Genomic DNA, 44031 nt, shown 5'->3' with positions numbered 1-44031 from the left:
AACCTTACCAGATTCGTTTTCCGTTCCGTTTCCGGTCGGAATTCGTTTCCGGTGGCCGTTTGGAGGGCCTTCGCCTTTGATTGCCTTCCGGCTCTCTTTCGGCGATTCCGACTTTATCAGAAGTTCTTGGCCGGTCTGACCGGCCACTCATCTCTGAGTAAATCGGAGGTGGCTTCGATGTACGGAGAGGACTCTCTCCGTTGTGAAGCAGATCGATTCTAACGATCGGCCCCGAACTTGTCCAGTTCTAGGCAACTGTTTGAATCTACCTCCCCGTCCCACCCGTGTCAACGGGTCTTCCGGGGCGAAGAGGAGACTAGCAGCTCACAGGAGGTCTCCGCACATCAGGCGGCGGTGGGGACGACCGCGCTGCGCTCGGTCTCCTCGAGGTCACCCGTCTGGCCGGCCCGAGCGGCACGCCCCCCGATGACGAAGACGTAGGCGAGGAAGGCCAGCTCAGCCGCCACTCCGATGCCGATGCGCGCCCATGTCGGCAGGCCGGACGGGGTGACGAAGCCTTCGATGGCGCCGGAGACGAACAGGACGAGAGCCAGCCCGACCGCCATGCCCACGGCGGCGCGGCCCTCTTCCGCCAGGGCCGTACGGCGGCTGCGCGGCCCTGGGTCTATGAGCGTCCAGCCGAGGCGGAGTCCGGTTCCCGCCGCCACGAAGACCGCGGTGAGTTCCAGCAGCCCGTGCGGGAGGACCAGGCCCAGGAAGGTGTCGAGGCGGCCGGCCGAGGACATCAGGCCGAAGCCGACGCCCAGGTTGAGCATGTTCTCGAAGAGGATCCCGAGGACCGGAAGGCCGAGGAAGACACCCAGGACCAGGCACATCGCGGCGGCCCTGGCGTTGTTCGTCCATACCTGGGCCGCGAAGGAAGCCGCGGGATGGCTGGAGTAGTAGGTCTCGTACTCACCGCCGGGGCGGGTCAGCTCGCGGAGCTGGCTGGGGGCGGCGATGGTCGACTGCACGTCCGGGTGGGTGCCGATCCACCAGCCGAGGGCTATCGCCATGGCGGTGGAGATGAGCGCCGTGGGGACCCACCAGTGGCGGGAGCGGTAGACGGCGGCCGGGAATCCCTGTCCCAGGAACCGGGTGACGTCGCGCCAGGAGGCGCGGCGGGTGCCGGTCACAGCACTGCGCGCGCGTGCCACGAGCTGGCTGAGGCGTCCGGTGAGCTGTGGATCGGGGGCGCTGGACTGGATCAGGGAGAGGTGGGTGGCGGTGCGCTGGTAGAGCGCGACGAGTTCGTCGGCTTCGGCTCCGCTGAGGCGGCGCTGGCGGCGGAGGAGTGCGTCGAGACGGTCCCACTCGGCTCGGTGGGCGGAGACGAAGACGTCGAGATCCATCGGGTCTGCCTGCTCCTCGGCTGGTCGTCGACTGTCTGTCGTAGCTGTCAGCTTGTCGTACTGCGGCGCGATGCGCCCTCAGCTTGGCAGACTTGCGCTGTACGGGGCAGACCAGGGAAGGCGGCGGACGTGAGTGAGCTGGTGACAGGCGAGGCGGTGGCGCTCGAACTGCGTCCCGCGAGGCTGCCCAGCAGGGCGCTTGCCGTGCTGCTGGACCTCATCGTGGTCTTCACCGTGTACATCGGTGTTTCGATCGGTCTGGCGGCGGCCACGGCCTCGCTCGACGACGCCGCGCAGCTCGCTCTGGCGATCGCGGCCTTTCTGCTGGTGCTGGTCGGTGTGCCGATCGCGGTGGAGACGCTGAGCCACGGGCGCTCGCTCGGGAAGCTGGCGTGCGGGCTGCGGGTCGTACGGGACGACGGCGGGCCCATCCGGTTCCGGCACGCGCTGGTGCGGGGTGCGCTCGGTGTGGTCGAGATTCTGATGACCTTCGGGGTCGTCGCCTGTATCGCCTCGCTGATCTCGGCGCGTGGGCGGCGGCTGGGGGACGTGTTCGCGGGGACCCTGGTGGTGCGGGAGCGGGTGCCCGTCGGGCAGGCCCGTTTCGTTCCGCCGCCTCCGCCCTGGCTGGCGGGACGTTTCGCCGAGCTGGACCTGTCGGCCGTTCCGGACGGGCTGTGGCTCGCGGTCCGGCAGTACCTGACGCGGATGCAGCAGCTCGATCCGCAGGTGTCGTGGGCGATGGCCGCACAGCTGGCGGGCGATCTCGCGACCCGGACGGGGACTCCGGCGCCCCCGGACATTCCGCCGGCGGCCTATCTGGCGGCAGTGGTGCAGGAACGGCAGGCTCGCGAAGCCCGGCGGGCCTTCGCCGCCCATGTTCCCGCGTCCCCCACCACCCCAGGCAGCGCGTACGCGCCTCCGGTGCCCGGCGTGCCTCCTGCCCCTGCCCCTGCCCCTTCCGTCGCGCCCGCGCCTGTCCCTTCGCCGGCTGTGCCCGCGGCTCCGCCCGCGGCGTCGACCGAGCGGCCGGCCACCGGGTTCGTGCCGCCGGCCTAGGCATGCCCTGGCCTGCCGGCCCGCCGGCCGGGCCGCCCGCCGGCGGCTGTTCAGTCGTCGGGGCCGGTGAAAACCGACGGTGGTGACTGCAGGTCCTCCAGCTCGATTCCGGGCGCAGCCAGGACCACGTCGCCGGCGAGGTGCACCAGGTGCTGTTCGCCCGTGTCCAGGGCTGTGACCTGGTATTCGTCCACGGTCAGAGGGCCATTGTCAGTGGCGTGTGTTTCGCTTTTGAGCAAGGCCCAGGACTGGTCCACGGTGCGGGGGGCGAGGACCGGGTCCGTGAAGGCCACGAGGCGTACGCGGGTCGCAGCGGCGGAAGGGGTGAGGCGCAGGAGACGAGCGGTGGCGATCAGGAATGCGGGGGACGTGCCGGTGAAGGCGTGGGCGCGCACATTGCCTTCGGTGGCATGAGTGCCGGTGGGGTCCGTGCGGACCCAGGTGACGCCGTCCAGGGCGGCGCCGCGCACCTGCCAGCTCCCGGCGTGGAGTTCGAGGCGGATGGGGCGGCCGAGGTCGTCGAGGGCGAGATCGACGGAGCCGCCGTGGTCACCGGAGGGGGTGGTCACCTGAGAGACGTACCGCCAGCCGGAGGGGCCGGGGGCGCACCGGAAGTGCTCTTCACCGAGGGGGGTGTGATCGTGCGGATCGTGGAGCGAATAGCGGCCGCGGGGCATGGAGGTCCTGGGGCTTGACGGGGTGTGGGTCCGGCGTTCGGACCTGCGGAACGGCCGCGCGGGCGGTCGCCCGGACCTGCGGTTCAGCCGCGTGGGGGGCGGGCGGTCGGGCCAAAGGGGCAGGCCCCCGGCACGGGGGTGCGGGGGCCTGCCTCGGCGGACCGGAGGACCTCCCGCCGGGAGGCGCGTCAGTGCACGGGCGCGCCTCCCGGCGGGCAGGGCCCGGACTCAGTAGCGGTAGTGGTCCGACTTGTACGGACCCTCGACGGGCACGCCGATGTACGCGGCCTGCTCGGGGCGCAGCGTCGTCAGCTTCACGCCGAGCGAGTCCAGGTGCAGGCGGGCGACCTTCTCGTCGAGGTGCTTGGGCAGCGTGTAGACGCCGACCGGGTACTCGTCGGGCTTGGTGAACAGCTCGATCTGGGCCAGGGTCTGGTCCGCGAACGAGTTGGACATCACGAACGAGGGGTGGCCGGTGGCGTTGCCCAGGTTCAGCAGGCGGCCCTCGGAGAGGACGATGATCACCTTGCCGTCGGGGAAGGTCCAGGTGTGGACCTGCGGCTTGACCTCGTCCTTGACGATCCCGGGGATCTTGGCGAGGCCGGCCATGTCGATCTCGTTGTCGAAGTGGCCGATGTTGCCGACGATGGCCTGGTGCTTCATCTTGGCCATGTCCGAGGCCATGATGATGTCCTTGTTGCCGGTCGTGGTGACGAAGATGTCGGCCTTGTCGATGACCTCGTCGAGGGTCGTGACCTGGTAGCCGTCCATCGCGGCCTGCAGGGCGCAGATCGGGTCGATCTCGGTGACGATCACGCGGGCGCCCTGTCCGCGCAGGGACTCCGCGCAGCCCTTGCCCACGTCGCCGTAGCCGCAGACGACCGCGGTCTTGCCGCCGATCAGGACGTCGGTGGCGCGGTTGATGCCGTCGATCAGCGAGTGGCGGCAGCCGTACTTGTTGTCGAACTTCGACTTGGTGACGGCGTCGTTGACGTTGATCGCCGGGAACAGCAGGACGCCGTCGCGCTGCATCTCGTACAGGCGGTGGACGCCGGTCGTGGTCTCCTCGGTCACGCCGCGGATCTCGGACGCCAGCTGGGTCCACTTCTGCGAGCCGTCCGTGATCGTGCGGTGCAGGAGTTCGAGGATGACGCGGTGCTCGTCGGACTCGGCGGTGTCGACCGAGGGGACCTTGCCGTCCTTCTCGTACTCGACGCCCTTGTGGACGAGGAGGGTGGCGTCACCGCCGTCGTCGAGGATCATGTTGGGGCCGCCGGTGGAGCTGTCCGGCCAGGTCAGCGCCTGCTCGGTGCACCACCAGTACTCCTCCAGGGTCTCGCCCTTCCAGGCGAAGACCGGGACGCCCTGCGGGTTGTCGGGCGTGCCGTTCGGGCCGACGGCGACGGCGGCGGCCGCGTGGTCCTGGGTTGAGAAGATGTTGCAGGACGCCCAGCGGACCCGCGCGCCCAGGGCGACCAGGGTCTCGATCAGGACGGCGGTCTGCACGGTCATGTGCAGGGAGCCGGTGACACGGGCGCCGGCCAGCGGCTGGGTCTCGGCGTACTCCTTGCGGATCGACATCAGGCCGGGCATCTCGTGCTCGGCGAGGGTGATCTCCTTGCGGCCGAACTCGGCCAGGGAGAGGTCGGCGACCTTGAAGTCCTGTCGGTTGTCGACAGTCGTCATTGCGAGCTGCTCCTCGGGTTGGGTCGAGGGTGGGTACGGCTGGTCTGCGCGGCGGCGGACACAGGGGTGCCCGAGAAGAGGACACAGGCATGCCCACGTACGCGCAGCGCAGTCCGTCGGAGGCCCTCTCTCCCTCGGCCGGTCCGTACGGGACCGCCCGACCGCCATCAGCAGCGACGTCTGGCTCCGACCCAAGCTACACCGCAGAAGCGGGCCGCCCCCAGTCCGCCTCCGAACAGATCACGCCGTTCGAGGGGGGGTGAGCGTGATCGGCCGGGGGGCGGTGTGCGGGGAGATCGGCGGGATCAGTGGTCGGCGGGGTGGGGGGTCGGGCCGCCGGGGGTGGCTTCCGGATCGGGGCCCTTGGCGGCCTGCGCCTCGCTGTAGATGTCGGGTTCCAGGTAGATCACGCGGGCGATGGGGACCGCGGTGCGGATGCGGGCCTCGGCAGCGTCGATGGCCTCGGCGACCTCGGCGGCCGTGTTGTCGTGCTGGACGGCGATCTTGGCGGCGACGAGGAGTTCCTCGGGGCCGAGGTGGAGCGTGCGCATGTGGATGATGCGGGTGACCGTGTCACCGTCGACGATCGCGGCCTCGATCTTCTTGACCTCCTCGACGCCGGCGGCCTCGCCGAGCAGGAGCGACTTGGTCTCGGCGGCGAGGACCAGGGCGATCAGGACGAGCAGGACACCGATGCAGACTGTGCCGATGCCGTCCCAGACGCCGTCGCCGGTGAGCAGGGCGAGGCCGACGCCGAGGAGGGCGAGGACGAGGCCGATGAGCGCGCCGAAGTCCTCCAGGAGGACGACCGGCAGTTCGGGGGCCTTGGCGCGGCGGATGAACTGCGACCAGGACAGCTTGCCGCGCAGTTCGTTGGACTCCTTGATGGCCGTCTTGAAGGAGAAGCCCTCGGCGATTATCGCGAAGAGGAGGACGCCCACCGGCCAGTACCAGTGCTCCACTTCGTGCGGGTGGCTGATCTTCTCGTAGCCCTCGTAGATGGCGAACATGCCACCGACCGAGAAGAGGACGATGGAGACGAGGAAGGCGTAGATGTACCGCTCCCGGCCGTAGCCGAAGGGGTGTTGGGGGGTCGCCTCGCGCTGGGCCTTCTTGCCGCCGACGAGCAGCAGGAACTGGTTGCCGGAGTCGGCGAGCGAGTGGACGCCCTCGGCGAGCATCGACGAGGAGCCGCTGAACGCGAAGGCCACGAACTTCGATGCCGCGATCGCGAGGTTGGCGCCGAGTGCCGCCACGATCGCCCTGGTGCCGCCTGACGCGCTCATGTGTTCGCGTGGTCCCTTCTCGTTCTCGCCGGTACTCGTCTTTGCCCGTGCTTTGCCGGTGGGTCATTCTTGCAGCCCGGTCCGGGAGCGACTCGTCAGGTATCCACACTCTCGGTAGGACAATCAGACTCCACCGGACTTCGCTGGAACCGCGAGCCTTTCAGACGACCACCGTGGCGCGGAACACGGTGCCCGCGCCCGACACCTCCGCCTCCTCGTCCGCCGGCACGAACACCGACCGGCCCGGGGCCAGGTCGTACTCGCCGACGTGGACCGTGCCGGCCGTGCAGAGCAGGATCTGCGCGGTCGGCAGGGTCAGGTCGTGGGCGGCGGCGCCCTCGGGCAGGACGTACCGGGAGAGCCGGAACTCGTCGATCGGCGTCTCGTAGACCTCCTCGCCGTCCGGGGCCGCCTCGGGGCGCAGCACGCCCGCGTCGCCCGCCTCGAAGCGGACGACACGCAGGAGTTCGGGGACGTCGACGTGCTTGGGGGTCAGGCCGCAGCGCAGGACGTTGTCGGAGTTGGCCATGATCTCGACGCCGAGGCCGTTGAGGTAGGCGTGCGGGATGCCGGCGCCGAGGAAGAGGGCTTCGCCGGGCTGCAGGCGGACGTGGTTGAGGAGCATGGCGGCGATCACGCCGGGGTCGCCCGGGTAGTGGTGGGCGAGGTCGGCGTAGGGCGCGTAGTCGCCGCCGAGGCGGATGCAGGCGGCCGTTGCCTCGGCGACCGTGTGGGCCATCTCCTCGCGGTCGGCGCTGAGGATCGCGGTGAGGACCTCGCGCAGCGCCGCGTCCTCGGGGTGGGCGCGCAGCACGTCGACGTAGGGCTTGAGGGAGTTGACGCCGAGGCCGTCGAGGAGTCCGGCCGACTCCTGCGGGGCACGGAAGCCGCACAGGCCGTCGAACTCGGTGAGCGCGCAGATCAGTTCGGGCTTGTGGTTGGCGTCCTTGTAGTTGCGGTGCGGGGCGCCGACCGGGACACCGCGCCGCTCCTCGTCCTCGTAACCCTCCCTGGCCTGCTCCAGGTCGGGGTGCACCTGGAGGGAGAGCGGGGCGCCGGCGGCGAGGATCTTGAGCAGGAAGGGCAGGCGCGGGCCGAACTTGGCCACGGCCGCCTCGCCCAGTTCGCCCTTCGGGTCCTTGTCGATGACCTCGACGAGCGTGCCGCGCACGGTGCGCGAGGGGGCGCCCGGGTGCGCGCCCATCCACATCTCCGCCTGCGGCTCGCCGCTCGGCTCGACCCCGAGCAGCTTCGGGATGGCGGTCGGGGAACCCCAGGCGTAGGGGCGGATGGTGTTGTCGAGGAGATCCATGACTTCTCTCTGCGGGTTCTTTCTGCGGGGGCGGGGGGCGAACCTGGACGCGGAAGCACACGGCACGTCGGACGGGTCGCACGACGGTGTATGGCGCCGGTGTTCGGTGTTCGGTGTTCGTCACCGTGTGTTCCCTGCCGGCTCGCCTGCGGTACGGACCTCAGGTCGTCCTTCGTGCGCCGGGCCCGGTGTCGGTGTCCACCTCAGGCCCTCGAAGCGAGCGCCAGGTAAACGGCGGCGAAATCCGTGACGGCGATCAGTTCCGCCAGCGTCTCCAGTTCGCCGCCCGCCTCGGGTTCCAGTTCGCTGATCGGGGTGTCGTGGCTGAGGGCGAGGTCACGGGCGGCGGGGGCGGCGGTGAGGCCGCCGATGGGGCGGTCGCGGAGCAGCACCACGCGCGCGTGCAGCGCGGGCGGCTCCTCCACGCGGTCGCGGAAGAAGTCGTCGGGGTCGGCGCTGGCGGCGAGCGGGCCGGCGAGCAGGGCCGCGTGGGCGGCCAGGGCCTCGGGGAGTTCGGCGACCAGGGCGGGGCGGCCGGCCAGCTCGGCGAGGGCGGCGGCGAAGCGGCGGCCGGCCGGGCCCGCGGAGTCGCCCTCCGTCCAGATCACCGGGAGCGCGTCGGCGAGTTCCGAGGCGAGGGTCTTGGCCGGGTTGCTGTAGGTCACGATGGCCGGGCCGCAGCGCTCGGCGACGTGGTCGAGGCGGTCGGCGACCTTCTCCAGAGCGTCCGGCGGGGCGGTGACCAGGCCGATCCGGTCGAGGAGCGTGAGCAGTGGGGTGAGCAGCGCCCACAGCACGCCCGGGGAGGAGCCGGCGAGCGGCTCGCTCTGGTCGTACGGCGCCGTGGCCATCGGCATGAACAGGCCGTGGGCGCCGGCCACCGCCTCGGCGAGCGGGGTGCCCGCGGGGGCCACGGCGGCGACCGAGCAACCGCGCCGGTAGGCCTGGTCGGCGAGGAGGGAGAGGCTGGGTTCGGTGCCGTCCGGGGTGGCGATCAGCAGCAGGTCGACGGGGCCGGCCCAGCCGGGGAGCTCCCAGCGCAGGGCGCCGGCGGCCGGGGCGACCCCGGTGGGAGGCAGGCGGGTGACGGGGCTGCCAGGGCCTGCCAGCGTGCCGAGGAGGTCGGCGGCGTGGGTGGCGGCGGCGCCGGGGCCCGCGATCAGGACGGCGCGCGGGCGGCCGTCGGGCTTCAGTTCCTGGACACCGGCCTCGGTGGCGTGCCTGGCGGCCGTACGGACGCGGGCGCCTGCCTCGGCCGCACCGCGCAGCAGACCTCGGCGGTCGGCCTCGGCGAGGTCCTCCGGGGTGTCGAGCAGCGATTCGTCGAGCATGGAGCGGCCTCCGGGTGCCGGGGTCCTGATCCTTGTCCTGATCTTGGTCTTGATGTGCGGCGCTGCCGTTGTGGCGTTACGCCGGGCGGCGGGCCTCGTCGACGAGGAGCACGGGGATGCCGTCGCGGACGGGGTACGCCAGGCCGCAGTCCTGGCCGGTGCAGATCAACTCGGCGTCCTGCTCCTTGAGGGCGGCGTGGCAGGCCGGGCAGGCGAGGATCTCCAGGAGGCCGGCTTCGAGCGGCATGGGGGGTTCCCTTCGGGGTGGACGTTCGCGTGCGGTCAGATTACCGCCGGTGGGGTGGGTTGGGCTGGCCGCCGGTGCCCGGTGGCCGTCCGCCGGGAGTGACCGCCCGTGACTCCGCCCCCCGCGAGGCGGGCCGGGTGGCGGGAAGGTGCGGGCCGGCCTCGGTCAGCCTCTGATGATCGCCAGGACCTCGTCCCGGATCTTCGTCATCGTCGCCTCGTCCCTGGCCTCCGCGTTCAGGCGCAGGAGCGGTTCCGTGTTGGAGGGGCGGACGTTGAACCACCAGTCGGCGGCGGTGACGGTGAGACCGTCGAGGTCGTCGAGGGTGAGGTCGTCGCGGTCGCCGTAGGCCGCGCGGATCGCGGCGAGGCTGGCCCGCTGGTCGGTGACCGTGGAGTTGATCTCGCCGGAGCCGGTGTAGCGGTCGTACTGGGCGACGAGGGAGGAGAGGGGCGCGGACTGGCCGCCGAGGGCCGCGAGGACGTGCAGGGCGGCCAGCATGCCCGTGTCGGCGTTCCAGAAGTCCTTGAAGTAGTAGTGGGCCGAGTGCTCGCCGCCGAAGATCGCGCCGGACTTCGCCATCTCGGCCTTGATGAAGGAGTGGCCGACGCGTGTGCGGACGGGGGTGCCGCCGTTCTCCCGGACCACCTCGGGGACGGTCCAGGACGTGATCAGGTTGTGGATGACCGTGCCCTTGCCGCCGTTCCTCGCGAGCTCGCGCGCGGCGACGAGGGCGGTGATCGACGACGGGGAGACCGGGTCGCCGTTCTGGTCCACGACGAAGCAGCGGTCCGCGTCGCCGTCGAAGGCCAGGCCCAGGTCCGCGGACTCGGCGCGCACGCGCTGCTGGAGATCCACGATGTTGGCGGGGTCGAGCGGGTTGGCCTCGTGGTTCGGGAAGGTGCCGTCCAGCTCGAAGTACATCGGGACCAGCGTCAGCGGCAGGCCCTCGAAGACCGTCGGGACCGTGTGGCCGCCCATGCCGTTGCCCGCGTCGACCACGACCTTCAACGGGCGGATGGAGGTCAGGTCCACGAGCGAGCGCAGGTGGGCCGCGTAGTCCGGCAACGTCTCGCGGGTGGTGACGGTTCCCGGCGTGGCGGCCGGCTCGGGGGCGCCCTCCCGCAACCACCGCTCGGCCAGCTCCCGGATCTCCGCCAGGCCCGTGTCCTGGCCCACCGGCGCGGCTCCCGCGCGGCACATCTTGATGCCGTTGTACCGCGCCGGGTTGTGCGAGGCCGTGAACATCGCGCCGGGCAGGCCGAGGGCGCCCGAGGCGTAGTACAGCTGGTCAGTCGAGCACAGGCCGATCTCGGTGACGTCGACGCCCCGGGCCGCCGCACCGCGCCCGAAGGCGCGGGACAGGCCGGGTGAGGAGGGCCGCATGTCGTGGCCGACGACGATCGCGGCGGCACCGGTCACCTGGACGAACGCGGCGCCGAACAACTCGGCGAGCGCCTCGTCCCACTGGTCCGGGACCACTCCGCGCACGTCGTACGCCTTCACGATCTGCGACAGATCAGCAACAGCCACCGGCCAGCCCTCCAGGAATCCTCACGGTCGCCCCAAACTACCTGTCCCGGGTGCGGGACCGACGCGGGAGCCCCCGGCGGACGCCCGGCGGGCCGCCGGCGGTGATCTGCGGCCGTCCGACCCTGCCGACCGCTGTCGGCAGGGGCCGAGGGCTGAGCGGTCGGGGCCGGTCCCGCTCGCCGACGGCCGGGACAGCGGCTCCCGCGCGGTCGCCGCCCGTTCCGCGGCCACCACGGGCGCGTGCCCGCGCGGGACGGCCGCCCTGGTGACATCGGGAAGGGTGAGAGATTTCCTCCGACCGGTTCGCCCTTCCGGTTGACGACGTCCGGGGAGGACCGGTCGTGGCCCCGGTCCGCTCGTGGCCCCGGTCCGCCAAGCGACCGGTTCTCGACCGGCGGAATCCGGATGATCGTGAAGGCCTCGGTGATCGGGGTGAACGGGACGCAGGCGCGCGTGCGGCACACGAAGGAACGGTTCGCCGCTGGACGTCGGCTGTCGCCGCGCCGTCAGTCGTCCGGTGACCGCAGCACCCGCAGGTGGCCGCGCCGTGCGACCTCCATCGGGTCCGCGCCACGGCCGCCGCCGGCCGCCTTGGCCGCCCGCTCCTGGGGGCGGGCCGCCTCGCGCACCGCGTTGGCGAGTGCTTCCAGGTCGTCCCCGCTCGGCCGCGCGGGAGCGGAGCTGTCGAGGAGCCGTACGACCTCCCAGCCGCGCGGGGCGGTGAGGCGCTCGGAGTGCTCGGCGCACAGGTCGTAGCAGTGGGGTTCGGCGTAGGTGGCGAGCGGGCCGAGGACCGCGGTCGAGTCGGCGTAGACGTACGTCAGCGTCGCAACGGCGGGTCGGCCGCAGGCGGTTCGCGAACAGCGACGTACAGGGCTCACGACGTTGGACGGTACCGCACTCTTGAGCGGGCCGCGACGACTCTGCCCCAGGTCACTCCACCGTGTCGTACTGTGAAACGCCCCACACTCCCCTCCTGACACGCCCTGTTGACCTGTGCGGAAGACCTGGGCCGGGGTCATGGCCGGCATCGCATCCGGTCATGAGTCGGTACAAACAACGTCAATTGCCTTGAGCCGGCCGGTCTCGTAGAGATACGGAAACGAGCCCGGCCTTGGCTGGAACGGTCGTCCTGCGGCATGCCCCACCGGACGGTGTCGGTGCGTGCAGCGGCGCGGCGGGAGGCTGCGGGGACTAGGCTTCACCAGTGATGGACAACCGTGTACCGCCCCGTGCCGCCGGCCCCGGGCCTCGTCGACGCGATCGCCACGGTCGGGGCATGCGCGGGCCGATCGCACCACCCCAGGTGCCACTGGCCGCGAGCCGCGCCGATGTGTTCGCGGACCTGGTGCAGGACTCCGTGGAGCGCCTGGAGCGGCGCTGGCCGCAGCTCGCCGACATCGATTTCCTGGTCCTGGAGGTCCCCCGGCTCCAGGACCGGCACGCGGAGACCTGGAGCGACGACGCGGTGCCGCTGGGCGGCACCATCCCCGCGGGCGACGGCCGACGGGCGCGCGTGGTCGTCTACCGGCGGCCCGTCGAGATCCGCACCAAGGGGCGCGACGAGCGGGGCGCGCTGGTGCACGAGGTCGTGGTGGAGCAGGTCGCCGAGCTGCTCGGCCTCACCCCGGAGACGGTCGATCCCCGCTACGGCGAGGACTGAGCCCCCGGCACCCCCGCCCGCCACTACTTCTGCAGCACCGCCACGTCCTGGTCCGCCTCCGGTACGGCCACCGTGCCCCGGTCGTCCGGGAGGGTCTGGATCGTGAAGCCCGGGACGCCCTCCTCGGTGGCCGCCAGGGTGCGGGCGCCGTAGACCGGACCACCGGAGACCGTCTCCACGGTCAGGGCGTAGGTGCCCTTCAGACCGGACGGCACCGGGGCGTCGACGTTCTGGGTGGTGCCGGACTTGATCGTGAACGTCTTGGACACCGCCGTGCCGCCGCCGGTGCCCGCCGACGCCGTCACCTTGACCTGGGCGGTCCCGGTGGGCGCGGTCAGGGAGAGGGTGCTGCCCTTGCCGCTGTTGTCCGCGGACGTCGCGCGCGTGCCGACCGGCGCGGTGGCCGGGATGTACGCGGTCTCCTGGTCGCTGCCCTTGCCGCGGGTGACGCGCAGGGCGGCCACCACCGGGACCGACTGGTCGCTGGGCGTGAGGATCAGCGAGCCCGCCTCGCCGCGCGTGACGTCGCCGAGGTCGGTCGCGGTGGTCATGCCCGACTTCACGTGCAGCGTCTCGTGACCGGCCGGGGTGATCGTGCCGTCCGGGGAGGCGAGGCGCACCTTCAGGTCCGCGTCGCTGTCACCGGTGGTGAAGGCGATCAGCCGGACGTCGGTGGCGTCCTTGGGGATGCCGGGCAGCACCAGGCTGCCGGACGGGTCGGCGCTGGCGGCCAGCCAGTCGCCGCCGGACTTGTCGTCCAGGGCCTGCACGCTGGCGCCGACCCGGCCGCTGCGCACGCTCACGTGCACGGTCAGGTCGGTCTGCTTCTCCTCGGTGAGCGTGGACAGCAGGACCGGCTCGCTCGCATGCGGCTGGACCGTGATGCCCTCCCCCACCGAGGACTTGAGCTGGCCGTCCTTGCCGTACAGCTCGACGTCGACCACGGCGGCGCTGTCGTCGGGGTTGGTGAGGTGCACGTAGTCCGTGCGGCTGGAAGCGGTGCTGGCACCGGGGAACCAGAAGTCGGTGTCGGCCGCCGTGCAGGTGACCCCCTGGAGGCCGCGCCCGGTGCCCGCGGCGACCTCGGTGGTCTCCTGGACCGTCCAGCCGGGGGCGTACTTGCCCTCGGCGGTGCCGACGTAGGCGGGCCCGTCGGCACCGGAGGTGTCCCCGGTGGCCGGGGTGCCGGGCACCCTGGGGGTGAGCACGGCCTTGGCGGCCTTCTTCTTGCCCCCGCCGGTCCCGTCCGCCGACTGTTCGGTGGCGGCCTGGAGTTGGGCCTTGCCGTCGCTCGTGGTGCCCTGGGTGACGGGCGTGAACGACGTGTACGAGGTGTCGGCGATGTCGGACAGGCTGGGCGCCGGGCACAGCAGCGTGGTGCGCTCCACGGGCAGCTGGGCGGCCGCCTCGGCAGGATGCGCGGGGGCGGCGGCCGGCGGGTCGATCGCGGCGAACCCGGTGACCGCCGCGAGGGCGGCCGTACCGGCGAGCAGGGACAGGGTGGTGCGGTTCACTGCTGGCTCCCGTCGTGGTGCTCGCCGCCGGTGCCGTGGTGGTGCTGGGCGGCCGGGTCATAGGCGGGGTCGTAGCCCTGCTGGTACGTCGGGTCGTACGCCGTCTGCCCCTGCTGTCCGCCGTAGGCGTACGGGTCGTACTGTCCGGTCTGGTACGGGTCGTACGTCTGCTGGTCGTAGCCGCCGGTCTGGTACTGGCCGGTGCCGTCGCCCTGGTACTGGTCGGCGTAGCCGGTGTCGTAGCCGTCGGCCGCCGGGTAGGAGGCCGGGTCACTTCCCCAGGCTCGGCCGTCCTCGCCCTGGGGGACCCCCATGTCGTACGACTGCTGGTGCGGGACCGCGACCGCGGGCTGCTCCTCCTCGGCGGCCGGGAAGCCGGTGTCCTCCGGGGTCTCCGAGGCCTCCTGGAACTCCTCCTCGGCCTCCGCCTGGGCGCGCAGGCGGCGGGCGCGGCGGCCCTCGCCCTCGACGGGCTGGGCGGGGATCGGCTGCTCCTCGGGGAGGTCGTCGTCGACGTCGCGGCGGCGGCCGGGGAGGGCGAGGACGATCAGGACGACGGCGAGCGCGCCCTGCGCCCACAGCCAGGCGGTGTGGGTGATCGGCGTGTCGTAGGTGACGTCCAGCGTCCCGCCGGAGGCGGGGAGCTGGAAGCCCTGGGCCCAGCCGTCGACGGTGGTGCGGGTGAGCGGCTTGCCGTCCAGGGTGGCCGTCCAGCCCGGGGAGGCCGAGTCGGCCAGGCGCAGGACGCGGCCGTCGGCGCCGGTCGGGACGGTGGTGTGGATGTCGACGGGTCCGGCGGGCACGGAGTCGGGGGTGCCGGAGCCGTTCGCCGAGACGATGGTCGCGCGGGAGACCTGCCGGTCGACGCGCCACAGGGCGCCGCCGTTCTGCTGGCTGAGCCGGGACAGGCCGGGCGTGGCGTCCAGCACGCGCGTGATGTCGCGCGGCGCGCCCTTGTGGACGAGGACGTAGCGCACCGCGAACCCGCCGAGCTCGTCGGCCTGGTCGGCGCCGGAGCCCGCGACCAGGTTGGCGACCACCTTGTCGAGCTTGGCGTTCTCGCCGTCGGCGGTGGCCACCTCGGCGTCTCCCATGCGGGCGCCGGAACCGCGCACCAGCATGTAGCTCACGCGCGCGGTGCTGTCGCTGTCGAGGACGAGGGTGCGGACCTGGTCGGTGGTGGTGCTGTCCTCGGCGACGAACGCGGGCACCTGGCTCGGGTCGCGCCGTTCGACCGGGCCGTCGGCGCCCGCGAGCATCCAGCCCGCGGCGAGCAGCAGCGGACCCGCGGCGGAGGCGAAGGCGATCAGCGCGGCCACCGGCTGGCGCCAGCCAAAGCTCTGCTCGGCGACCCGCGAGCGCGCCCCGTCCGCGCCGAGCGCGGCGGCGGACAGGATGGCGACGCCGTAGACGAGGGTCGCGGGGCCGGCCCAGGCGGACTGGTTGGACAGCACCGCGAAGACCAGGCCGACCAGGGCGACCGCCCAGGCGGTGCGGACCGCCGACTGGCGCTCGGAGCGCAGCAGGGCGGCGAGCGCGGCCAGCACGACACCGATGAGCATCAGCCCGTCGACCGTGCCGGGGCCGCCCGGGCTGGCGCCGAGCAGGTCGAGGGCGGAGGCGGCCGAGGAGCCGTACTCCAGCCCGGCCTCCTTGAAGAAGCCGAACGGCAGCAGGGTCAGCGACCAGGGGGCGAGGACCAGCAGCGGGGTCCCGAGCTGGGCCAGCAGCCGCAGGCCGGAGGCGACGAGGTCGGAGCGGCGGACGGCGAGCACGGCGAGCCCGAGGACCAGGGCGATGGGCCAGACGATCGGCGTGAACGCGGTGGTGATGGTCAGCAGCAGCGCGTACGCCCAGCTGGCGCGCCAGCTGCCGCGTGTTCCGGAGGAGTTCGCGAGGCCGCTGGCCGCGATGCCGGCGCGGGCGATCAGCGGCAGCAGGATCGCGAGGACGGCGGTGCCGATGCGGCCGCCCGCGAGGGCGCCGGTGGCGGCGGGCAGGAAGGCGTAGGCGATGGCCGCCCAGGCGCGCAGCAGCCGGGAGGTGACCAGCGGGCGGGAGGCGAAGTAGGCGGTGAATCCGGCCAGCGGTACCGAGGCGACCAGCAGCACGGTGACCGCGAGCCCGGTCGAGCCGAACAGCAGGGAGGCCAGCGCGGCGACGATCGCGAGGTACGGCGGTGCGGCCGGGGTGCCGCCGGCGCCGACCGCGTGCCAGGCGTCCAGGTAGCGCGACCACAGCTCGCCCGCGGTGTCCGGGGCGGGCAGCAGGGCGCCGCCCGCGAGCGCGCCGGAGCCGAGCAGGGCGCGGCAGGCGGCCAGCGAGATCAGCAGCAGCACCAGGAAGAGCACCGGGCCCGGCTTGCGGGCGATGCGCCTGAGGCGGGCGAACTGCTCGATCTCCAGGAACTCGGCGTCGTCGCCGCCGGGCCCGGACTCGACGGCACCGCCGTGCCGGCCGGCCGCGGAGATCTCGTCGTCGCCGCCGAAGAGGTTGCCCGCGACCTGCTCGACGGTCGCCCGGACGGTGGCGCCGGGCGGCGGGAACAGGGGGCGCAGCTCGCCCTTGTCGAGCTGGGAGCGGCCGCGCCTGCGCCGCCCGGCGATGATCCGCTCGGGCCGCAGCAGGGTGCCCAGCAGGCCGCGGATCTCGTCGAGGGCCTGCCCCGGCACCTTGCCGACGAGGTAGGCGACGGTGCGCAGCAGGGTGCCGAGGACCAGCCGGAGCATGATCCAGGGCAGCGCGGCCGTACGGGCGTTGACCAGCAGGGTGTAGATGGCGCCGGCCTTGTCGACCTTGTGCGGGGAGGCGCTGGTACGGCCGGCGCAGTCGACGGTGCGGCGCTCGCGGGAAGCGGCCTCGGCGTGCCGTACGACGGCCTCGGGAGCGATCAGGACGCGGTGGCCCGCGTTGGTCGCGCGCCAGCACAGGTCGACGTCGTCGCGCATCAGGGGCAGCCGGCGGTCGAAGCCGCCGAGCTCCTCGAAGACGTCGCGGCGGATCAGCATGCCGGCGGTGGAGACGGAGAGCACCGGCCGGACGTGGTCGTGCTGGCCCTGGTCCTGCTCACGGCGGTCCAGGCCGGTCCAGCGGCGGCCGGAGTTGGCGATGGTGACACCGACCTCCAGCAGCTGCCTGCGGTCGTACCAGCCGCGCAGCTTGGGGCCGACGACCGCCACGTCGTCGCGGCCCAGCTCCATCTCGTTGTCCACGACCCGCAGCAGCTGGGCCAGGGCGCCTGGTTCCGGGGCGCAGTCGTCGTGCAGCAGCCACAGCCACTGGACCGGCTCGCCGTACGGCAGCTCGGGCATGTCGTAGGCGTCGTCGCGCCACTGCCGGTTGACCGGGTCCCAGCCGCTGGGCCGCTTCAGATACGGCAGGTCGTCCGGAGTGAGGACGGGCGCGGTGCGGCTCGCCTCCTCGACGGCCTGGCCGAAGCCGGTGCGACGGGCGAGGTGCAGGACGTTCGCGTCGCCGAGGGACGCGGTGAGCTGCTGGGCGGAGTCGTCCGCGCTGCCGGTGTCGGCCGCCACCGCGTACTGCACGGGGCGCTCCTGGCCAAGCAGCCCGGCGAGCGCGTCGGGCAGCCAGCGGGCGCCGTCGTGGGAGACGAGCACCGCTGTCACCACGTGACGCGGAAACTCTGGCGGGCGGGTTGGGTCAAACCCCGCTGTGGCAGCCGTCTCTTGGGCTGCCGTGTGGCTGTGCACGGACATCGAGGTACGGGCCCCGGTTCGATGGACTGCGGTGGACTCCTGCGCCCGCTGGTGGCGGCGAGGCGTCTCGGACGAGCGCCCACACTATCGGCTGGGCATGTCGACGGCCCGCCGCCTGTGGATAACCCACCGGCGACGGGCCGTTCGCGCAGCTCGGATGTGTGCGTTGTGCGGACGTCCGGCTCGGACACCCGGCTCGGCGTCCGCTTCAGACGGCGGCCTTCTTGAGGCGGCGGCGCTCCCGCTCGGAGAGTCCGCCCCAGATACCGAACCGCTCGTCGTTGGCGAGGGCGTACTCAAGGCACTCGGAGCGCACCTCGCAGGCGAGGCAGACCTTCTTGGCCTCTCTGGTGGAGCCGCCCTTCTCGGGGAAGAAGGACTCGGGGTCGGTCTGGGCGCACAGCGCGCGCTCCTGCCAGCCGAGTTCCTCGTCCGCGTCGTCGACCAGCAGTTGCTGCACCAGCTCGGTCATGTGCGCCCCTCGTCTGTCTTTCACGTCCCCGTGCCTGGCCGTTACCGATTTCGGCTGAACGACACGAGTGAAATTACAAGTGTGCTGCTCCGGGCGAGTCAAGCCGAGATCTGCTATTGGGCCCGTTATTCACTCTGCGGAACCAAGGCCCTGCGGAAAGTGTTCAAATCGGCATAAACCTTGATATGCAGACGCGGCCCCGCGCGGGCCTCCGGCCCCATACAGAGCTTGTACGGAGAAGGACGCCCAGATGTTCGATCGCGTTCCGAAGCGGCTCGCTCGCCCGGTTGTGCGCCATGTGTCCCGGGTGCTCGCTGAGCAAACCTTTCGGCTGCGAGATGGACCGGATGAGGTGAACCGTGTCCCACATACCGGGCGTCGAGTTGACACGGGAGGTGTGAACCGATGTTCTTGTGGGCATGCTCGCGAACTTGGCATTCACCTCGACCCGCACCGCCGGGTCCCACGGTGCTGCCCGTGCTCGCTGTAGCTGTTGCTGTTTGGGCTGTTGAGCCGTAGCGGTGTCCGACCGCTCCCGCTCCGGCCGCAGACCGAGTCCCCCGGACTCGGTCTTCGCTTTTCGTTCCCCGCTGACCTCCTTCACTGAGGAACCACCGCACCCCATGAACAGCGACAACGACCTCCAGATCGCCGGCGACCTCCTCGATGTCGCGCACCTGCTGCAGCCCCCGCGCGAGCACCCGGTCACCGTGGCCGAGTTCGTCGGGCTCGCCCGCGCGATCGCCGCCGACCGCGCGCAGTGGGAGCACCTCGTCCGGTACGACGCGACCAGCCGCTGGTACCACCGGCTGCGCACCGGCCCCGGCTACGAGGTGTGGCTGCTGTCCTGGGTGCCCGGACAGGGCAGCGGACTGCACGGCCACGGCCGCTCCTCCGGCGTGCTGACGGTCCTGGAGGGCGCGCTCACCGAACGCACCGAGCGCGGCACACGCGCGTTGGGCGCCGGTGCACAACGGGTGTTCGCGCCGGGGTACGCGCACGAGGTGGTGAACGACGCGCTGGAGCCGGCGGTGAGTCTGCACGTCTACTACCCGGGGCTGACCGAGATGCCGATGCACACGGCGCCCGCCGCCGCTTGCGAGGCCCGTCCCGTGACTGCGTGACGCGTTGTCCGACCCGCCTGCAAGACTTGGCGCATGCGCATTGTGGTTCTGGCAGGCGGCATCGGCGGTGCCCGGTTCCTGCGCGGTCTGAAGAAGGCCGTGCCGGACGCCGAGGTGACCGTCATCGGCAACACCGGGGACGACATCCACCTCTTCGGGCTGAAGGTCTGCCCGGACCTCGACACGGTGATGTACACGCTCGGTGGCGGCATCAACGAGGAGCAGGGCTGGGGGCGGGCCGACGAGACCTTCCACCTCAAGGAGGAGCTCGCCGCCTACGGGGTGGGACCCGACTGGTTCGGGCTCGGTGACCGGGACTTCGCGACGCACATCGTGCGCTCCCAGATGCTGGGCGCCGGATATCCGCTCAGCGCGGTGACCGAGGCGCTGTGCGACCGCTGGAAGCCGGGCGTGAAGCTGATCCCGATGACCGACGACCGGGTCGAGACCCATGTGGCCGTCGAGGTCGACGGCGAGCGCAAGGCCGTGCACTTCCAGGAGTACTGGGTACGGCTGCGGGCGGGCGTCCCCGCCGATGCGGTCGTCCCCGTGGGCGCCGGGCAGTCCAAGCCGGCGCCCGGCGTCCTGGAGGCCGTCGCCGCGGCGGACGTGATCCTCTTCCCGCCGTCCAACCCGGTGGTCTCCATCGGCACGATCCTCGCGGTGCCCGGCATCCGGGAGGCGATCGCGGACGCCGGGGTGCCGGTGGTGGGCCTCTCCCCCATCGTCGGGGACGCCCCGGTGCGCGGGATGGCCGACAAGGTGCTCGCGGCGGTGGGCGTGGAGTCGACGGCGGCGGCGGTGGCCGAGCACTACGGCTCCGGGCTCCTGGACGGCTGGCTCGTCGACTCCGTGGACGCGGACAGCGTCGCGCGCGTGGAGGCGGCCGGCATCCGCTGCCGGGCCGTACCGCTGATGATGACCGACCTGGACGCGGCCGCGCAGATGGCCCGGGAGGCGCTGGCGCTGGCCGAGGAGGTGCGCGGCGCATGACCGACGCGACCGACGGCACGACCGCCGCGGCCGACGCGCCCGGTACGACCGCCGCGGCCGACGCGCCCGGTACGGCCGGCGCGGTGCCCGCCTACCGGGTGTGGGCGCTGCCCGGCATCCCCGAAGTGCAGGAGGGCGAGGACCTGGCGAAGCTGATCGCCGTGGCGGAGCCGGGGCTGGCCGACGGTGACGTGGTGATCGTCACCTCGAAGATCGTCTCCAAGGCCGAGGGGCGGACCGTCGCGGCGGCCGACCGGGAGGCGGCGATCGACGCCGAGACCGTGCGGGTGGTGGCCCGGCGCGGGACCCTGCGGATCGTGGAGAACCGGCAGGGTCTGGTCATGGCCGCGGCCGGAGTGGACGCGTCCAACACCCCCTCCGGGACCGTGCTGTTGCTGCCCGAGGATGCCGACGCCTCGGCGCGTGCGGTCCGCGCGGGCCTGCGGAACGCGCTGGGCGTCAACGTCGGGGTGATCGTCACGGACACCTTCGGGCGCCCCTGGCGCTCGGGGCTCACGGACGTCGCCATCGGCGCCGCCGGCGTGGCGGTGCTGGACGATCTGCGCGGGGGCGCGGACGCGTACGGCAATCCGCTGGTCGCGACGGTCGTCGCCACGGCCGACGAACTGGCCGCCGCCGCTGACCTGGTGAAGGGCAAGGCGACAGGGATGCCGGTCGCCGTGGTGCGGGGCCTCGCGCATGTCGTGGCGGACCCCGGCGACGCCGGGGACGGCGCGCGGGCGCTGGTCCGGGACGCGCGCAGCGACATGTTCCGGCTCGGGACGTCCGAGGCGGTCCGCGAGGCGGTGACTCTGCGGCGGACGGTGCGGGCGTTCACCGACGAGCCGGTCGACCCCGGGGCGGTACGGCGGGCGGTCGCCGCGGCCGTGACCGCGCCGGCGCCGCATCACACGACGCCGTGGCGGTTCGTGCTGCTGGAGTCGGCCGAGGCGCGCGTGCGGTTGCTGGACGCGATGCGGGACGCGTGGATCGCCGACCTGAGGAAGGACGGCAAGTCGGAGGAGTCCGTCGCGAAGCGGGTGCGGCGGGGGGACGTGCTGCGGAACGCGCCTTACCTGGCCGTGCCCTGTCTGGTGATGGACGGGTCGCACACGTACGGGGATCCGCGGCGCGACGCCGCCGAGCGGGAGATGTTCGTGGTCGCGATGGGGGCCGCGGTGCAGAACTTCCTGGTCGCGCTGGCCGGTGAGCAGCTGGGATCGGCGTGGGTGTCGTCGACGATGTTCTGCCGGGACGTGGTGCGGGAGGTGCTGGCGCTGCCGGCGGGGTGGGAGCCGATGGGGGCGGTCGCGGTGGGGAGGGCCGCGGAGGAGCCGAGGGAGAGGGTGCCGAGGGAGGCCGGGGACTTCATCGAGGTGCGGTGAGCTGTTTGGCGCCTTCGGCGCGGAGGTGCGGTTCCGTGGGGGGGTGCGGGTCGGGTGTGGCCGGTCCCGCCCACGCGGCGGCAGCGGCATGTCGGACCCCGCCCCGCGCCCCTGAAGGGGCGCTTGAGGCCTAGGATTCTTTGAATGGCCGGACGTTTCGCTCCTCGGCCCACGCGTACGACTGTGCGGGGTGGGCAGGTCGTCGTGCCTGCCGGGGTGCCTCGGCAGGCTGCCGCGCCGGGGCGGGTCCGGATGTGGAAGCCGGCAGGCCCTCTTGATCTCGGACTGGTGCTGGGGCCGCTGCGGCGGGGGGCCGGGGATCCGACGTTCCGGGCCACCCGTGACGGGTCCGTGTGGCGGGCGAGTCTGACGCCTGCCGGGCCCGGCACGCTCCGGGTCGCCGTGTACGGCGGTGAGGCGCGCGGGGAGGCCTGGGGGCCGGGGGCCGAGTGGCTGCTGGAGCGGTTGCCGGAGCTGCTCGGTTCCGCCGACGACCCCTCCGTGTTCGTGCCCCGGCACCGGGTCGTGGCGGCGGCCCGGCACCGGCGGCCGGGGTTGCGGCTGACGCGGACCGGGCTGGTGCTGGAGTCGTTGATTCCGTCGGTCCTGGAGCAGAAGGTCACCACCGACGAGGCGTACCGGGCGTGGCGGTTGCTGGTGCGGAGGTTCGGGGAGCGTGCGCCGGGCCCCGCGGGGGTGGGTGAGCGGCCGATGTGGGTGATGCCCGCGCCTCGTACCTGGGCGCTGATCCCGTCCTGGGAATGGCACAAGGCCGGCGTCGACGACAAGCGGGCCTCGACGATTCTGCGGGCGGTGCGGGTCGCCGCGCGGCTGGAGCAGGCCGCGGGGATGGCGGCGGAGGCGGCGCAGGCGCGGCTGGAGGTGGTGCCGGGGGTGGGGCCGTGGACGTCGGCGGAGACCGTGCAGCGCAGTCATGGGGCGGCGGACGCGGTGACGGTCGGGGACCTGCACCTGCCGGGGATCGTGGGGTGGGCGCTGGCCGGGGACCGGCATGCCGATGACGAGGTGATGCTTCGGTTGCTCGAGCCGTATGCGGGACAGCGGCATCGGGCGGCTCGGCTGATTCTGCTGAGTGGGCATACGCCGGCGCGGAGGGCGCCGCGAATGACGCGGGGCGATATCGGCCGGTTGTGACGTGCGGGTGGGTTTCACTCGCCCGCGTCGGTGGTGCCGCCCTGCGGCACCCCTGCCCGCAGCCAGGCAGCTTTGAGAGGGGCGGCTGGGCAGCGCCCCGTCCAGGGGCGCGGGGAACTGCGCGATCAGCCCCCGCGCGCCCGCAGTGGAACCACTTCCCCCGACGGGGTCCGGGGCGCAGCCCCGCGAACGGCTCCCCGGCCCCGCCGCACGCCTACTGGTCCGACGAGAACCGCACCGCCCCCGCCGGGATCATCGCGTCGCACCACACCCTGGCACCCTCACGCAGTTCGTTGTCGGCGCCGATGACCGCGCCGTCGCCGATCACCGTGCCGGTGAGGACGGAGCGTTCGCCGACGCGGGCGCGGTTGCCGATGAGGGAGTCGGTGATGACGGCGCCGGGTTCGATCACGGCGCCCGGGAGGATCGTCGAGCCGAAGACCCGCGCCCCCTCCGCCACGAAGGCGCCCTCGCCGACCACCGTGCCCCCCGTCAGCTTCGCGTCCGCCGCGACCCGGGCGGTGGGCAGGACCAGGCGGTCGCCGCAGCGGCCGGGGACCGCGGGGGACGGGGCGCGGCCGAGGACGAGGTCCGCCGAGCCGCGGACGAAGGCCGCGGGCGTGCCGAGGTCCAGCCAGTACGTGGAGTCGACCATGCCCTGCAGGTGGGCGCCGGCCGCGAGGAGTCCGGGGAAGGTCTCGCGCTCCACGGACACCGGGCGGCCCGCCGGGATCGTGTCGATGACCGAGCGGCGGAAGACGTACGCCCCCGCGTTGATCTGGTCGGTGACGATCTCCTCGGGGGTCTGCGGCTTCTCCAGGAAGGCCAGGACCCTGCCTGTCCCGTCGGTGGGGACGAGGCCGTACGCGCGGGGGTCGGTCACCTGGGTGAGGTGCAGGGAGATGTCGGCGGACGTCGACTCGTGGGTGGCCACCAGGGCACCGATGTCCAGGCCCGTCAGGATGTCCCCGTTGAAGATCAGGACCGGCTCGTCCGGCCCGGAGTGCAGCCGGGCGGCCACGTTGCGGATCGCGCCGCCGGTGCCGAGCGGTTCGTCCTCGGTGACGTACTCGATGTGCAGGCCGAGTGCCGCACCGTCGCCGAAGTACGGTTCGAAGACGTCCGCCAGATAGCTGGTCGCGAGGACGATGTGCTCCACGCCCGCGGCTCTGGCTCTGGCCAGCTGGTGGGTCAGGAACGGCACGCCGGCCGCCGGGACCATCGGCTTGGGCGTGTGGACCGTGAGCGGGCGCAGCCGGGTGCCTTTGCCGCCGACCAGGAGGATCGCTTCTGTCACCTGTCGTCTCTGCTTCCTGCCGGGACCGGCCGAACTCTCTGTCGGCCGGCCAGTGTATGCAGACCGTGCGACGGCGCCCTCGACAGCCGCGCGGTGCCACGCGGCACGGGTGTGCGGTTTCCCCCGACTGCCCCCGACGGCGGTGAACGCGGGCCCCGTACTCAGCGTCCCTGCAGGTGCGCGGAGGTGGTCCGGGCCGAGCCGAGCTTGGCGTAGAGCTTGGCGCCTGGGCAATCGGTGGCGTACCCGTCCCGGTGGCCGGAGATCACGTTCAGTCGTACGTTCTTCCCCTTTGGGTAGAGATTGCCACCCCCGGACGTCAGATATGTCTTTCCCTTCGGATTGGCCCCGTAGAGCCCGAGCTTCCAGGCGGTGAGCCCGGCGACGCCGGTCACGGCGGCCGCGGACGGCTGGTGCGAGCCGTAGGTACCGATCACCGCGACACCCATGCTGTCGTTGTTGAACCCGAGGGTGTGGGCGCCTCTGACGGCCTTCGCCGCTCCCCCGGCGCGGCCCTCGTAGACGGTTCCGCACTTGTCGACGAGGAAGTTGTAGCCGATGTCCCGCCAGCCCATGCTCACGACGTGGTAGCGGTAGATACCGCGGATGACGGACGGGGCCTCGGAGCAGCGGTAGCCGTTGCCGGAGGCGGTGTGGTGGACGAAGGCCGCCTTGATCTTCCCGGTGTAGACGAACCCCTTCTCGCGCAGCGACTCGTCGGCGCCCCAGCCGCGGCGGGTGACGATCCTGGGGCGCGGCCCGATGTAGGGCTTGGCGAGCGGGGCGTCGGCGCCGTTCAGTTCCCGGAGTTCGCGTTCGGTGTCCTCCCGGCTCAGCGCGGGGATCTCGGTGGCGGCGAACGACACCAGGCCGGCGTTGACCGCGGCTGCCGAGTCGGCCTCGGTGTCGGTGTCGGTACGGGGGCTGTCGGCGGTCGGGCTCTGGGACGGGGCGTCGTCGCCGGGGTCGACGAGTTCGAGGCGCAGGCCCGCCGGGAGCAGATCCCGCCCGATGCCGAGGCCGCCGCCGTGCGGGGCGGAATCGTCGGCGGGGTCGTCACCGGGGCCTTCACCGAGGCCGTCGCTGGAACGGTCGCCGGAGTCGTCACCGAGGCCGTCGTCGGAACGGTCGCCTGAGTCGCCGCCGGAGCCGTCACCGGAGCCGTCATCCGCTTCGGCGCGCACGCGTACGTCGACTCCGTTCGAGTCGCCCACCCACAGGGGCGCCGTGGCGCCGCGCACCCGGCCGGAGGAGGCCTCCGCCGTGTCCGGGTCGGCACCGATGTCGGCGGTGTGCGTGTCGATGTCCTGCCAGGCCGACCAGTCGCCGGTGGCGGCGGACCGGGTGCGCACCTCGACCTTGCCGTGCAGTTCTGTTCCGGGGTTGTCCCAGATGACGCCGACGAGCGAGAAGTGGTGTACGTCGGTGCTGTACGCGCCCTGTTCGGGGACCTGGCCGAGCACGCGTTCGCGGGTGCGGGGGACGAGGGGCAGCGACTGGGTGCTGCCGGAGAGGGCGGTCGTCGTGGTCCGGTCCGCGGGTGCGGCGGCCGCGGACGGCACGTTCAGCACGGCCGGCGCCAGGGTGAGGGCCGCCGCGCAGGTGACGTCGATCGAGCAAGTCAGGAATCCACGCATGCCCCTGATGTTGAACACAGTCAGGCAGACATGCCCATGCGGGAATTGACGCCCCGTCGGTCCCGGTTACGCCGAACCGGTGGCCCCGCCGGCCGGTGCCGGCACCCGGCGCGGCGTACGCTTGCGCGGGTGAACGCCACCGATCGCACCCCTGCCGACCTGCTGCGTTCCGCGCTCGCCGCGGACCCCGGACGCCCCCTGGTGACCTTCTACGACGACGCGACGGGCGAACGCGTCGAATTGTCCGTGGCCACCTTCGCCAATTGGGTGGCGAAGACGGCGAATCTGTTGCAAGGCGACCTCGGTGCGGGGCCGGGTGACCGGGTGGCCCTGCTGCTGCCCGCGCACTGGCAGACGGCGGTGTGGTTGCTGGCCTGTTCGTCGGTGGGCGCGATCGCCGACATGGCCGGGAAGCCGGCGGCGGCCGACGTCGTGGTGAGCGGGCCGGAGTCGCTGGAGGCGGCGCGGGCGTGCCGGGGGGAGCGGGTCGCTCTCGCGCTGCGGCCGCTGGGCGGCCGGTTCCCGCGGACGCCGGAGGGGTTCGTCGACTACGCCGTCGAGGTGCCGGGTCAGGGGGACCGGTTCGTGCCGTTCTCGCCGGTGGACGCGGAGGAGCCCGCGTTGATCGTGGCGGGGGCGGAGCTGAGCGGGGCCGAGGTCGTGGAGCGGGCGCTCGGGGACGCGGCGGGGCTGGATCTGACCGGGCCTGGCTCCCGGTTGCTGTCGGGGCTGGGGTACGACACGTGGGAGGGGCTGAGCGCGGGGTTGTACGCGCCGCTCGCGGTCGGGGGGTCGGTGGTGCTGTGCCGGCATCTGGACGAACTGGATGCGGAAGGGATCGCGAAGCGGATCGAGAGTGAGCGGGTTACCGCGTCCGCTCGCTGAGGCCGCTGTTCGGCGGCGGTCCGGTGAGGGCCGTCCCCGTGCCCCCAAGAAGGTGGGAGCAGGCACCCGCGTGGAGTAGTTGCCGCCGCCTCCGCTCCCGTGCCGGGGCACTGTTGAGGAGTGACCGACGTCGTAGGGGCATCCGCCACCGGGAACGGGCTTGCCCGGCGGCGTCGGCGGTGTTGGGTGCGGGGGGCGGCCCTCGGTGCCGGGGTGCTGCTCGTGGCGGCCGTCGGCGGCGGCTGGGCCCTGTACGCGAAACTCAGTCACAACATCACCGCCGACAAGGCGGCCGAGTCCGAGCTCGCCCGGTACGAGCGGGAGCGGCCCACCGCACTGGTGCGCGGCGCGCAGAACATCCTCCTCATCGGCTCGGACACGCGTGCCGGGGACGGCAACCGCCGCTACGGCAAGGACTCGGGCACCGAGCGCTCCGACACCACGATCCTGCTGCATCTCGCCCGTGACCGGCGCAGCGCCACCGCCGTCTCGCTGCCCCGGGACCTGATGGTGCACGTGCCCGACTGCCTGCGCGCGGACGGGCGGCGCAGCGATCCCTCGTTCACGCTGTTCAACTCGGCGTTCGCGGTGGGGGGGTCGGCCTGCACCATCCGTACCGTCGAGAAGCTCACGAACATCCGGATCGACCACCACGTCGTCGTCGACTTCAGCGGGTTCAAGAACATGGTCGACGCGGTCGACGGGGTGCAGGTGTGCCTGAAGAAGCCGATCAACGACAAGGCGGCCAAGCTGCGGCTGCCCGCCGGGCGGGTCACCCTCGACGGGGAGCAGGCACTGGGGTACGTACGGGTGCGCAAGTCGCTCGGGGACGGCAGTGACACCGGGCGGATGGACCGCCAGCAGCAGTTCATGGGGGCACTCGTCAAAAAGGTGCGGAGCACCGACGTACTGCTGAATCCGGCGAAGCTCTATCCGCTGCTGGACGCGGCGACCTCCGCGCTCACCACCGATCCGGAGCTGGCCAGTCTGCGGGGGCTGTACCAGCTGGTTCGCGGGCTGCGGGAGGTCCCCACGGACGAGGTGCGGTTCCTGACCGTGCCGTGGGAGCCGTATGTGTACGACGCCAACCGGGACCAGTTGGTGGCGGGCCGGGCGGACGCGCTGTTCGCGCTGCTGCGGGCGGACCGGCCGGTGAAGGTCGCCAAGAAGAACCCCTCTTCCGACTCCCAGGCGGCCACGTTCCGCGGTAAAACCGCCGCCGAGGACAGTTGCGAGTAAAGGACACGCCAAGGCGGCGAACTTCCGCGCTGTTCGATGTCCAGTCAAATGAGATGGATTGCCCGCATGTAGGGAGGATGAATTTGTCACTGGCGTCACTCCACGCTGAACTGGGCGGATAGTGTGAGCGCTCCGGTGCACCCGGCCGCGAGGTCCGTCCTGGGGTCGTGCACTGCGAAACGTGACCGAGCGCCTTGGTGGGGGGAAGGCGCCGCGTGGCCCCGACGGAGGATTCGGACAACCGTGGACGCGCAAGGCCGTGGGCGGGCGGACGACATCGATCCCGCAGACCAGTGGGTGCTCAATCCGAACACCGGTGAATACGAACTGCGACTGGCGCCTTCCGCACCGCAGTCGTCGGTACCCGGACCGCGCAGACCGGCCCCGCCGGACGGCACCGCGCGCGGTACGCGGCAGACGGCGAGCCCGGAGGTGCCGGGGCAGCGCAGGCGGCGCGCGGAGCCCGAGCCGCCCGCGGGGCGTCGTTCGCGGCGGCCGGCGAAGAAGAAGTCGAAGGCCAAGAAGGCCCTGCTGTGGACCGGCGGGTCGATGGCCTTCGTGCTGGTCGCCGTCTCGGCCGCCGGCTACCTCTACCTCAGGCACCTCAACGGCAACATAACGTCCGTCTCCGACGACGGCGCGAGCACCGGTGGTTTCAGCAAGGACAAGGCGATCAACCTGCTGGTCATCGGCACCGACAAGCGGACGGGCTCGGGCAACGAGGGCTACGGCGACGCCGGCAGCGTCGGGCACGCCGACACCACGATCCTGCTGCACATCTCCAAGGACCGTTCCAACGCCACCGCGTTGAGCATTCCGCGGGACCTCATCGTCGACGTGCCCGACTGCCAGACGCAGCAGTCGGACGGGACCGAGAAGGTCATCGCGGGCACCCAGAACGTCCGCTTCAACACCAGCCTCGGCCAGGACGGCCGTACCGCCAGCTGCACCGTGCGCACGGTGACCGAGCTGACCGGGATCCAGGCCGACAACTTCATGGTGGCCGACTTCAACGCGGTCAAGACGCTGACCGACGCGGTCGGCGGGGTCGAGGTGTGTCTCGCCAAGAACATCGACGACTCGGACTCGCATCTGAAGCTGTCCAAGGGCACCCACAACATCTCCGGCGAGACCGCGCTGGCGTTCGTGCGCACCCGGCACTCGGTCGGCTTCGGCGGCGACCTGAGCCGGATCCAGCTCCAGCAGCAGTTCCTCAGCGCCCTGATGCGCAAGCTCAGCTCCAACTCGACGCTCACCAGCCCGACCAAGCTGCTGAAGCTGGCCGAGGTCGGCACCAAGGCGCTCACCGTCGACTCCAAGCTGGACAGCATCTACAAGCTGAAGGACCTGGGGCTGGAACTCGGCAAGCTCAACCCGAAGAACCTGACCTTCACCACCATCCCGGTGCTGGACAACCCGGCGGAGAAGGTGAAGGCGACCGTCGTGCTCAACGAGACGAAGGCCCCCGCCGTCTTCCAGGCCATCAAGGACGACGTCTCCTTCACGGCCGTCAAGAAGAAGCAGGCGCAGGCCAAGGACGCGGCGGCCGCCCGTCTGAAGGGCACCAGGTCGGCGGCCTCCGAGGTGCGGGTGCGGATCCTCAACGGCGGGGCCCCGGCCGGCAGCGCCCAGGAGACCCTCAGCTGGCTGCAGAACCAGCAGGGCGTCCTCAAGTCGGAGAACGCCGGCAACGCGGGCACCGTCCTCAGCAGGACCACCCTGGAGTACGCGCCCGACCAGGCCGATCAGGCGCGCGAACTGGCCAGCCTCATGGGGCTGTCCGGCTCCGCGATGAAGCCCGGCAAGAGCGTGACCAACTCCCAGGGCCTGCCCGCGATCACACTGACGCTGGGCAAGGACTTCAAGGGGGCGGGAGTCTCCCTCACCACTCCGACAACGGCGCCGGACGTGGACACCAAGACAACGGCGGACAAGGTGACCTGCGCCAAGTAGGGCGCCGCGACGAAGAGTTACGCGGCACGAGCACCAAGTAACCGCGAAAAAGCAGGTAACCCTATGGGTCCGTCGCGCGTCTAACCGGGCGCGGGGCGGACCCGTGTGGTCCGTGTGGCGTCCGACGGGGGGCGCGGCGGCGGGCCTGTGTGCGCAGGGCGCAGGGTGGGGAGGGCAGGGAGTTGACGCGGAGCGATGTGCGGGGGGAGGTGCCTGCGGTCGAGGACACGATGTCCCTCGTACCGAAGGCACCCGGGACACCGGACAGACCCGGACCAGAGGGCGGGCGCCACAAGGACGGCTCGACAGGCGGCTCCACGGGCGGCTCGGGCGATGGCTCGTCCGACGGGCCGAACGGCGGTCGAAGCGGGACCGGCGGGCGCGGCCGGCGGGCGCTGCGCTGGTCGGCGACCGTGCTGTCGGTGGTGGTCCTCGGTACGGCCGGTGCCGGCTACCTCTACTACCAGCACCTGAACGGCAACATCCACAAGGGCGAGCGCAGCAGCGGCGACGCCAAGGCACGCAAGACCGCGGCCAACGCGGCCGGTCAGACGCCGATGAACATCCTGCTGATCGGCTCCGACAGCCGTAACTCCGACGAGAACGTGAAGCTCGGCGGCGCCAAGTACGACCGCGGCAGCCCGCCGCTCGGCGACGTACAGATGCTGATCCACCTGTCGGCGGACCGCAAGAGCGCGGCGATGGTGAGCATCCCCCGGGACACCCGCGTCGACATACCCAAGTGCACGGACCCGAAGACCGGCAAGGTGTACCCGGCGACCAACACCATCATCAACGAGTCGCTGGCCCGCGGCGGCGCCGGCTGCACCCTGGCCACCTGGGAGAACCTCACCGGGGTCTACATCGACCACTGGATCACGATCGACTTCTCGGGCGTGGTGAACATGGCGGACGCCATCGGGGGCGTCGACGTCTGTGTGAAGCAGAACGTGTGGGACCGGCCGACGGCCGCGGTGCCCGGCGGCTCCGGGCTGAAGATGACGGCCGGCACGCACAAGGTGAAGGGCAAGAAGGCCCTGCAGTGGCTGCGCACCCGGCACGCGTGGGGCAGCGACCTGATGCGGGCCCGGGCCCAGCACATGTACCTGAACTCGATGATCCGCACGCTGAAGGGCCAGAACGTCTTCACCGACACCGGCAGGCTGATGGACCTGGCCGAGGCGGCCACCAAGTCCCTGACGGTGTCCGAGGAGATCGGCACGCCGAAGAAGCTCTACGACCTGGCCATGCAGCTCAAGTCGGTGCCGACCAACCGCATCACCAGCCTGACGATGCCGAACGTGCAGGACTCGCAGAACACGGACCACGTCGTGCCGGACGCCGTCGGCGCCGACAAGATATGGCGGATGCTCCGCGACGACGTGGCGCTCGACAAGAACGGCTCCGCCAAGGAGAGCGAGAAGAAGACGCCGGCGAGCGCCCAGCCCACCAAGGAGCCGTCCGTCTCCGCGGGCAGTCTGGGCGTGCTGGTGCGCAACGCCACCGGCAGCGCCACCGAGGCCCCGGTCGGCGGCCGGGCGCGGACACTCGCCCAGGAACTGGCCGCCAAGGGTTACGGCAGGGCCGCGGCGGACACCTCGGCAGCCGCGGAGTCGGTGGAGAAGACAGTCGTCCAGTACCCGAGCGCGGACCTGGAGGGCGACGCCCAGGCGGTCGCCAAGGCGCTGGGGATTCCCACCGGACAGGTGCAGCAGACCACGGATGTGTCGGGGGTCACGCTCGTGGTCGGCGCCGACTGGCGGGACGGGACGGCGTACCCGAAGCAGTCCAAGCCGAAGGCCGGTGACCTGCCGGACAACGCCGACGCGATCAACGGTTCGGACACCAAGCAGTGCATGGACGTGTACGCGCCCTATCGCTGGTAGCGGGAGCACACGGGTCCGCGGCAGCCGGAGCACACAGGTCCGCACAGGCGGGCACAGGCAACTCCTGGACGTCTGCATGACACTGCCGCCGCGCTCAGGTGCCCGGACGTTCCGGGTGTGGTGGCAGGGGCGAGCGGGAGGGCGGGCGACGTGGTGCGCGGCAGTGCGGACACCAAGGCGTGTGCACGTCGGCCCGGACTGCACCTGGTAGTCCGGGCCGTACGGCAGCCGGTGCTCAGCTGGACGAAGAGCTGAGCACCGCGGGGCGACGGGACGCGATGACCCGCTTCGCCAGCGACTTGGGGCTGGTCAGGAAGCCGTATCCCCACGACATGTGCATGGTGGCGAGGGCGAGGGGGATCTGCAGCCGCGCCTTCAGCGGCAGCCCCTTGCCGGCCGGGAGGGACCCGGCGGCGATCGCCGCGAGGTAGCCGCCGGGAACGACGAACCCGAACGGCGTGAGCAGCGCCCCCACGACGATCCCCGCCGCTATCGCGCACACCGCGGCCGGCGGGGCGAGGTAGCGCAGGTTGATGGAACCCTCGTGGTAGCGGGCCACGACGTGCCGCCAACGGCCGTAGTCCTTGTACTGCTTGGCGAGCGCCTTCACGCTCGGCCGCGGGCGGTACGACACCCTCAGCTCCGGCGAGAACCAGATCAGCCCGCCGGCCTCCCGGATCCGGAAGTTCAGCTCCCAGTCCTGGGCGCGGATGAACTCCTCGTTGTAGCCGCCCTGTTGCTCCAGCGCCTCGCGCCGGAAGACACCCAGGTACACGGTCTCGGCGGGACCCGCGACGCCGCCCGTGTGGAAGGCCGCGTTCCCGACACCGATCTTCGAGGTCATGGCCGCCGCGACCGCCTGCTCCCAGGCGTTCTCGCCCTCGGCGTGCATGATGCCGCCGACGTTCTGCGCGCCGGTCTCCTCCAGGAGCCGTACGGCGGTAGCGATGTAGTTCGGCGAGAGCATGCCGTGGCCGTCGACGCGCACCACGATCGGATGCCGGGAGGCCTTGATCGCGGCGTTCAGCGCGGCCGGGGTGCGCCCGGTCGGGTTCGGGACGGTGTGCACGCGCGCGTCTTCCGCCACGAGTTGGGCCGCGATCTCGTCCGTACGGTCCTTGGAGGGACCGAGGGCGATGACGACCTCCATCTCGCCGGCGTACTCCTGCGCGAGGATCGCTTGGACGGCCCCGCGCAGATGCCGCTCCTCGTCGAGGACGGGCATGATCACAGAAACTGCGGGGTGCCGCACGTCGGGCTTGGCGTTCATAGGGGGCTCACGTTACCGCGAACGGGGGACACCGGTGCGCGCCGCATGGACGGTGCCGCGGGCTGAACGTCGTATCGGCCTACGGTGCTCACGGATCCCGCGTACGGCCTCGTCCGGAGGTGTCCCTTGTCCGCCAGCCCGCCCCGGTCCCCCGCCCGGCCAGCCCGGCCGCAGCGCCGACCGCAACCCACCCGTCAGGCCCCGCGGCCGCCGGTACGACCCAGAAGGCCCCGGCGGCCGCGCTGGGCCATGCGGGCGGTCACCACACTCTCCGTGGTGGTGCTGGCGTCGGCCGGGATCGGGCACTCGGTGATGGCCGGACTGGACGCGGACATCGCCCGGGTCGACCCCTTCAAGGACATGAAGAACCGTCCCGCCGCGGGCCACGGCATGAACGTGCTGCTGGTCGGAACCGACGGCCGCGACAAGATCACCGAACAGGAGCGGCGCAGGTACCGGCTGGGCGGGGCACCCTGCCACTGCACCGACACGATCATGATCGTGCACATCTCGGCGGACCGGAAACGGGCCACGGTGGTCAGCCTGCCCCGCGACTCGTACGCCGAGGTCCCCGCACAGGTCGACGAGACCACGCACCGCCCGCGCGCCGCCCACCCCATCAAGCTGAACGCGGCCTACGCGGAGGGCGGCCCGCAGCTGACCGTCCGCACGGTCGAGGACATGACCCGTCTGAAGATCGACCACTACCTGGAGGTCGACTTCATCACGTTCATGCGGACCGTCGACGTGCTCGGCGGGGTCCGCGTCTGCACCGCGCAGCCGCTGAAGGACTCCTACACCGGCCTGAACCTCTCCCCCGGCACGCACACCCTGAACGGCGGCCAGGCCTTGCAGTACGTCCGCTCCCGGCACGTCGACGCGGCGAGCGACCTGGGCCGGATGAAGCGGCAGCAGCGGTTCCTGGCGTCGATGATCGAGCAGGCGACGTCGAGCGGGGTGCTGCTCAACCCGATCAGATTCCGGGACGTGACACGGGCGGTGCTGGGGTCGGTGCGGGCCGACACGGGCTTCGGCACGGACGAACTGCTGGACCTCGGCCGGGCGATGCGGAACTTCTCGCCGTCCTCGTCCGAGTTCACGACCGTCCCCATCGGGCAGTTGGGGTACGCCGTGAAGGGCATCGGCTCGACGCTGAAGTGGGACCGCGCCGGGGCGGACCAGCTGTTCCGGTCCCTGCGCGAGGACAAGCCGCTCGCGCCGCCCACGCCGGCGCATGCGCCCACGCCCACGCACGCGCCGAAGCCGCAGGTGCCGCCGCCTGCGACGGTGGAGGTGGCGCCGGCGGGGATCCGGGTCCAGGTGGAGAACGGCACCCCCACGGCGGGGCTGGCGCGGCGGATGGACGCGGCGCTGGCCGCGACGGGCTTCGCGACGAACCACCGGCCGGTGGGCGCCGCCCGGCGCGACCTGAGGCGCACGGTGGTCTCCTTCGACCCGCGCTGGGACCGCTCGGCCCGCTCACTGGCGGCGGCGCTGCCGGGCAGTGTCCTGCGGGCCGTGCCGGGGATGGGGCCGGTGCTGCGGGTGACGGTGGGGACCGACTTCAAGGGGGCTGTGCGGACGGTGCGGGCGGAGGCTCCGGCGCCGCAGGAAGAGGCTTCCGTGATCAGGGGAGACGATCGGGTCTGCTGAGCCCGTCGGTCGGCTGCGGCGCCGTCGTGGCTGGTCGCGCCCCGCGGCGGAGCCGCATATCGATACGGTCCCGCGCCCCTTTCGGGGCGCATCGCAGCGCCTTCTTTCAGGGCCCACCCGCACCCGACCGTCGGCCCGGCGCGGCACCGTCCTAGTCCTCGTACCCCTCCGCGATCCTGCGCTCGCGCAGCTCACGGATCTCCCGTCGCCTCGCCAGCCGGTGCGTGCGCCTGATCTGGGCCTCCTGGTAGCGCCGGCGGTCCCTGTCGGTCTCCGGTACCACCGGCGGCACCCGGCGCGGCTTGCCGTCCGCGTCCACCGCCGCGAAGACCAGGTAGGCCGAGCCGACCTGGGTGGCGGGAGTCGACTCGTTCCAGCGCTCGGCGAGGACCCGCACCCCCACCTCCATCGACGTCCGGCCGGTCCAGTTGACCTGGGCCTTGACGTGGACGAGGTCGCCGACCCGGACCGGCTCCAGGAACACCATCTCGTCCATGGACGCGGTGACGGCGGGACCTCCCGAGTGGCGGCCGGCGACCGCGCCCGCAGCGTCGTCCACGAGCTTCATGATCACGCCGCCGTGCACGGTCCCGAGGAGGTTGGTGTCGCTGTGGGTCATGATGTGGCTCAACGTGGTCCGGGACGCGGACGTCGGCTTGCCTGGTATGCCGGATTCCGCCTCTGAGGCCTGGTCTGTCATGGCCCCCACCTTATGCCGAAGCGACATTCACGGAATTTTGTGTCGGCTTCGCAACAGGGGTGACCTGATTTTCCGACGACCCTTGTAAGAGGTACAGGCGCTGCCTGCACACTGGGGCCCATGAGCGAATGGCCCCAGGGATGGTCGGACGACAACCGCGGCGACCGGTACGGACGCGGTAGCGCAAGCGCGCAGCCTGAGGGCGCCCGCGTGATGCGCCAGGTACGGCGGGGGGAGCCGTCGGCACCGCCGTACGGCTCCCCGCAGCAGGGCGGCGGCGGATACGCCGGGGTCCCGCAGCAGCAGTCGTACAACAGCGGGTACGACGGCGGTGGCGGGCGCGACGGCTACGACAGCGGCTACAACACCGGCCAGGTCTACGGCGGCGGCCCCGGGGGCGGCGGACCCGACGGCACCCGTGAGCGCGGGCCGCGGCCGGCTCCCAACTGGCGCAAGCGGATCAAGTGGACGGCGATCGTCGTCGTCAGCGTGCTGATCGTCACATCCGTCTCGACCTACTTCTGGGCCGACTCCAAGCTGCACCGGGACGTCGACCTGTCCAAGGTCATCGACCGGCCCGCGGCGGGCAAGGGCACCAACTACCTGATCGTCGGCTCCGACAGCCGCAAGGGCATGTCGGCCGAGGACAAGAAGAAGCTGCACACCGGATCGGCCGAGGGCCAGCGCACCGACTCGATGATGATCCTGCACGTCGGCGACAACGGCGACACGCTGGTCTCGCTCCCCCGCGACTCGAACGTGGAGATCCCCTCCTACCAGGGGTCGGCGTCCGGCAAGGTCTACCAGGGCACCGGCCGGCACACGAAGCTGAACGCGGCCTACGCCGAGGACGGGCCGACACTCCTCGTCCGCACGATCGAGTACAACACCGGTCTGCACATCGACCACTACGTGGAGATCGGCTTCGCCGGCTTCGCGGACATAGTGGACGCGGTCGGCGGTGTCACGCTCACCATCGACAAGGGCTTCAAGGACAGCTACTCGGGCGCGAACTTCAAGGCGGGCACGCAGACCCTGAACGGCGAGGAGGCCCTGGCCTTCGTCCGTACCCGGCACGCCTTCGCCACGTCGGACCTGCAGCGCACCAAGAACCAGCAGAAGTTCCTGGCGGCCCTGGCCCACCAGGTGGCCACCCCGTCGACGATCCTGAACCCCTTCAAGCTCTACCCCACCCTCGGCGCGGGCCTCGACTCCCTCACCGTCGACAAGGACATGAGCCTGTGGAACCTGGCGTCGATGTTCTTCGCGATGAAGGACGTCAACAGCGGCGGCGGCGTCTCGATGAACATGCCGATCTCCGGCTCCACCGGCGGCAACCTCGTCTGGGACAAGGCGAAGGTGAAGACCCTGGTGGACGAGCTGAAGAACGACGAGAAGGTCACCGTCTCCGGCAACTGAGCCGCCGACCGACCGAGCCGTCCTGACGGCAAGCAGCGCCACACGGGGGAGGGCCGGCGGCCCTCCCCCGTCGGTGCGCTCCTCGAACTAGTGCGGGACCGGCGTCACATGGGCATGGCCGCCATCGAACGGCACATCTCGGCGCAGCGGTGACACGCTTCCGCGCAGCGCTTCAGCTGGGGATCGTCGGGCATGGACATACACGCCTCGGCGCACATGTCACAGGCCTTCGCGCACATCGCGCACATCTCGGGCGACAGCGGCGAGCGCCGCATCATCATGTCGGCGCACATGCGGGTCGCCTCGGAGCAGTCCATCAGCGCCCGCATGATGCGCATGTGGGCAGGGCCGCCCTCCATCGACATGCAGGAGCTCAGGGTCTCCTCGCACATCGTGTGGGTGGCCATGCACATGTTGACGCACTCCTGCATCTGCTTGGACATGGCCGACATGGGGCCGGTCTGGGTCATGGCTCCTCCAGGGTGGGAATGAGGGGTCCGGGGCGGCCCCGTCTGGTTCCGTCCTAAGCCCGACCGTCCGGTAGTGCCATTCGGGCACGCGGACAGAAAAGGCGCCCCGGAGGGCGCCTTTCCAAGAGACGGAACACCACGTGCCGTTACGGCAGGTTGCGGGCCATGACGATCCGCTGAACCTGATTCGTGCCCTCGTAGATCTGCGTGATCTTGGCGTCGCGCATCATGCGCTCGACCGGGTAGTCGCGGGTGTAGCCGTAGCCGCCGAGGAGCTGGACGGCGTCCGTGGTGACCTCCATGGCGACGTCGGAGGCGAAGCACTTGGCCGCCGCGCCCTGGAAGGTGAGGTCGGCGTCGCCGCGCTCGGAGGCGGCCGCGGCCTGGTAGGTGAGGGCGCGGGCGGCGGCGATCTTCATGGCCATGTCGGCGAGCATGAACTGGATGCCCTGGAAGTCGGCGATCGGCTTGCCGAACTGCTTGCGCTCCTGGACGTAGCCCTTGGCGTAGTCGAGGGCGCCCTGGGCGACGCCGAGGGCCTGGGCGGCGATGGTGATCCGGGTGTGGTCCAGAGTCTTCATCGCGGTGGCGAAGCCGGTGCCCTCCGCGCCGATCATGCGGTCGGCGGGGATGCGGACGTTGTCGAAGTAGACCTCGCGGGTCGGCGAGCCCTTGATGCCCAGCTTCTTCTCCGGGGCGCCGAAGGAGACGCCCTCGTCGGACTTCTCGACGACGAAGGCGGAGATGCCCTTGGTGCGCTTCTCCGGGTCCGTCACGGCCATCACCGTGTAGTAGTCGGAGACGCCCGCGTTGGTGATCCAGCGCTTCACACCGTTGAGGACGTAGTGGTCGCCGTCGCGGACCGCCTTCGTCTTCATGCCGCCCGCGTCCGAGCCGGCCTCCGGCTCGGAGAGGCAGTACGAGAACATCGCGTCACCTTTGGCCAGCGGCGCGAGGTACTTCTTCTTCAGGTCCTCGGAGCCGGAGAGCATCACCGGGAGCGAGCCCAGCTTGTTCACGGCCGGGATGAGGGAGGAGGAGACGCAGGCGCGGGCGACCTCCTCGATCACGATGACCGTGGCGAGCGCGTCGGCGCCGGCCCCGCCGTACTCCTCGGGTACGTGCACGGCGTGCAGGTCATTGGCGACCAGTGCGTCGAGGGCCTCCTGTGGGAAGCGGGCCTCCTCGTCCACCGCGGCGGCGTACGGGGCGATCTTCGCCTCGACCAGCGCGCGGACGACGTCCCGGAGCATGTCGTGCTCCTCGGACGGGCGGTACAGGTCGAAGTCAGCCGATCCGGCCAAGGTGTCTCACTCCAGACGCAGTGGTGCTGACGCTAATTACTGTTAAGTAACTCAAAGTTTAGAACGCGGCCCTCGGATAGGTCACGTGAGCTTGGCGACAGCGGGAAAGTTGCCCGGAACACGGCCCGGTTATGCTCGGGCCGCAGCCCGTACCGACGTCCCCGAGCTGGAGCATTCATGAGCCTCAAGATCACCGTGATCGGCACCGGCTATCTCGGCGCCACGCATGCCGCGGCCATGGCCGAGCTGGGCTTCGAGGTGCTCGGGCTGGACGTCGTGCCCGAGAAGATCGCGATGCTGGAGCGCGGCGAGACCCCGATGTACGAGCCGGGGCTCGACGAGCTGCTGCGCCGGCACGTGGCCGGCTTCGAGGGCTCCACCGGGCGGCTGCGCTTCACCACCGACTGGGCCGAGGTCGGCGCCTTCGGTGACGTGCACTTCGTGTGCGTGAACACCCCCCAGAAGCACGGCGAGTACGCCTGCGACATGTCGTACGTCGACTCCGCGATCGCGTCGCTGGCCCCGCATCTGACCGGGCCCGCGCTGGTCGTCGGCAAGTCGACGGTGCCGGTCGGTTCCGCGGAGCGGCTGGCCGCCTACCTCACCGGGAACGCGCCCGCGGGCGACGACGCCGAACTGGCCTGGAACCCGGAGTTCCTGCGTGAGGGCTTCGCCGTCCAGGACACGCTGCACCCGGACCGGATCGTGGTCGGCGTGCGCAGCGAGCGCGCGGAGAAGCTGCTGCGCGAGGTGTACGCGACGCCGGTGAGCGAGGGCACGCCGTTCGTGGTGACCGACTTCCCGACCGCCGAACTGGTGAAGACGTCGGCGAACTCCTTCCTCGCGACCAAGATCTCCTTCATCAACGCGATGGCGGAGGTGTGCGAGGCCGCGGGCGGCGATGTGGCCAGGCTCGCGGAGGCGATCGGTTACGACGACCGGATCGGGAAGAAGTTCCTGCGCGCCGGGATCGGGTTCGGCGGCGGCTGCCTGCCGAAGGACATCCGTGCCTTCATGGCCCGCGCGGGTGAGCTGGGCGCCGACCAGGCGCTGACCTTCCTGCGCGAGATCGACTCCATCAACATGCGGCGCCGGGGACAGATGGTCGAGATGGCGCGGGACGCGCTCGGCGGCGGGTCCTTCCTCGGGAAGCGGGTGGCGGTGCTCGGCGCGACGTTCAAGCCGGACTCGGACGACGTGCGGGACTCGCCGGCGCTGAACGTGGCGGGGCAGATCCATCTGCAGGGCGGCCAGGTGACGGTCTACGACCCGAAGGGGATGGCGAACGCCCGGCGGCTGTTCCCGACGCTGGGCTACGCCGGTAGCGCCGAGGAGTGTGTGCGGGGGGCCGATGTGGTGCTGCACCTCACCGAGTGGCGGGAGTTCGGGGAGCTGGATCCGGCGGCGCTCGGGGAGGTGGCCGCGGCTCGGGTGATCCTCGACGGACGGAATGCGCTGGATCCTGAGATCTGGCGGCGGGCCGGGTGGACGTATCGCGCCATGGGACGTCCGACCGCGTAAGGCGGCGGGCGCGTCGGGGCTGGTCGCGTCCGAGCGGCGGAGCCGCATGCCGACACGGCCCCGCGCCCCTTCCGGGGCGCCTCAGCCGGAGGCGGGCCACCGCGGCGCATCCGCACCGTGACAAGAAGGACGACACCGGTTCGGCCGAGGCTCAGTCGGCCGAACCGGTGTCTTGTTGCATTCTGCACCACGCGGCACACGCAGATCCGGTGAACCGGCCGCGCCTTACCGCTCCTTGGCCCGGTACCGGCGCATTTTCGCGCGCGCCCCGCACACCTGCATCGAGCACCAGCGGCCGCGGCCGGCCGGGCTGCGGTCGTAGTACGCCCAGTGGCAGGTGTCCGCCTCGCAGGCCTTGAGGCGGGTCCAGGTGCCCTCGACCAGGGCTGTGGCGACGGCCGCCGCCACGCGGGAGAGCAGGGGGGCCGGGTCGGCGGGGGTGAGGTGCGCCGAGCCGTCGGCGGGGTCGACGACGACACGCAGCGGGGCCTGCGCGAGCAACTCGCTCAGGGGGGTGACCTCGCGGTGCGGGGGGTACCCGGCGTGGGCGAGGAGGGCGGCGCGCAGGGACTCGCGCAGGGCGCGGGCGGGTGAGAGTCCGGCCTCCGTGACACCGAGGCGTGCCCTGCCGTCCGCCGTGTCGAGGGCGTCGGCGCCCGACTCCAGGTCCAGTGTGTTCACCAGGGCCTCGACCAGGGCCAGGCCGCCCGGCGCGGGCGATCTCTCACTCATCCCTGCAAGTTACCTCCGAAATCCGGTTGCGGCGTTACCGGCGGTGCGGGAACATGCGGTAACCGTAGTTACTGGTTGAACGGCTTTGCAGGTAACTCCGACTTCGAGGAGGAAGTCATGGCTCTCGCCAAGCTCGGTGTTGTCGTCCTGGACTGCCCCGACCCGTCCGCGCTCGCCGGTTTCTACGCCGGGGTGCTGGGCGGCAGTGTCGAGGGGGACGGGGAGTGGGTGGACCTGAAGGTGCCCGGCGGGCAGGCGCTGGCGTTCCAGCAGGCGCCCGGGTTCGTGGCGCCGGAGTGGCCCGCGCCGGACGACTCGCAGCAGTTCCACCTGGACCTGGTGGTGGACGACCTGGACGCGGCCGAGAAGGGGGTGCTGGAGCTGGGCGCGAAGCCGCTGGACGCGGCGGACCGGGAGCGCAGTTTCCGGGTGTACGCCGACCCTGCGGGGCACCCGTTCTGCCTCTGTGCCTGCTGAGGCCGCCGGCCGGAGGAAGAGCGAAGAAGACAGAAGAAGAGCGACGAGACAAGGAGGGCTCATGGCGTCCGTCGCCCGCCTGCGCAACGTGGTGATCGACTGTCCCGACCCGTCCGCGCTGGCCGCCTTCTACGCGGCCGTCGCCGGCGGCACCCTGGTGGCCGAGGAGGCCGACTGGGTCGTACTGAGGCTGCCGGACGGGCTGCGGCTGGGCTTCCAGCTGGCGGAGGGGTACACCCCGCCCGAGTGGCCGCGCGCCGACCACAACTCCCAGCAGTTCCATCTCGACTTCGACGCGGGGCCGACGTGGGAGGACGTCGACGCGGCGGAGAAGAAGGTGCTGGCGCTGGGGGCGCGGCTGCTGCGGCGGGAGGAGGACCCGGTCGCGGAGGACTTCCGGGTGTACGCCGATCCGGCCGGCCATCCGTTCTGCCTGTGCCGGATCGACTGACCGGACCTCGACTGACCGGACCCGTCTGATCGGCCCCGTCCGGTCAGGCTCCGTCTGATCGGACCCCTCCTGTCAGCCCCGTCTGATCAGCTCCCCGTCTGATCGGATCCGCTGATCGGCCTCCTCGGATCAGGCCCCGTCTTATCGGCCCCGTCTGATCGGCCCCGTCTTGATCGGCCCCGTCCGATCAGGCCTCGGGGTCGGCCGGGCGGGGTGGGTTCGGGTCTCTGCGGTACTGGGCCGCTCGGGCGGTGAAGTCGGCGCTGCGCAGGGCGCGCTGGACGTTCCCCCAGGTCAGCAGTGACAGCTCGGTGTCGGACCAGCCGCGGCGGAGCAGTTCGGCGATCAGGTGGGGATAGCGGGAGGCGTCGTCGAGGTCGCGGGGGTGGGCGACGCCGGAGTCGTAGGTGCCGGACAGGGCGACGCACTCGGGGCCCGCGACCGCGCGGACGTGGTCGAGGTGACCGGCGACGTCCGCGAGGCTCGGCCCGGTCTGCTCGGCGGCCAGCGGCACCATGCAGACGCCCTTCTGCTCCCCGAGCCGCGCCAGCAGGCCGTCGGAGAGGTTGGCGGGGTGCGGGCGTACCGCAGCGGCGGCGGAGCGGGTGCACAGGACCGGTGTCTTGGAGAGCGCGAGCGTCCGGACCAGGGCGGCCTCCGGGGCACCGGACAGGTCGGCGAGCACCCCGAGCCGGTTCATCTCCCGCACCACCTCCTCGCCGAACCGGGTCAGCCCCTGCGCCCCCGCCCAGGCGGCGCCCGCCAGGGAGAGCACACGCAGGCCCAGGGACTGCAGGACCCGCAGGATGCCGAGGGAGTCGTCGAGGGCCGCGGCGGAGGCGGGACCGAGCACCACGGCGACCCGGCCGCAGTTGCGGGCGTCGATGACCTGCCCGGCGGTGCGCACCAGCCGGAGCCCCTCCGGGTGCGTCTCGACCACCCGGCGCACCAGGTCCAGCTGTTCCAGGGTGGCCCTCACGGCCCGGCCGCCCCGGTCGCCCCGGTCGCCCTCCGGCACCGGCAAGGACCAGAACAGCGCGCCCACGTGCCCCTCGCGCAGCCGGGGCACGTCCGTGTCCACCGCCGTCTCGCCCAGCTCCAGGTCGTACCAGGGCAGCGGCCCCAGCGCCCGGGGCAGCCCGCTGTAGCCGTCCGCGACCGGATACGCCTCCAGCAGCGCGTGGGCCCGTTCCAGGAACGCGGCGCCGGACTCCACCGGGAACGGATCGTCCGGGAGACGGTCCTCCCTGCCGACCTCGGTCGTGGTGGGGATGTCGTGCTGGAGGTCGGCCATGAAGGGCTCCGTACGTCGTCGTGAGCTACGTCGTGAAGGGGCTGTAGCTCACCGTCGCACGCCTGCCCGGGAGGGTTCCTGGTGGACGGGGCGTTCGGGGGTACGCCCCGAACGCCCGGCCCTCGCGGCGCGGCCCCGCCGAGTGGTCGCGCCGCTCTCCGCGGTCAGCCGTCCAGTTCGGCGATGGTCGCGTGGGACGGCCCCCGTGTCTCTTGCAGGCCGCGGGCCACGTCCTCCGCGGCGCCCAGCACGCGCACCGCGTTCTGCCAGGTCAGCTTGGCCAGGTCGGACCGGGACCAGCCGCGGTCCAGCAGCTCGGCGACGAGGTTGGGGTAGCCGGAGACGTCGTTCAGGCCGTCGGGGGTGAAGGCGGTGCCGTCGTAGTCGCCGCCGATGCCGAGGTGGTCGATGCCGGCGACCTCGCGCATGTGGTCGAGGTGGTCGGCGACCGTGGCGACCGTGGCGACCGGGCGCGGATTGGTCTCCTCGAAGGCCCGGTGGACCTTCATCGCCGCCTCGGTGGTGTCCAGGTGGTGGAAACCGTGATCGCGCATGTTCTCGTCGGCGGCCGCCGTCCAGTCGACCGCCGCCTGGAGCACGAACTTCGGCACGAACGTCACCATCGCCATGCCGCCGTTGCCGGGGAGGCGTTCGAGGACGTCGTCCGGGATGTTGCGGGGGTGGTCGCAGACGGCCCGGGAGGAGGAGTGGGAGAAGATCACCGGGGCGGTGCTGGTGTCGAGGGCGGCGCGCATGGTCGTGGCCGCGACGTGGGAGAGGTCGACGAGCATGCCCAGGCGGTTCATCTCCCGCACCACCTCGCGGCCGAAGGCCGACAGGCCGCCCACGTTCGGCTCGTCGGTCGCCGAGTCCGCCCAGTCGTTGTTGTCGTTGTGGGTGAGCGTCATGTAACGCACACCCAGCTCGTACAGGCCGCGCAGGGTGCCCAGCGAGTTGTCGATGGAGTGGCCGCCCTCCGCACCCATCAGGGAGGCGATACGGCCCTCCGCGCGCGCCGCCTCCATGTCGGCGGCGGTCAGCGCGGCCCGCAGGTCGGCCGGGTAACGGGCGATCAACTGCCGTACGCAGTCGATCTGTTCCAGGGTCGCCGGGACCGCGCCCGGCAGGTCCGAGCGGACGTACACCGACCAGTACTGCGCGCCGACGCCGCCTTCCCGCAGGCGCGGGATGTCGGTGTGCAGGTGCGCGTTCTGGTGCGTGGCGATGTCGCGTGCGTCGAGGTCGTAGCGGACCTGCTCACGCAGTGCGTACGGCAGGTCGTTGTGGCCGTCGACCACCGGGAACTCACGCAGCAGGGACCGGGCTTCATCCAGGGAC

The 44031-nt window shown here is 71.8% G+C and carries 36 protein-coding genes (1 of these 36 cut by a window edge); 15 read left to right on the top strand and 21 right to left on the bottom strand.

The features are described 5' to 3' along the window. Nucleotides 1-344: 344 nt before the first annotated feature. Nucleotides 345-1352: a stage II sporulation protein M gene (locus LQ326_RS06560; RefSeq protein ID WP_234533593.1), complete on the bottom strand. Its 1008-nt coding sequence runs from the start codon at nucleotides 1350-1352 to the stop codon at nucleotides 345-347. A gap of 129 nt (nucleotides 1353-1481) precedes the next feature. Between LQ326_RS06560 and LQ326_RS06555 the strand changes: the two genes are divergently transcribed. Continuing rightward, on the top strand, nucleotides 1482-2411 hold the full coding sequence (locus LQ326_RS06555) for an RDD family protein (protein WP_234533591.1): 930 nt from the start codon (nucleotides 1482-1484) through the stop codon (nucleotides 2409-2411). Between the two features lie 50 nt (nucleotides 2412-2461). On the opposite strand, the gene LQ326_RS06550 is transcribed toward LQ326_RS06555, so the two are convergent. From LQ326_RS06550 to LQ326_RS06515, 8 genes are all read right to left on the bottom strand, one after another. Then, a complete protein-coding gene (locus LQ326_RS06550; protein ID WP_234533589.1) occupies nucleotides 2462-3088 on the bottom strand; it encodes a hypothetical protein in 627 nt (208 codons plus the stop codon). A 228-nt stretch (nucleotides 3089-3316) separates the two neighbouring features. Further along, nucleotides 3317-4774 carry an adenosylhomocysteinase gene (gene ahcY / locus LQ326_RS06545; protein WP_234533588.1) on the bottom strand — a complete coding sequence of 486 codons (1458 nt, stop codon included), beginning with the start codon at nucleotides 4772-4774 and terminating at the stop codon, nucleotides 3317-3319. A 305-nt stretch (nucleotides 4775-5079) separates the two neighbouring features. Continuing rightward, nucleotides 5080-6060: a cation diffusion facilitator family transporter gene (locus LQ326_RS06540; RefSeq protein ID WP_234533585.1), complete on the bottom strand. Its 981-nt coding sequence runs from the start codon at nucleotides 6058-6060 to the stop codon at nucleotides 5080-5082. A gap of 160 nt (nucleotides 6061-6220) precedes the next feature. Then, nucleotides 6221-7372, bottom strand: a complete 1152-nt coding sequence (manA, locus tag LQ326_RS06535) for a mannose-6-phosphate isomerase, class I (RefSeq protein WP_234533584.1) — start codon at nucleotides 7370-7372, stop codon at nucleotides 6221-6223. Between the two features lie 203 nt (nucleotides 7373-7575). Beyond that, nucleotides 7576-8703 carry an SIS domain-containing protein gene (locus LQ326_RS06530; protein ID WP_234533582.1) on the bottom strand — a complete coding sequence of 376 codons (1128 nt, stop codon included), beginning with the start codon at nucleotides 8701-8703 and terminating at the stop codon, nucleotides 7576-7578. Nucleotides 8704-8779: 76 nt separating this feature from the next. Then, nucleotides 8780-8950, bottom strand: a complete 171-nt coding sequence (locus tag LQ326_RS06525) for a Trm112 family protein (protein WP_181809261.1) — start codon at nucleotides 8948-8950, stop codon at nucleotides 8780-8782. A gap of 165 nt (nucleotides 8951-9115) precedes the next feature. Further along, complete coding sequence (locus tag LQ326_RS06520; protein ID WP_234533580.1) at nucleotides 9116-10483, bottom strand: phosphomannomutase/phosphoglucomutase; 1368 nt, start codon at nucleotides 10481-10483, stop codon at nucleotides 9116-9118. 506 nt (nucleotides 10484-10989) lie between these two features. Next, entirely contained in the window at nucleotides 10990-11415 is a 426-nt protein-coding gene (locus LQ326_RS06515; RefSeq protein ID WP_181808879.1) for a DUF3499 domain-containing protein, read from the bottom strand. A gap of 278 nt (nucleotides 11416-11693) precedes the next feature. Here LQ326_RS06515 and LQ326_RS06510 point away from each other — a divergent pair, with 278 nt between their 5' ends. Further along, on the top strand, nucleotides 11694-12146 hold the full coding sequence (locus LQ326_RS06510) for a metallopeptidase family protein (RefSeq protein WP_234533637.1): 453 nt from the start codon (nucleotides 11694-11696) through the stop codon (nucleotides 12144-12146). 23 nt (nucleotides 12147-12169) lie between these two features. On the opposite strand, the gene LQ326_RS06505 is transcribed toward LQ326_RS06510, so the two are convergent. From LQ326_RS06505 to LQ326_RS06495, 3 genes are all read right to left on the bottom strand, one after another. Next, complete coding sequence (locus LQ326_RS06505) at nucleotides 12170-13660, bottom strand: DUF5719 family protein (protein WP_234533577.1); 1491 nt, start codon at nucleotides 13658-13660, stop codon at nucleotides 12170-12172. After that, entirely contained in the window at nucleotides 13657-17376 is a 3720-nt protein-coding gene (locus LQ326_RS06500; RefSeq protein ID WP_234533575.1) for a glycosyltransferase, read from the bottom strand. Before LQ326_RS06500 ends, LQ326_RS06505 begins: the two co-directional genes overlap by 4 nt. 208 nt (nucleotides 17377-17584) lie before the next feature. Then, nucleotides 17585-17848 (bottom strand): WhiB family transcriptional regulator, encoded by a 264-nt coding sequence (locus LQ326_RS06495; protein WP_003975777.1) that lies wholly within the window; start codon nucleotides 17846-17848, stop codon nucleotides 17585-17587. A gap of 623 nt (nucleotides 17849-18471) precedes the next feature. Between LQ326_RS06495 and LQ326_RS06490 the strand changes: the two genes are divergently transcribed. The 4 genes from LQ326_RS06490 to LQ326_RS06475 all read left to right on the top strand — a co-directional run bounded on the left by LQ326_RS06490 (nucleotide 18472) and on the right by LQ326_RS06475 (nucleotide 22505). After that, nucleotides 18472-18972, top strand: a complete 501-nt coding sequence (locus tag LQ326_RS06490; protein ID WP_234533573.1) for a cysteine dioxygenase — start codon at nucleotides 18472-18474, stop codon at nucleotides 18970-18972. Nucleotides 18973-19005: 33 nt separating this feature from the next. Next, a complete protein-coding gene (gene cofD / locus LQ326_RS06485; RefSeq protein WP_234533572.1) occupies nucleotides 19006-19965 on the top strand; it encodes a 2-phospho-L-lactate transferase in 960 nt (319 codons plus the stop codon). Beyond that, nucleotides 19962-21350 carry a coenzyme F420-0:L-glutamate ligase gene (locus tag LQ326_RS06480; RefSeq protein WP_234533570.1) on the top strand — a complete coding sequence of 463 codons (1389 nt, stop codon included), beginning with the start codon at nucleotides 19962-19964 and terminating at the stop codon, nucleotides 21348-21350. Before cofD ends, LQ326_RS06480 begins: the two co-directional genes overlap by 4 nt. 144 nt (nucleotides 21351-21494) lie before the next feature. Then, nucleotides 21495-22505: a DNA-3-methyladenine glycosylase family protein gene (locus LQ326_RS06475; RefSeq protein ID WP_234533568.1), complete on the top strand. Its 1011-nt coding sequence runs from the start codon at nucleotides 21495-21497 to the stop codon at nucleotides 22503-22505. A 214-nt stretch (nucleotides 22506-22719) separates the two neighbouring features. Here the strand turns inward: LQ326_RS06475 and manB are convergent, their stop codons facing one another. Then, nucleotides 22720-23802: a mannose-1-phosphate guanylyltransferase gene (manB, locus tag LQ326_RS06470; protein ID WP_234533566.1), complete on the bottom strand. Its 1083-nt coding sequence runs from the start codon at nucleotides 23800-23802 to the stop codon at nucleotides 22720-22722. A gap of 161 nt (nucleotides 23803-23963) precedes the next feature. Continuing rightward, entirely contained in the window at nucleotides 23964-25439 is a 1476-nt protein-coding gene (locus LQ326_RS06465; RefSeq protein WP_234533564.1) for a peptidoglycan recognition protein family protein, read from the bottom strand. Between the two features lie 129 nt (nucleotides 25440-25568). Here LQ326_RS06465 and LQ326_RS06460 point away from each other — a divergent pair, with 129 nt between their 5' ends. The 4 genes from LQ326_RS06460 (at nucleotide 25569) to LQ326_RS06445 (ending at nucleotide 31402) form a co-directional block, all read left to right on the top strand. Then, nucleotides 25569-26324: a TIGR03089 family protein gene (locus LQ326_RS06460; protein WP_234533562.1), complete on the top strand. Its 756-nt coding sequence runs from the start codon at nucleotides 25569-25571 to the stop codon at nucleotides 26322-26324. 120 nt (nucleotides 26325-26444) lie between these two features. Next, nucleotides 26445-27563 carry an LCP family protein gene (locus LQ326_RS06455; protein WP_234533560.1) on the top strand — a complete coding sequence of 373 codons (1119 nt, stop codon included), beginning with the start codon at nucleotides 26445-26447 and terminating at the stop codon, nucleotides 27561-27563. A 243-nt stretch (nucleotides 27564-27806) separates the two neighbouring features. Further along, a complete protein-coding gene (locus LQ326_RS06450; protein WP_234533558.1) occupies nucleotides 27807-29516 on the top strand; it encodes an LCP family protein in 1710 nt (569 codons plus the stop codon). A gap of 182 nt (nucleotides 29517-29698) precedes the next feature. Continuing rightward, a complete protein-coding gene (locus tag LQ326_RS06445; protein WP_372496753.1) occupies nucleotides 29699-31402 on the top strand; it encodes an LCP family protein in 1704 nt (567 codons plus the stop codon). A 235-nt stretch (nucleotides 31403-31637) separates the two neighbouring features. Here LQ326_RS06445 and LQ326_RS06440 read toward each other — a convergent pair whose 3' ends face one another. After that, complete coding sequence (locus LQ326_RS06440; RefSeq protein WP_234533554.1) at nucleotides 31638-32672, bottom strand: glycosyltransferase family 2 protein; 1035 nt, start codon at nucleotides 32670-32672, stop codon at nucleotides 31638-31640. A gap of 126 nt (nucleotides 32673-32798) precedes the next feature. Here LQ326_RS06440 and LQ326_RS06435 point away from each other — a divergent pair, with 126 nt between their 5' ends. Continuing rightward, the gene (locus tag LQ326_RS06435; protein WP_234533552.1) at nucleotides 32799-34325 is read left to right on the top strand and encodes an LCP family protein; all 1527 of its coding nucleotides are present in this window, start codon (nucleotides 32799-32801) and stop codon (nucleotides 34323-34325) included. 151 nt (nucleotides 34326-34476) lie between these two features. On the opposite strand, the gene LQ326_RS06430 is transcribed toward LQ326_RS06435, so the two are convergent. Continuing rightward, the gene (locus LQ326_RS06430; protein WP_372496751.1) at nucleotides 34477-35025 is read right to left on the bottom strand and encodes an acyl-CoA thioesterase; all 549 of its coding nucleotides are present in this window, start codon (nucleotides 35023-35025) and stop codon (nucleotides 34477-34479) included. A 120-nt stretch (nucleotides 35026-35145) separates the two neighbouring features. On the opposite strand from LQ326_RS06430, the gene LQ326_RS06425 reads away from it, so the two are divergent. Then, on the top strand, nucleotides 35146-36444 hold the full coding sequence (locus tag LQ326_RS06425) for an LCP family protein (protein WP_234533549.1): 1299 nt from the start codon (nucleotides 35146-35148) through the stop codon (nucleotides 36442-36444). A 104-nt stretch (nucleotides 36445-36548) separates the two neighbouring features. On the opposite strand, the gene LQ326_RS06420 is transcribed toward LQ326_RS06425, so the two are convergent. Together LQ326_RS06420 and LQ326_RS06415 are read right to left on the bottom strand one after the other, a co-directional pair. Then, nucleotides 36549-36914, bottom strand: a complete 366-nt coding sequence (locus LQ326_RS06420) for a four-helix bundle copper-binding protein (RefSeq protein WP_234533544.1) — start codon at nucleotides 36912-36914, stop codon at nucleotides 36549-36551. 146 nt (nucleotides 36915-37060) lie between these two features. After that, nucleotides 37061-38218, bottom strand: a complete 1158-nt coding sequence (locus LQ326_RS06415; protein ID WP_268206690.1) for an acyl-CoA dehydrogenase — start codon at nucleotides 38216-38218, stop codon at nucleotides 37061-37063. A gap of 177 nt (nucleotides 38219-38395) precedes the next feature. On the opposite strand from LQ326_RS06415, the gene LQ326_RS06410 reads away from it, so the two are divergent. After that, entirely contained in the window at nucleotides 38396-39739 is a 1344-nt protein-coding gene (locus tag LQ326_RS06410) for a UDP-glucose dehydrogenase family protein (RefSeq protein WP_234533542.1), read from the top strand. 225 nt (nucleotides 39740-39964) lie between these two features. Here LQ326_RS06410 and LQ326_RS06405 read toward each other — a convergent pair whose 3' ends face one another. Continuing rightward, on the bottom strand, nucleotides 39965-40471 hold the full coding sequence (locus tag LQ326_RS06405; protein WP_234533540.1) for a CGNR zinc finger domain-containing protein: 507 nt from the start codon (nucleotides 40469-40471) through the stop codon (nucleotides 39965-39967). Nucleotides 40472-40588: 117 nt separating this feature from the next. On the opposite strand from LQ326_RS06405, the gene LQ326_RS06400 reads away from it, so the two are divergent. Together LQ326_RS06400 and LQ326_RS06395 are read left to right on the top strand one after the other, a co-directional pair. Next, nucleotides 40589-40948 (top strand): VOC family protein, encoded by a 360-nt coding sequence (locus LQ326_RS06400; protein WP_234533538.1) that lies wholly within the window; start codon nucleotides 40589-40591, stop codon nucleotides 40946-40948. Between the two features lie 61 nt (nucleotides 40949-41009). After that, entirely contained in the window at nucleotides 41010-41399 is a 390-nt protein-coding gene (locus LQ326_RS06395) for a VOC family protein (protein ID WP_234533536.1), read from the top strand. Nucleotides 41400-41586: 187 nt separating this feature from the next. Here the strand turns inward: LQ326_RS06395 and LQ326_RS06390 are convergent, their stop codons facing one another. Continuing rightward, entirely contained in the window at nucleotides 41587-42693 is a 1107-nt protein-coding gene (locus tag LQ326_RS06390) for a dipeptidase (protein WP_234533534.1), read from the bottom strand. Between the two features lie 164 nt (nucleotides 42694-42857). Then, nucleotides 42858-44031, bottom strand: the 3' portion of a protein-coding gene (locus LQ326_RS06385) for a dipeptidase (protein WP_234533532.1). The gene runs 5 nt beyond the window's last position; only the last 1174 of its 1179 coding nucleotides appear in the window; its start codon lies off the right edge, out of view; it ends in the stop codon at nucleotides 42858-42860.

Source organism: Streptomyces shenzhenensis (assembly GCF_021462265.1).
GTDB lineage: Bacteria > Actinomycetota > Actinomycetes > Streptomycetales > Streptomycetaceae > Streptomyces > Streptomyces shenzhenensis.
The sequence above is the reverse complement of the archived record's forward strand: the minus strand, read 5'-3'. Positions and strand labels throughout refer to the sequence as shown.

Excerpts from the sequence above, each read along its gene's own strand:
- LQ326_RS06560 (WP_234533593.1), bottom strand. The coding sequence starts at position 1,352 with ATGGATCTCGACGTCTTCGTCTCCGCCCACCGAGCCGAGTGGGACCGT.
- LQ326_RS06405 (WP_234533540.1), bottom strand. The coding sequence starts at position 40,471 with ATGAGTGAGAGATCGCCCGCGCCGGGCGGCCTGGCCCTGGTCGAGGCC.
- LQ326_RS06400 (WP_234533538.1), top strand. The coding sequence starts at position 40,589 with ATGGCTCTCGCCAAGCTCGGTGTTGTCGTCCTGGACTGCCCCGACCCG.
- LQ326_RS06525 (WP_181809261.1), bottom strand. The coding sequence starts at position 8,950 with ATGCCGCTCGAAGCCGGCCTCCTGGAGATCCTCGCCTGCCCGGCCTGC.
- LQ326_RS06430 (WP_372496751.1), bottom strand. The coding sequence starts at position 35,025 with ATGACAGACCAGGCCTCAGAGGCGGAATCCGGCATACCAGGCAAGCCG.
- LQ326_RS06465 (WP_234533564.1), bottom strand. The coding sequence starts at position 25,439 with ATGCGTGGATTCCTGACTTGCTCGATCGACGTCACCTGCGCGGCGGCC.
- ahcY (WP_234533588.1), bottom strand. The coding sequence starts at position 4,774 with ATGACGACTGTCGACAACCGACAGGACTTCAAGGTCGCCGACCTCTCC.
- LQ326_RS06480 (WP_234533570.1), top strand. The coding sequence starts at position 19,962 with ATGACCGACGCGACCGACGGCACGACCGCCGCGGCCGACGCGCCCGGT.
- LQ326_RS06410 (WP_234533542.1), top strand. The coding sequence starts at position 38,396 with ATGAGCCTCAAGATCACCGTGATCGGCACCGGCTATCTCGGCGCCACG.
- LQ326_RS06475 (WP_234533568.1), top strand. The coding sequence starts at position 21,495 with ATGGCCGGACGTTTCGCTCCTCGGCCCACGCGTACGACTGTGCGGGGT.
- LQ326_RS06395 (WP_234533536.1), top strand. The coding sequence starts at position 41,010 with ATGGCGTCCGTCGCCCGCCTGCGCAACGTGGTGATCGACTGTCCCGAC.
- cofD (WP_234533572.1), top strand. The coding sequence starts at position 19,006 with ATGCGCATTGTGGTTCTGGCAGGCGGCATCGGCGGTGCCCGGTTCCTG.
- LQ326_RS06500 (WP_234533575.1), bottom strand. The coding sequence starts at position 17,376 with ATGTCCGTGCACAGCCACACGGCAGCCCAAGAGACGGCTGCCACAGCG.
- LQ326_RS06540 (WP_234533585.1), bottom strand. The coding sequence starts at position 6,060 with ATGAGCGCGTCAGGCGGCACCAGGGCGATCGTGGCGGCACTCGGCGCC.
- LQ326_RS06530 (WP_234533582.1), bottom strand. The coding sequence starts at position 8,703 with ATGCTCGACGAATCGCTGCTCGACACCCCGGAGGACCTCGCCGAGGCC.
- LQ326_RS06510 (WP_234533637.1), top strand. The coding sequence starts at position 11,694 with ATGGACAACCGTGTACCGCCCCGTGCCGCCGGCCCCGGGCCTCGTCGA.
- LQ326_RS06440 (WP_234533554.1), bottom strand. The coding sequence starts at position 32,672 with ATGAACGCCAAGCCCGACGTGCGGCACCCCGCAGTTTCTGTGATCATG.
- LQ326_RS06420 (WP_234533544.1), bottom strand. The coding sequence starts at position 36,914 with ATGACCCAGACCGGCCCCATGTCGGCCATGTCCAAGCAGATGCAGGAG.
- LQ326_RS06425 (WP_234533549.1), top strand. The coding sequence starts at position 35,146 with ATGAGCGAATGGCCCCAGGGATGGTCGGACGACAACCGCGGCGACCGG.
- LQ326_RS06490 (WP_234533573.1), top strand. The coding sequence starts at position 18,472 with ATGAACAGCGACAACGACCTCCAGATCGCCGGCGACCTCCTCGATGTC.
- LQ326_RS06495 (WP_003975777.1), bottom strand. The coding sequence starts at position 17,848 with ATGACCGAGCTGGTGCAGCAACTGCTGGTCGACGACGCGGACGAGGAA.
- manA (WP_234533584.1), bottom strand. The coding sequence starts at position 7,372 with ATGGATCTCCTCGACAACACCATCCGCCCCTACGCCTGGGGTTCCCCG.
- LQ326_RS06550 (WP_234533589.1), bottom strand. The coding sequence starts at position 3,088 with ATGCCCCGCGGCCGCTATTCGCTCCACGATCCGCACGATCACACCCCC.
- LQ326_RS06390 (WP_234533534.1), bottom strand. The coding sequence starts at position 42,693 with ATGGCCGACCTCCAGCACGACATCCCCACCACGACCGAGGTCGGCAGG.